We start from the raw sequence: 55,590 nt of genomic DNA, 5'->3' as shown, positions 1-55,590 counted from the left end.
CCAAACATCCCAACCCCCACCCCCTGCTGTCGCCGTGCATCCTATTGATCTTGCCCCTTTCTGGCCAGGCTACGAGGTCGTCGCCTGTCGCCAATCCACTCACGACACCCTGCTGATCAGTCTTGAGCCCCAAGCCGAGCGCTTCCCGATTTGCAGCCGCGTGCCAAACCCAACCTGTTGATCCACGAGCAGCAGCACATCCGCCAACCTGCTACAACTGCCGGTGCGTCGCGTCGACTGCCTGTACTGCGGACGCGTATCCGAGCGGATCGACTGTCTGGCGCCGGCTTCCCGCCTTCCCCGGAAAGCAGTCTGCAACACCTCCTTGGCGGACTTGTCGGGCGGAGTGACACATCGAAGGCGCACGAAACCTTGTAGGAGCCAGCTTGCTGGCGAATGGCGAATGTTCGCCAGCAAGCTGGCTCCTACAGAGAGAGTACCGGCTGTCCGGCTGTCAACTCGCATCTCCCCCAGATTCCGCGATGAACCTTTTTTGTTGTTACAGCGCGTTCCTCAAACCCCTTGCTCATTCTGCAGGTTGGCCTGGGTGATGTTGCTGCCCGGTGGCACGCTGCGGGTCAGCCAGACATTGCCGCCGATGGTGGAGCCCTTGCCGATGGTGATGCGACCCAGGATGGTGGCGCCAGCGTAGATCACCACGTCATCCTCGACGATCGGGTGACGCGGCTGGCCTTTCTGCAGGTTGCCGTCCTCATCCGCCGGGAAGCGCTTGGCGCCGAGGGTGACGGCCTGATAAATGCGTACGCGCTCGCCAATGATGGCTGTCTCACCGATGACCACGCCGGTGCCATGGTCGATGAAGAAACTCTTGCCGATCTGAGCACCGGGGTGGATGTCGATGCCGGTAGCGGAGTGGGCGATCTCGGCGATCATCCGCGCCAGCAGTGGCAGACCGGCCTTGTAGAAGTAATGCGCCAGGCGGTGGTGGATGACCGCGTGCACGCCGGGGTAGCAGATCAGTACTTCGTCCACGCTACGTGCGGCGGGGTCGCCCTGGAAGGCGGCCAGCACGTCGGTATCCAGCAGGACCCGCAGCTTGGGCAGGGTGGCAGCGAAGCCCTTGACGATCTCGATGGCCTGGCTGGCGATGTCTTCACCGCTAGCCCCGTTCTGCCGCGCTGCGTAGCTCAATTCGCGGCGTACTTCACCGGCAAGGGCGTTGAGCGCCATGTCCAGTGTGTGGCCGACGTAGAAATCTTCGCTTTCCTCACGCAGGTCAGCCGGGCCGAGTCGCATGGGGAAGAGGGCGCCACCCAGGGCTTCGATGATCTGCCCGACGGTGGTGCGCGAAGGCAGTTCGCGCCCACCGCGGTCCTGCAACCGGCCGTTCTTGCTACGCCACTGGGCACGAGCCTCACGCAGTTCGGTGACGATCTGGTCGAGCTGCCAGTTGACCGGATGGCAGCCGGTCGCGACATAGGGGAGTCTGTTCATGTGGGTTACCTGTTAAGCATTGGCCGGATCGCTATAGCCTGCTGAGAATCACCCCTTTTCTGCAAGCGGTGATTCGCAGGAAACGCCTGACGGACCTTCAGTCCGCCGGCACCAGGGGCTGGACTTGCTGGCGCGGGGTGGCCGTCGCGGTACAGCCGATCGAGGCGAGGATGATGCAGCAGATGGCCAACCACTGGCTGGCCGCCAGCGTTTCGCCAAGGAACAGCAACCCGGACAGGGCACCGAAGGCGGGTTCGATGCTCATCAGGGTACCGAAAGTCTGCGCTGGCAAACGAGTCAGGGCGATCATTTCCAGACTGTACGGAATGGCCGTTGAAAGGAGTGCGACGCCTAGGGCCACTGGCAGCAGTTCTGGAGCAAGCAGGGCACTGCCGGCATGCACGACGCCAATGGGCGCGATGAATAGGGCAGCGACCATGACGCCCAAAGCGGCGCCTTGCATCCCGTGGTCGGCGCCTGCGCGCTGCCCGAAGAGGATGTAGAGCGCCCAGCAGACCCCGGCCCCCAGCGCATAGGCAATGCCAGTGTGATCGAGGTGGTCGCTGGTCTGGCCGAGAGGCAGGAGAAGCCACAGGCCGAGCACCGCCAGGGCGATCCAGACGAAGTCGATCGGTCGACGGGAGGCGAATAGCGCCACCGCGAGCGGACCAGTGAATTCCAGGGCCACGGCAATGCCCAGCGGGATGGTGCGCAGCGACATGTAGAACATCAGGTTCATGCCACCCAGCGCCATGCCGTAGATGATGATCGTGCGCAGCGAGCCGGCATTGAGGCGGGCGCGCCAGGGCCGCAGCACTACCAGCAGGATCAGCGCGGCAAAGACCAGGCGCAGGGTAGTGGTGCCTTGGGCGCCGATTATCGGGAACAGGCTCTTGGCCAGGGACGCGCCACTCTGGACGGACGCCATGGCGACCATCAGGACGGAAACGGGAAGCAGACTTGATGCAAGGCGACGCGACAGCGAGGTCATTGGACGGATCCGGCGAGGCAGTGAAAGGGGTGGCGCATTTCTACTGATTATGTGCAACATAGTGCGCAAAAAACAGGGTGTGAGCAATATGTTGCCCAAATCTGATGATCGCCCCAATGTGCTCGAACACGTTTCCGAGAACGTGCGCCGCCTGCGTCGCACCGCTGGCCTGAGCCAGGAGGCGCTTGCCAGCGCCGCAGGCGTCAGCCGAAGGATGCTGGTGGGCATCGAAGGCGGTGACGTGAACGTCAGCCTGGCGACCCTGGATCGTATCGCTGCGGCCTTGGGTGTGTTTTTCCCTGACCTGGTCCAGCGGCCGGACCGGCCGGATCGCTCACGGATCAATGCGGTGGCCTGGGTCGGAAAGAAGCCGGGCAGCCGCGCTACGTTGCTGGCCAGCGCCACCGCGCGACACGAGGTGGAGCTCTGGAGCTGGTCCCTTGGGCCGGGCGAGGCGCATGTCGCCGAGCCCGATGCGCAAGGGTGGCAGGAAATGGTCTACGTCATCGAGGGCATCCTGAGCGTTCGTCGCGGCGACCTCGAGAACCAGATACCCGCTGGTGATTTCCTGGTGTTCGCCAGCGACCAGCCATACACCTACGCCAACCAGACCGATAGCCTGGTACGTTTTATCCGCAATGTCCTGACTTGAGTGGTGTAGTCGCCCTTCAGGTGTCTGGTTGGGCTGTGGGTACGAATGAGTCCTCCCACAGCGAACAGCCCGTTGTGGCGTTTACTCTGCTTCTCCATCGTCGTCGCTGCCGATGAACGCATCCAGGCAACGCAGGGTATGGCTGCCCTGGGTGTCGTCAAGGGTCCAGCAAACGTTGGCCGCGTCGAAACTTGCGGCCTGGACGGCTGCGAGGCTGAAGCGCCATTCGCGGCGGGTGCGACCATCCATGCATTCCACGCGCAGGAAAGGTGCTTCGCCATCACCCGGTTGGCCGGCTTCTAGTGCCGCCAGCTGGGTCGGTTCAAGCGTGAACTCCCAGGCGTGCAGCCCATCGATTTCCAGCATGTCGGCAGTTTGCAGGGCGGCGAACAAGGTGTCGTGGTGCATGTTTCCAATCATCCGTAAGCGGGGGCGCGGCATGATAAGGCAGTCGCGCGTTCAGCGCTCGGCTACCTCACCGGCCTCTGCCAGGTAAGGCAGATTCTGCTCTCGGATTCGACGTCCGGCTTCGTCGTAGAGGAACGGCAGGAACATATAGCGGCGACCGGCGGTGACCGGCGTCGCCTCGTGCAGCAGCGAGCAGGAGAACACCACGGCACCACCGCGAGGTGCACTGTAGGTGCCTTGCCCGAATTCCGGGAAACGCAGACTGCCGCCGTCGTAGTCACCGCTGTTGAGAAACAACGACACGGCAAAGCGCCGGTGCGCGGTGCCTTTGGTGGTGTTGTCCCGATGGGGGCGAAAGTGGCCCCCTTCCTCGGCGTCGTAGCAGGACACCAGGTACCGCTCCATGCGGGTTGCCTGGAACTGGAAGGCTTTTTCCACTTCGGGCAGCAGGCGCCGAGTGATGTGCGCGATGCAGCGCTTGCGCAAGGCTTCGTCCTCGACCGTGCGATCACGCCGGCGCTTGTGATCGTATTGCAGCAGTTCCACGGTCTTGCCGTCGCGTTCGACCATGAAGCCGGAATCCGTTCCGCCGTGTTCCTCGTAGTAGTCGATCAATGCCTGGCACAGGTCCGGCTCGAAGATTCGCGGCACCACCAGCACCGGAGCATGTCCGCTCACCGCCGTGGCAGGTGCTATGGGTGGCTGCGCCTGCAGCAGGGCCAGCAAGGCATCGACATGGCCTTTACCACTTTCCACGATCGGCAGTACGGCAATCACGCGTAGTCTCGGGTCCAGCAGGTAGGTCATCTGGCGGATCGCGCCACTCTCTTGAAGAGCGCCATAGAGGCTAAAGATCGAACGGTCGAAATCCCAGAAGAAGCGGATGCCCGGCAGCAAGTTGCGCACGCGGTTCTGCTCACGGTCCCGCGGGTCTGCGGTAACGCCGAAGAAGCAGGCGTTGGAATCGTCAAAAATTTCCCGGCGGGTAAGGAGATCCGCAAGCACGCGCGTTGCGGTTGGATCTGCGGCCGAACCAAGAAAGCACAGGGCGATATAGCGCCCGGCGATGGTGTCGAAGGTGAAATGCTCACGGCCGGGTGTGCTACTGGTGAACCAGGGCACGGCCTCACCCGGTGCTACGGGGTACTTGCGCATGGTCAGGTCCGCTTGCAGTGGCTTGGAATCAAACTAGTCCAATTGCTGCCGACGTGCCCCGGCATCCTGCCGTGGCGTCTCCGACATGCCCGCATGCTTTACTGTTTCTCCATCGCTCTGGGAGCCTTTTCGGATGATCCACTACTACGCGCAGACCGACGGCGCTCTGCACGCAACCTCTGGCCAGACGGGCACGGCGATTCCGCCCGGAACCTTGTGGATCGACCTGATGGACCCAGAGCCCGAGGAGGCGGCCTTCATCGGCCAGGCACTCGGTGTTGAGATTCCAGGCCGTGAAGCCATCGTCGAGATCGAGGAAACCTCGCGGCTCTATCAGCACGGAGGTGCGCTCTACCTGACCGCTACGCTGGTCAGTGGCATCCGCCAGCAGCGACCGATATCCAGTGATGTGATGTTCGTGGTAGCGGCCGATCATCTGGTGACGGTGCGTTATGCCAACCTGCCGTTCTTCGAGTACCTGGAAGACAAGTTCCTTCGCGAGCCGGAAAGCCATGGCTCCAGCGAGCAGATCTTCATTTCACTGTGCGGCAGCGTGGTCGATCACATTGCCGACATGCTCGAATTGATGCAGCGCGATCTGGATGAAATGTCCGAGGCGGTGTTCAGCGACGATCGCAGCGCAGCGTCCGCACGCAAGCCGGGCCGCACCGACTTGCAGACGGTGGTCAAGCGACTGGGTCGGCACAACTCGGCGCTTTCCAAGTTGCGCGAAAGCCTGATGAGCATGGGGCGGGTGCTGGACTACTCCAACCAGTGGGCGAGCCTTTGGGTCAGTGACCCAGGCCTCGATCGCTCACGTTCCATCGAGCGCGACATTCGCTCGCTGGTGGACTACGTGGCGAAGATGTTCGACGAAATCGCTTTCCTGCTCAGCGCGACCCTGGGACTGATCGATATCGAGCAGAACAGCATCATCAAGGTGTTTTCCATTGCCGCGGTCCTGTTCCTGCCGCCGACCTTGGTGGGCACGGTCTATGGCATGAACTTCCGGATCATGCCGGAGCTGGACTGGGCGTTCGGTTATCCGGTGGCTGTTGGCCTGATGGTGGTCTCGGCGATCCTGCCGTACGCCTGGTTCAAGTGGAAAGGCTGGCTCTGAGCCCAACTGCAGCCACTGCCGGAGTTTGGACAGAGCGACGCGAAGCCCAACGGTCCCTTGCAACAACCTTGAGCTTCGCTTTTTGCCGCAACGATGTAGCCCGGACTTCAGTCCGGGAATTTCCGTGCCATCCCGGGACTGAAGTTCGGGCTACTCAAGCTGCACTTAATAGTCGTTCTTGCAGCCCGTGCCCCAGACCAGGTACTCGATGGTGTTGCGCTGCATCTGGCTGTCTTCGTAGGTCATCCGTGCCGGCATGATGCCGCAGAAGGTGGACAGGTCGGTCATTTCCACGACGCGGGCGATGTCCAGGTGCATGCCGTAGGTGTACTGCGTGACGGGCGGCTGTGCTTCCTGATCCATTGAGCCTGCCAGGGCACCGGTGGCGGCGAGGCTCAGTGTCAGGGCGATTATCAAGCTTTTCATGAGGGTTTCTCCTTGAGGAGAGGTGGTGTTGCGGGCTAACCCGCGCCTACTGGCCATCGGGCATCGAGCGGATGCCACTGCCGGTGGTCATGCTGGAAAGCACACCATCCTTGCGGATGAGTGCATGGAACAGGGCCGCCGTCAGGTGCAGCAGGATGCCAACGAACAATAGGTACGCCAGTACAGTGTGGGCCAGGCGCAGCAAGGCATAGAGCTGGACGTCCTGCGAGGCGATAGGCGGCAGCAGCAGGGTATCGTGAAGCACGATGGGGTAGCCGCCGGCCGATTGCATGGCCCAGCCCACCAGCGGCAGCGTGGTCATCAGGATGTAGAGCAGCACGTGGGACAGCTGTGCGGCCCGTTTCTGCCAGGAGGGCATCTCAAGGGGCAAAGACGGTGTGGCCTGAACCAGGCGAACCGCCAAGCGAATCAATACCAACAGCAGCAGGAAGATGCCCAGAGGTTTGTGGATGGCCACCAACCAGCTGTGGCGCTCGGACAGGGTAACCACCATGCTGACGCCGATGAACAGCATGGCCAGCAGCAAGATAGCCATCAGCCAGTGCAACACACGCAGCGTACGGCTGAAGTGAGTGACGGGGCTTTTCATGGCTGCTCTCCCTGATGGTTGACGGGTGCACCTTCCCGGGTGCGGCGGTTGAAGGACACGGCGTAGGCGGCCGAACGGGCGCTGAGTATCGGATCGTCCGATGCCTCGATCCCGGCAGGCAGCACCAGCGGGTCGAAGTTGATATCGCGGCAAGCGCCGTCAGCCTGGGCTTCGGCCTGCTCGATCACCAAGGTGCCGGCGTCGATCTGTCGACGCGAGGTCGGCCACTGCTGGGTTGGGTCGGCAGTCGGGTCGCCTGGTTCGGCCAGGGTCAGCAGCAGTTTCCAGCGCAACGGTCCTTGTTGCAGACGCTGTTGCAGGTCGTGGGCGAGGAAGTCTGGATCCTTGCCAGCTTCACCCAGGGGCTCGAACGGCGCCTGCGGCTGCACCGACCAACGTACGAAGTGGCCCGTGCCATCGGGCTCCACCAGGCGGAACGCATTGACACCGTGGTAAGGGATGTTGGCAAAGCTGTTGCTCGGTTTGCTCGATTCGGCCCACTTCCTGAAGGCGGCGGATTCCGGGTGAGCGGCGAAGAATGCCTGCAGCTTGGCGGGGTCGGGCTTGCCGGTGGCCGGGTCCGGCCGAGAGGCCAGTACCTGTTCAAAAAAGGCCTCCGGCGTGGCTACGGGGAGCAGCGGCGGGGTGTTCATCGCAGTGCGCCACTGTTCACCTCCAGGCATCTGGAACAGCAATGCCATGCTGCGGGTCGTCACTGCGGCGTCCGGGGCATAGGGGTTGCTACCGCCGATGGAAAAACGCCCGGTAACTGGAACCTCTCCCTTGGCAAACACGCTGGCGCGGGAAAGGTGCGAGGCCTCGCCGTTGCTCTCGAAATGGCCAACGATGCAGATGCCCTTGGCGTGGTTCTTCCGATAGCCGGGGTAGCTGCCGGCGTTCGCTTCGAAGGCGTCGATGATGTTCTGCGGCGTGAGGCGCGCAGGTCCGAACCACCCAGCTGCATAGGCAAATCCGGCTGCCAGCCCGCCGACGGCGAGGCCAATCAGCGCGAGTGCTCCTGCCTGGTTGATCCGTGAAGGTTTTACGGTGTTCATGCCAAACTCCTGGGGTACGTTCCCCTGTCCATGAGCCGGTGAGACGAGGCTCTCGGAGATTTATTCCCGCGGTCGTGGAATAAAATCCCCAGCCGTGCGTCTCCCTGTTGCTTCCCAGGTAAGAGTGGCCGCCAAAGCGGTCGACACGATCGACGATGAACATGATTGATGACGCACAACTGCGAGAGTTGTTACAGCGCCTGAGGCGTTTTGCCCTCTGGCTGACGCGTAACTCCGCCACTGCGGACGACTTGGTCCAGGCAACGGTCGAGCGGGCGCTGTCGAAGTGGGGCAGCAAGCGCGAGGGTGACCTGCGCGCCTGGCTGTTCTCCATCCTTTATCGGCAGTTCATCGACGGTCAGCGTCGTGCCCTGCGCTATGCACGGCTGCTGGAGTTTTTTGGTGCCGCGCCGGTAGCGGAGGAGACAATCTCCACCGAAGATCTGGTGGTCACCCACGCCACGCTGGAGGCCTTCGCCCATCTTCCGACCGACCAACGCGCGCTCCTGCTGTTGGTCAGCGTGGAGGGCCTGAGCTACAAGGAGGCCGCCGAGGCGCTCGACATTCCGATCGGTACGGTGATGTCCCGGCTATCCCGCGCGCGCAAGGCGCTGCGTGTACTGGCCGAAGGCGAAACCACCACGCTTCAGCTACGGGTACTCAAATGAACGCATTCCATCCCAGCGAAGACGATCTGCACGCCTATCTCGACGGTCAACTCAGCGCTGAGCAGCACGCGTTGGTGGAGGCGTTCCTCACAACCAATCCCGAGGTCGCCGCGCAGGTCGAAGGGTGGCGCCGCGATGCCCAGCAACTGCGGGCAGCGCTGGCCAACCTGAATGGGTTGCCGCCTCCCGCGCGTCTGGATCCGACGGTGGTGCGCGCCTCGTTGCGCGCGCGTCAGCGGCGGCGTCTGGCGCTGGCTGCGTCGTTCCTATTGGCTCTAGGGCTGGGCGGGGTGGGGGGCTGGCAGGTCCGAGAACAGGTACTGCTGGCCGCCAACCCGCCGATGCAGGACGCCTTGCAGGCACACCGATTGTTCGCTCAGGGTGATTCGGTGGATGTGCAAGCGCGTCAGCCCGGGGAGTTGCAGGCGTGGCTGGATCAGCGTTTCAGCCATGCCGCGCGGATTCCTGACCTGCAACCCTACGGTTTCACACCGGTTGGCGGGCGTTGGCTGGTGACCGAGCAGGGCGCGGCCGCTTTGCTGCTGTTCGAGGACCAGCAAGGGCAACGGGTCAGTCTCTACCTGCGTGCGCCGGGCGCACTCTATGCGCGGATGGCAAGCGGCCAGCGCAGCGAGGGCGGTCTGGAGGCGCGTTACTGGTCACGGGACGGCTACAACTATGCGCTGGTCAGTCGAGACGGCGACCCGCGTGGGGAACTGCTGGAACGCGCTCTGGCATTCTGAAAGGAAAGGGGGCTGCGCTGCCCCCTTCTGCTCGACACTTCACGCTTGCATCGCCGCGCCATGAACATCCATGGCAGCCTGGCGCAGTGCCTCGGAGCGGGTGGGGTGGGGATGGCAGACCAGCGCGATGTCCTCGGCCGAGGCCGAGAACTCCATGGCCACGCAATATTCGCCGATCATTTCGCTGACGCTCGGACCGACCATGTGCACGCCCAGGATCTCGTCGGTGCGCTCGTCGGCCAGGACCTTCACGAACCCTTCAGTCTCATGGTTGATCTTGGCCCGGCTATTGGCCATGAAGGGGAATTTGCCCACGCGGTAGGCGCGACCTTCGGCCTTCAACTGCTCCTCGGTCTTGCCGACAGTGGCCACCTCCGGACGGGTGTAGATCACATTCGGGATGGTGTTGTAGTTCACTTCAGCAGCATGCCCGGCAATCCTCTCGATACAGACGACGCCTTCGTCCTCCGCCTTGTGCGCCAGCATGGGGCCGGAGGTGACGTCGCCGATTACCCAAACGCTGGGCGTGCTGGTCTGGTGGCGCTCGTTGGCCAGCATGCCGCGCGCATCGGGGCTCAACCCGACGTTTTCCAGGCCCAGGCCTTCAGTGAAGGGTCGCCGGCCGATGGCGACCAGCACATAGTCGGCCTTGAGGGTCTCGGCCAGTCCACCGGCAGCGGGCTCGATGCTGAGTTCAACGCCTACCGGGCTGGCGATCGCCTGGGTGACCTTGGAGCTGAGCTTGAAACTCATGCCTTGCTTGGTGAGGGAGCGCTGCAGGGTCTTGGCGACTTCGTCGTCGAGCCCGGGGCAGACACGGCCCAGATACTCCACGACCGTGACCTGGGCTCCCAGGCGCCGCCAGACCGAGCCCAACTCCAGGCCGATCACCCCGGCACCAATGACCACCAAATGCTTGGGTACCACTGGAAGCGACAGGGCGCCCGTGGAGTCGAGGATGCGCTGGTTGTCGATCTGAACGCCGGGTAGCGACGCAGGCTCCGAGCCGGTGGCGATGACAATGTCCTTGGCGCTCAGGGTCTGCTGCTGGCCGTCGCGATCAGTCACAACCACCCGGCCTGGGCCTTCGATGCGGCCCCAGCCCTTGATCCATTCAACCTTGTTCTTGCGGAAAAGAAACTCGATGCCCTTGGTCAGGGCGGCAACGCTTTCAGCCTTCTGCGCCATCATCTGCACCAGGTCGAGCTTGGGTTGGACCTGGATTCCGAGGGTCGCGAATTCCTTGCCCGCGGCCGCCTCGAATAGCTCGGAGGCATGCAGCAGCGCCTTGGACGGCATGCAGCCCACATTGAGGCAGGTGCCACCCAGGGTTTCCCGACCCTCAACGCAGGCCACCTTCATACCCAACTGGCCCGCCTTGATCGCCGCGTTGTAACCGCCAGGCCCGCCGCCTATCACCACTACGTCATATGTGCTCATGGTCTGGTACCTCGGTCAGAAGACTTGAGTGGAATGGGAAAGCCTAGTGGACTGTCGCGAGGCTTCCAGAAAGATCGTTGAAGACATTGATTGTGATCGTAATATTACGGGCGAAATCCAAACCGTCAAACGCATTACGATCCGACGAGGGTTGGCCTTACCAGTCCAGCTTCAGGCTACTTTCGAAAATACGGGGCTTTCCGCTGATCGGATCGTCGAAGGCGAGACTATGGGCAAGCAGCTTGAGGGGGCGGTCATAATCGTCCAGCTCGCCTTCATCGGTCAGCGTCGGGTAGAAGCCGTCATTGCAGATCGGGGCGCCGAGGGCCGCCAGGTGCACGCGCAATTGGTGCTTCTTGCCGGTGATGGGGTAGAGGGCATAGCGCCAGAGGTCACCATTCTGTTCAATGACCTCCATGCGTGTGCAGCTATTGGGCACGCCCGTCACTTCCTGCATGCGAAAGAAGGGCTCGCCGGCGTCCATGCGGGTTTCGCGCAGCAGCGGAAATTCGAGGTCGGGGAGGGCGGGGGCGATGGCCTCGTAGCGCTTGTGCATCTGCCGTTCGCGGAACAGTGCCTGGTATCGGCCCCGGCTCGATGGATCAGCCGAGAAAAGCACCAGCCCGGCGGTGTGCCGGTCGATGCGGTGCAACGGCACCAGGTTCGGATTGCCGAGGCTTTTGCAGAGCCGGGCCTGGAGGGTCTGCTCGACATATTCGCCGGCTGGCATCACTGGCAGGAAATGCGGCTTGTCCGCCACCACCAGGTGTTCATCGACATGCAGGATCTGCTCCTGGAAGGGAATCGGCCTCTCGTTCTTCACTTCGCGGAAGTAGTGCACCCGCAGCCCGACGCGGTAGGCATGGTGGGGTCCCAGGGCGTTGCCATCGGCGTCCGTTACGCGCCCACGGGCCATGCGCTCCAGCCAGGTCTCGCGCGGGATGGCGGAGAAGTGCGCGCACAGGCAGTCGAGCACGGTCGTCCAGTTGCCCTGGGGCAGGTGCAGGGTGCTGGCGCGGACGTTGGTTGGGTTCGACATGACGAATGTTGGTGGCTTGCAGGCCGTGCATTAGGCCGCAGTGACCTGACCGCAGTCAAAGGCAGAGGATAGAATGCACCCGACCATGCGCTGGCAGGGAGGAGCCCTGCGGCAGCGGGAGCCCCGTTGCAGGCACATGCAAGGACATTCGTTCATCAGAGGATCGCTGTATGTTTTCCAAGCAAATTTCCCTCAGTTTCGCCCTGATCGGCCTGCTCCTGGCCGGCTGCAGCTCGACTGAAAAGGCTGCCGAACCCAAGGCCGAGGCTCCCGCCACCGAGGCCTCCAACTCGACCGCGCATGTGCCCGGTGGCACCTGTGACTCGACGGTGCTTGCTGCCCTGGTAGGCAAGCAGGCCAGTGTCGCTATGGTCGAGCAGGCCAAGCGCCAGTCCGGCGCCGAGATGGCACGGGTGCTACGCCCGCATGACCCGATGACCATGGATTACAACTCCCGCCGCCTGAACATCGACGTAGACGATACCGGCACCATCAAGCAGTTCACCTGCGGCTGAGCCAGCCCCAACGCAATTGAGTCCGGGCCGCCGGTTCGCGTCTGTGCGCGAGGTGCAGGCGGCCCGGCGCTGGAGTAGGATGATACTCCCCCCAGTAGCCAGTCCGGATGCCAGAGGTACCGAATGACCAACGAAGTCGTAGCGGCGCACCAGGACGCCATGCTCAAGCGCCTGGCCCGCGTGGAAGGGCAGATTCGCGGCCTGCAGGCGATGATTCGCCGGGGCGATGACTGCGAGGCGGTCGCTCAGCAATTCAGCGCATCGCGCAAGGCGCTCGATCGTGCCTACCAACAGATGCTCGTCTGCCTGCTCGAAGAGGCCGTGCTGGACCCGGAGCAGGACGCCACCGAAACCCTCGAGCGGGTCCGGGCGATCTTCACCAAGTACACCTGAGCAACGCCACGAGTAACTTTTTCTATCAGCAACCCGGTGCAACGCCGGATTTCGCGCCATCTTCTTCCCCTGTGTCGTTCGTCGCAGGCTGCCAGCCGAAGCTGGCGGTCCTGCATCGCATCGTTGATGTCCAATCGTCGAAATTGATGATGAAAATATACTCCTGGGGGTATATGATGAGTCTGGATTACACGACTCAAGTCGCCGATAACGTGCGACGCATTGCACTGGCCTGCACTGGCCTGCACTGGCCTGCGCACAGCCTGCACCGGAGACATCCATGACCATCGACTGGAACGCTTTCACGCCTTGGAGCGCCTTGGGCGGCGGCGTGCTGATCGGGCTTTCGACCAGCCTGTTCATCCTTGCCAACGGCCGCATCGCCGGCATCAGCGGCTTGCTCGGCGGCTTGCTCGGCGGCTTGCTGCAGCGCGGCAGTGACGGCTATGCGGAAAGGGCCCTGTTTCTCCTTGGCCTGTTGGTGGCACCGCTGCTATGGCTGGCTTTTGGCCGATTGCCTGAGGTGCGCTTCGATACCGGCTGGTTCGGCCTGATCATTGCCGGCCTGCTGGTGGGCGTGGGCACCCGTTATGGCTCTGGGTGCACCAGCGGACATGGTGTCTGCGGCCTGGCACGCCTGTCACCCCGATCATTGGCGGCAACCCTGAGCTTCATGGCTGCCGGCTTTGCTACGGTTTTTGTTCTGCGTCATGTGTTCGGAGGTTGAGCATGGGCAAACTGACTGCATTCGTTGCCGGTTTGATCTTTGGCGTGGGCTTGCTGCTCGCGGGCATGGCCAATCCGGGAAAGGTATTGGCTTTCCTGGACCTCGCGGGTGCCTGGGACCCGTCCCTGGCCTTGGTGATGGGCGGAGCGATCGCTGTTGCGCTGCCGGGGTTCACCCTGGCGAAGCGCATGCCACGCTCCTGGCTGGATGAGCCGATGCAACTGCCGACCAAGCGCGAGGTAGATCGGCGCCTTGTCGGAGGCAGCCTTCTGTTCGGTGTGGGTTGGGGGATCGCTGGTGTCTGTCCAGGGCCAGCGCTGACCATCCTGTTTACCGGACATTGGCAAGCGCTGCTATTTGTTCTGGCGATGCTGGCCGGCATGTTGCTGTTCACCGCGCTGGAGCGTCAGCGCAGCAATTGACCTGGAGGTCATCATGACAGTGAACGTAGGTACCATAGACCGCAGCCTGCGCATCGGCGGCGGCCTTATCCTGATCGCTCTTGGCCTGAGCGGTGTGATCGGTCTCTGGGGCTGGATCGGTCTGGTTCCACTGGCTACCGGTATTTTCCGCTCGTGCCCTGCCTACTCGTTACTGGGCATTTCTACCTGCAAGCGGGCCTGAACCCCCAAGGCGCCGCTGGCTGCGACCGACGCTTGGCCAGACAGCCTGGTTCCGGTGGCACAGGCAAGGCGCGAGTTCAGGGCACTCCCGGTACCTTCGTTTCGTCCCAACTGCTGTCAGGGTCGAAGCGGGGGAGGGCCTTGGCCAGTTTTTCTCCGTCAGGCCCCAGGTCCTTCTCGAACACCTGACCGTCATGGCTGATCATGAAACTCATCACACCGCTATCACCATACTTGGCCGGCCATGCAATCATGGCAAAGCCGCGAGTCATGTTCTCCCCAATCTTGTAGTCATAGGCGCCGCCTGGTGCCGAGGGGCCCTGAGCGGTGAGGATGCGGTAGTGATAGCCCTGCCAGTCGTCACCTCGTTCGGTGTCACCGAAAAGCGGGCCGAGCGGACTCTCTTCGATGCCCGGCTTCTCGCTCCAATAGAGTCCATCATATTGGCCGTCGGTGCTGATGATCTTTTGTGCGTACTCGAGCACACCATCGCCATCGCGGTCGATATCGGCATAGTCCATCTGTGCATCGTGGTAGGCCAGTAGCGCCTGCATCGAGCCGATTTCGTTGCGACCGATGCGGCGCACTCGGATCTCTTCACTGCCCGCCTTGGCATCGAATCTCCAACCGTCCTTGCCCTGGATGATCGGTAGTGGAAAGGTCCAGGGCGTATTGCCGACCACCAGATGTGCACGGCCTGATCCATCGGTCTGGATCGTCCGTTTTTCGCGGTACAGGGCAAGGAAGGCATCGACATCCTGGCGGTCGACGCTTCCGACCGGGATGTAGGTATTCCAGTCGTCGCCAAGCAGGGTTGCCAAGCGTTTGGCATCACCCTCCTTGGTGCCGAGCGCGGTGATCAGGGCTGCAGCGGCAGCGCCCGGGGTGGGATACGCTTGCTGTGCGCTGGCGCTGTAAGCGAGAGCCGCCAGGATAGAAGCCAGGAAAAGGCGAATAACAGCACTCATGGCTAGTCTCCTTTCAGCGCCGACGGGCGCCACCGCGGGACGGTGCATTTGAGGGCCGCTGTACCGTCCGGCCTTGGCTGGCTTTTGGCCTGCTGGCGGCGGAGTAGCTGGTTTTTCCGCGGCTGGCTTGCGCACGCGACTGCGACGGCGAGCGCGTACCGGAGAAGGCGTTGTTACGCGGGCCTTGTGTACTTGCGTGCTGTTTGCGGGCCTGCTGGCGAGCCTGCGTATTGCTGGTGGCGCGTGGACGCGCCTGCTGGTCCTTACGCAGGTCGCGGTCTCCAGCCTGGGCGCGGGGTCGTGCCTGCTGCTCCTGACGCAGATCTCGGCTCGCGGTCTGGGCGCGCTCGCGGGCCTGGCGATTGCTGGCGGCTGGTGCCTCGAAGCCGCGCTGGGTCAGGCTCTGGCGCGCACGCTCGCGATCAGCGGTACGTGCCGGGTCACGCCCGCGGAGGGCATCGCGCTGTTGAGCACCATCCAGTTGGCGGCCATATTTCTGGCGGCTGGCATTATCGCGATACGGCACGCCGTCGCGGTTGACTGCGTTGTGTCGCCAGGTGTTCTGGTTGGCGTTGATCTTGCGGTTTGAGTTGATGTTGTTATAGCGGTTGACGTCGATATCGATGTCGCCGCCGCCCCAGTCACAGTCGCCCCACAGCGAATCGATGATCGCCACACCAGCACCGAAGGCCAGGCCGGCGGCAAGCGCGCTCCCCAGGTAGTAGCCAGGTGGTGGCGGGTAATAGGCAGGCGGGTAGGACGGGCTCGGCCAACTGCCGTAGACCACATTCGGGTTGTAGCTGGGCACGTAGACGACCTGCGGGTCGGCCGGTTCGATGATGATGGTCTGAGGTGGAGCAGCCTGCTGGACGACGGTGGTCGAGGAACTTGGCGCTGCCGGTTGAACGATGACCTTTTGCTGCTCGTTGGATTCCAGGTTCCCGGCTACTTGCGCTTGTCGACGCAGGCGTTGCACTGAGTCCATCACGTCGTTGGGCTGCGCGAGAAAGGCGTCGCCCACTCGCTGAACCCAGGCGGGGTCCTGGCCCATGGTTGCCAGCACGGCCGGGAAGGCTACCAGCGACTGCACGCTCGGGTCCCACGGCTGGTTCGCGACCTGGCGCACAGCGTCGTCGCCGCTGACATTCGGATGCGCCTTGGACCAGTCCACGGCATCCGCGACGTTGCCCGGGTAGGTCGATGCCATCAGCACCTGAGCCAGCAACGAGTCCGGGTACAAAGCCAAGGGTGCGAGCATCTGATCCAGTTCTTCTGTGCGAAACACCGCTTGAGCCGGTGCGGCCGTTGCGGGTACTGCTGCCACGCCAGCGGCCTGCTGATTAGTGGGCGCCTGGTCCTCCGAGTGAGCGGGGATGGCCAACAAGGCAAGCAAGATCATGCTGTAGCGATGGATCACGCACATTTCGCTTCTCCTCGGGAAAGAGAGCGCGGATCGAATAATAGGCGGGCGCACGGTGATGGCAGCCAGCAGAGACAGCTCCCAAAATGATAGGACGGGTTTCGAGGAGTTGTTTTGATTTAATCGTCGGTTGGCTTTCAGTTCGCTTTGCCAGCCCACGTAAAGTCCACGCTGCCTGAGCGTGGACTGTTACGGGGCAGACGTTTCAGGCGGCCCGGTGGCCCGTTGGTTCAGCGTGTTGTGTGTGAGCCATGTTCGGTTTGAGGACCAGCACGTCGCCGTCCAGATGGTCTAGAACGGCTTCGGCCGTATTGCCGAGCAGCGCCCCCGAAATCCCATGACGAGCGACAGTGCCCAACACGACCAGCGTGGCGTCCAGTTGTCTGGCGATTTGCGGAATCAGGGCTTTGGCCGGTCCTTCGCCGATATGCAGGCGGTGCTCCGGCACCTCGTACTCGTTCTGGAACCATTGGCACTGGTCGTGGCAGTGCCTGGCGACGGATTGGTCGGGAGCGACGCTTGGGTCGGCCGCAGGCAGGAGGGTGGGCGAGTAGGCGCTGACGACATGCAGGGATGCGCCGAAGAGTTCGCACAGGTCGCTGGCGTGGCCCATGACGTTGCCCTGCAGCGCCAGGTGCGCAGGATCATGATGTTCGACATCCATCGCGGCCAGGACCGAGCTGCCTTCCCAGGGACTTCTGCTCCTGACCAACAGCAAGGGAGCAGGCGACAGGCGGACCAACTGCCAGTCATCCGGCGGAACGAGCAGCTGTTTCAAGCCAGATGCCGGCTGATGCTGCTTGATGATCAGGTCGTACTCCTGCACCTGACAGGCAGAGAGGATAGCGCTGGAGGCGTGCTCGGTATCGACATTGGCTCGCTCTCCCAACGCGGGAATACCCAGAAGACGCAGGCGAGCAAGTTGCTGGTCGAGAAACTCACCCTGGTCGTCTCGCGCGTCGCAGACCAGCAGATTGAGGGTGGCGCCCAACTTTGCCGCCAGTTGTTCGCCGCGTAGCAGGGCGGGGCTTTCTGGAACTGGCGGCACGGCTAGAAGAATTTTCTTTATCGAACGCATGGCCATCTCCTTGTTGCATCGAGCATAGGGGCGGGCTGGCCTCTCTTACCTCGTTATTTTCAGCAGAACGGACTGCAGGTCATGCCCGCTGGGGCGGTTCAACTCGGGTACTCCTTTGATACAGGCGTGCGCAGGGCGCTTTGGCTACGGCCCTGCAAGGCAAGGCGCTGCAGGACTCTGCCTATTAGATGATGCAGTATGGCTGCGGTTGGAAGAGGGACAAGGCAGCCCATCGCCCGGTCCCTTCAATTTGGTTCCAAGCGATGCTCGAGTCGTTATATCGAATGCGGTCAGGTTTAGGTCTTCTGCACTTTGTTACCCAGTCGGGCCGCCCAGGGGTTGGCTGTCAATCCATGCAGCAGCACGCTCAAGAACACCGTGCAGATGGCAGTGGCCACCAGTGTATTAGTGGCCTCCATCGGCACGTCCATGATCATCACCGTGAAGACGATGGTGGCCAGGCCCCGTGGACCGAACCAGCCGATGAACATTCGGGTTTCGGTGTCGAAGCGTGTTCCCTGTAGACTGATCAGCACCGGAAGGATGCGGATGACCGTGAGGCTGAGCAATGCGTACAGCCAGATCTCGAGGGTGAAGCTGCTCCAGGCCCTGGGTATCGCCAACGCGCCGAATGCGACCCAGGTGACCACTGACAGCAGGTTGGCGAATTCTTCGCTCGACTGGAGCAGCTGATGTTTCTGCTCACCGTAGAGGTGGCCGGCGAGCAGGCCTCCCACGAAGGCTGCTATGAAACCGCTGCCACCGATGGTCTGCGCGGTGGCGAAGCACAGCACGGCAAGGCCGGGCAAGGTCAACTGCGACCACATGGGCATCTGCCATTGGTGTGCGCTTGAGACCCTGTGCAACTTCCAGGTGGCAAAGGTGAATGCGATGCCGACCAGGGCGCCAATGCCCAGCTCTTCGACAACCAGTTCGACTGCAAGCACCCAGGGCGCCTGGTCGTGGGCCTCGATCAGCAAGGCGAGGAACATCAGCAGTACCGGTACGCAGATGCCATCGTTCAGGCCGCTCTCCACGTTCAGGCTTTCACGCACGGGTTCTGCCACTGCCGGATTACTGACCACCGCCTTGCCAAGGGCCGCATCCGTAGGGGCCAGGATGACAGCGAGAACCGCCAGTTCCAGCAGGGGTATCTGCGGAAACAACCACAACCCCACGAGCCATCCACCGCCGATGGTCAGCGGCAGGCCGATCAGGAGCAAGCGCAGGGGAATCCCTTCGTGGGCCTTCAGTACCTTGAGGTTGGCATTGGTGGCGTCACTGAACAGCACGATTGCCAATGTCAGTTCGGCCAGGGCCTTCAGGCCTTCGCGATTAATGCTGGGTTGCAGTAGACCCGTGGCACTTAACACCAGGCCGGCGAGCATGAACATCAACGGCCCGTTGAGGAGCCGCGACTCGAAGCGCCCTGCGAAGATGCTGTAGGTCAAGAGAAAGGCGGCGAGTACAGCAAGGTTCTGGTACATGGAGGCCAGTTCTCGAGCGAGGCCATCTGATTGTGGGTGGCCTTTGGGCCTCCAGCAAGGCAAGTCGGTACCCTGGCATGGCAGGTCAGGCCAAGTGATGGGTTGACCATGTAGCGGATGACGCGCCAGGTGCCGGGGGGATGCCGACGAGTTCCCGTCTGTCGAAATGGCCGTTGGCACTCTGGTCAGATCTCGACTTGGGCGCCCAACTCGATCACGCGATTCACGGGCAACTGGAAGTAGCTCATGCTGCTGTTCGCGTTCTTCTGGAGGAAGGCGAACAGCCCTTCGCGCCAGATTGCCATGCCAAAGCGTTTGGTTGGAATGACGGTCTCTCTGCTCAGGAAATAGGTGGTACGCATGGGGGCGAAGTCGAGCCCACCACCCTGGCACAGCTTGAGCGCTGCCGGGACGTCAGGCTCATCCATGAAGCCGAAGTGCAGCAATACCCTATAGAACCCATTTCCATAGTCGGTCACTTCGGAGCGGTGTTTTGGATCGACTCGGGGGGTGTCTTCGGTCAGCCCGGTCAGCATGACAACCTGCTCATGCAACACCTGGTTGTGCAGCAAGTTGTGCAGCAGTGCATGGGGCACCGCATCGGGGCGCGCGCTCAGGAACACTGCGGTTCCAGAGACCCGATGAGGCGGCTGGATACGGATGCTTCCCAGGAAAATATCGAGGGGGAGAGCGGTTTCATCCAGGCGTTCAAACAGGGCCTGTTTACCGCGTTTCCAGGGGGTCATCAGGACGAAGAGCACGGAGCCGGCGATCACGGGGAAAGCACCGCCTTGGAAGATCTTCGGCAGGTTGGCGCTGACAAAGAGTCCATCGGCCACGAGGAAACCAATCAGCAAAGGAACCGCCAGCCAGCGGGGTGCCTTCCATAACAGCAACATCACCGCCGACACCAGCAGTGTGCCGATCAGCAAGGTCGTGGTGACTGCAACGCCATAAGCGGCCGCCAAGGCCCCTGACGAACCGAAGCCAATCACCAGCAAGACGACGCAGGTCATCAGTGCCCAGTTCACCACGCCGATGTAGATTTTTCCCTGCGATGCGTTAGAGGTGTGCTGGACCTGCATGCGCGGTATGTAGCCGAGTTGGATTGCCTGCTGACTGAGCGAAAACGCTCCCGAAATGACCGCCTGAGAGGCAATGATGGTCGCCAGCATGATCATCGGCAGCAAGGCCCGGGACGGCGCGAGCAGATAGAAAGGGTTGCGGGCCGCTTCAGGGGCGGCCAACAACAGGGCACCCTGGCCGAAATAGTTCAGCACCAGGCCGGGCAGCACCAGCGCGAACCAGGCGTGCGCAATGGGCTTGCGACCAAAGTGCCCCATGTCGGCGTAAAGTGCTTCGGCGCCTGTCAGGGCCAACACCACGGCCCCGAGAATGGTGATGCCGATCCCAGGTCGCTCGATGAAGAAATTGGCCGCCCACCAAGGGTTGATGGCCTGGAGTACCTCAGGGCGTTGCGCGATCCCGTGGACTCCGAGTGCGCCAAGCACCACGAACCAGAGCACCATGACGGGGCCGAACAAAATCCCGATCCGCGCGGTGCCGTGCTTCTGGATCAGGAACAGACCGATCAGCAGGACCACGGTCACTGGCACCACCCAATGACCCAGACCGGGCAGGGCGACGTCCAGGCCTTCCACGGTGGAAAGGACGGAGATGGCCGGGGTGATCATGCTGTCGCCATAGAACAACGCAGTGCCGAACAAGCCGAGAAATACCAGGGCAGTGCTAAGCCGCGGATAGGCAGCGGTGGCGCGGCGCGCCAGGGCGGTCAGTGCCATGACCCCACCCTCGCATCGTTGTCAGCCCGCAGCATGAACAGGACATATTTCAGCGAGACGACCCACAACAGCGACCACAGGATTAGCGACAGGATGCCCAGCACCCCGGCGGGTTGACCTGTACGCCATAGCTGCCGGAGAAAACTTCTTTGAGTGTGTAAAGCGGGCTGGTGCCGATGTCCCCGTAAACGACACCTGCCGCTGCCACCAGGAGCCCAAATGAAGAGGCCGGAGCGTGGGAGGTCTGCTCCAGTGCAGCTGGGTTATCACTCATCAATCAAGACCTCTTGGGCATCTGTCATCGGAAGTCGCCCGCCTGCTATCGCAGCCATGCTGCGAGTTTCGGCGCAAGACTTCGTGGCCGGTGCGTTCCATGAGGAGCTTTCGACGGATCGGAGAGTTTCTGGTGCGGATTGTCAGTGCAGCCGGTGGCGCGAACTTGCAGGTGCACAGGAGGGGTACGCCAAGTTCCGGCCACGGCAACTGTGCGCTGGAAAGTATCCATATCTTCGTGGGCGCAGGTCTAAAAAAAAGCCGTAAAAAATTCTGTTGGCACGGCCGTGCGCGCAGTCCGTCTGCGAACGCTGAACTTGGTCGGGGAATTCCTCGTCGGAATGTCCCGGAACGCCTATATGCGAGGAATACACTGATCTCAGTGGTGTCGCTGACAGACAGCCTGTCGGCTTCCACCGACGAGGCAACCGCCATGAGCGCCAATGTCGATCTGAATGACCGGCCCGACTATGACAAGGTGATCCAGGATATCGCCGACTATGTTCTGGACTATAGGATCAAGTCCGAAATTGCCCTGAGCACAGCTCGCTATTGCCTGATGGATACGCTTGGCTGCGGCTTGCTGGCACTGCGTTTTCCAGAGTGCACCAAGCTTCTCGGCCCGCAGGTCGACGGTACCGTAGTGCCGAATGGCTCGCGCGTACCGGGTACCCGCTTTTGCCTGGATCCGGTCAAGGCGGCCTGGGACATCGGTGCGATGATCCGCTGGCTGGATTTTAACGACACCTGGCTGGCGGCTGAGTGGGGCCACCCATCCGACAACCTTGGCGGCATCCTCGCCGTGACTGATCACCTCTCGCAGCAGCGACTGACCCGTGGCGATGCGCCTCTGACCATGGGCCAAGTGCTGGAAGCCATGATCATGGCCCATGAGATCCAGGGAATTTTCGCGCTGGAGAACTCATTCAACCGCGTTGGCCTGGACCACGTATTTCTGGTCAAGCTGGCTTCCACCGCGGTATGCGCCAAGTTGATGGGAGCCACCCGCGAGCAGGTGCGGTCGGCCATCTCCCACGCTTTCGTCGATGGCCAGGCGCTGCGCACCTACCGCCATGCGCCGAATGCCGGTTCGCGCAAGTCCTGGGCGGCTGGCGACGCCTCCAGCCGTGGCGTGCGCCTCGCCGATATCGCGATTCGCGGCGAGATGGGTATTCCTGCCGCGCTGACCGCCGCGCAATGGGGTTTCTATGATGTGCTGTTCAGTCACACCAATAAGGACCTGGCCACCAAGCCCGAGGATCAGCGCCGTTTCAGCTTTCCGCAGGGCTTCGGTACTTACGTGATGGAAAACATCCTGTTCAAGATCAGCTTCCCGGCCGAGTTCCACGGCCAGACGGCCTGCGAAGCCGCAGTCACCCTGCATCCGCAGGTCCGGGGCCGTCTGCAGGAAATCGACAAGATCATCATCACCACACAAGAGTCCGCGATCCGCATCATTTCCAAGGTCGGCCTGCTGGCCAACGCCGCCGACCGCGATCACTGCATCCAGTACATGACCGCTGTGGCGCTGGCCTTCGGTAACCTCGTCGCCGAGCACTACGAAGACGACTTCCACCAGGCTCACCCGATCATCGATGAGCTACGCGCGAAGATGGAAGTCGTCGAGGACGAGCGTTACACCCGCGAGTACCTGGAGCCCGACAAGCGCTCCATCGCCAACGCGGTGCAGGTGGTCTTCAAAGACGGCAGTTCGACCCCGCAGGTCGCGGTCGAATATCCGATTGGTCACCGCCGCCGCCGCATGGAAGGCCTTCCGTTGCTGGAAGAGAAGTTCAAGAGCAACCTCGCCACGCGTTTCCCTCCGCAGCGCTGCGCGCAGATATTCGCGCTATGCAAGGATCAGGCTGCGCTGGTGGATACTCCGGTCAACCATTTCATGGACCTGTTCGTGATCTGACCGGAGGGCCAGCCATCGCCTGTGCTGGCCGGCTCAATGGGCAGGATTGAGCCGTACCGGAATCCTGCGCTGGCCAAACGCACCGCTGTAATGGCCAAAGCGTCCGGCAATCGGCGTGTTGCAATGTGAACAGTGCCCGTCGTCCGTCACCTGGTAGTCCAGGATGCGGTGCCAGTCGCGTTTGATCAGGGCCTCGCCGCAGTTTGGGCAGAACGTTGTGCCGCCTTCGGCGTCATGCACATTGCCTGTGTATGCGTAGCGCAAACCGTGCGCGCGTGCGATCTGTCGGGCAAGCGTCAGAGTAGCCGGTGGGGTCGGTGGCGCGTCAAGCAGCTTGAAATCGGGGTGGAAGGCGGTGAAGTGGATGGGCACATCCGGTCCCAGTTCGTTTCGCACCCAATTGCACAGCGCCTCGATTTCGGCTTTCGAATCGTTGTAGCCCGGAATCAGAAGGGTAGTGATTTCCGTCCAGACATCAGTTTCATGATGCAGATAGACCAGCGTATCCAGCACTGGCTGCAGGTGCGCGCCGGTGAGTTTGAAGTAGAAATCGTCGGTAAAGGCCTTGAGGTCGACGTTCGCTGCATCCATGACCGCGTAGAACTCACGCCGGGGCTCGGCATGTATGTAGCCCGAGGTCACCGCTACTGTTCGAATGCCGTGCTCATGGCAGGCCTGCGCCGTATCGATGGCGTATTCGGCGAATATCACCGGATCGTTGTAGGTGAACGCCACGCTGGCGCAGCCGGAACGTTCCGCTGCCAGGGCGATCTGCTCCGGGCTGGCCTGATCCATCAGGCGATCCATGTCGCGGGATTTGCTGATATCCCAGTTCTGGCAGAACTTGCAGGCGAGGTTGCAGCCTGCGGTGCCGAAGGACAGCACCGATGAGCCGGGATAGAAATGGTTGAGAGGTTTTTTCTCGATCGGGTCGATGCAGAAGCCGGATGAACGCCCGTAGGTGGTCAGGATTATCTGCTCGCCTTCGCGCATGCGCACGAAGCAGGCCCCGCGTTGCCCGTCGCGGAGCTTGCAGTCACGGGGGCACAAATCGCATTGAATACGGCCATCGGGCAGACTGTGCCACCAGCGTCCGGGGTAATGCCCCGACAGGTCACTCATCGCCCACCTCCTGCCATTTGTTGACTGTGTAGCGCGCCAGGCGGATATCCGTGTGCCAGAAGTCAGCAGGCAATCCTGCCTTGCGCTTGAGCATTGCCAGGAATTCGTTCGGCTGCGGCAGGCTGTCCCAGACCTGCGGCAGGAAGGTACCGCGGGCCCGTCCGTACTCCAGGATGATGCCGTCGACGCCTGGGCGTAGCTGTTCAAGGGCCTGCCGTTCGCTGGTGAATGCCAGAACCTCGGTGGCGGACAGCAGCGATACCTCGATGCGGGTCCTGGCCAGTTCGTCGCGGGTCAGGGCGTCGAAGCGCGGGTCGCGGGTGGCAGCGGCGATGGCGTTTTCCTGCACATCCTCGATCAGGCGTCGATGCGCCTCGATAGTGCCGATGCAGCCGCGAAGTCTGCCTTGGTGGGTAAGGGTGACGAAGCTGGCCCCAGGTTCATGCAGCCATCGCTGATCAGGGGGCGTTCTTCCCGGGCCGCCCAGGTGCTGAGAGATGGCGTCGCGGGCGACATTGAGCAGTGTCTTGCCCGCGTCATCTGCATCCTGGACGGCTTTGCTGGTTTGATAGAAGGCAACGGACGCGTAGCCCACCACACGGAATTTGTCGCCAGCGGTATCGCCGGAGTTGCACTGGCCGAGTAGTTCGGCGCGGAGCCCCTGACGTGCCGCGAATGCCAGCAGACCATTGATCGGCGTCGCGCCGCAGGCCTGCTCATGGTTGAGTGCCGGTCGTTCAGCCAGGATCTCCCGTATCGTTTCGCTATCCGCCTTCTGGGCAACGGTATAGGGCAGAAAATGCGATAGGTCGGAGCTGATGACGATCAGTGTTTCATCGCCACCCCACACGCGTGCAAGCACTTGCGCAACCTCTGCGGGGGTGGCTGAGCCCACGGCCAGCGGCACCAAACGGAATTCGCCCAGCACCGACTGCAGGAACGGTAGTTGCACTTCGAGCGAATGCTCGAGTGCATGGGCTTCGGCGCTGATGACGACTTTCGGCAGGTCAGCCAGGACCGCCATGGCTTCGGCATCCAGCTGAACCTGGCCCAGCGGGGTCGAGAATGCGTTGGCCTGGGGGAGGGCCAGACCACGCACGGGAACCCGATGGACCGGCCCCAACAACACCACGCGCTCGATGCGAGAGGCCAGCGGTTTCAGACGGGCATAGGCCTGCGCGGCAACTGCACCGGAATAGATGTAGCCAGCATGCGGCACGATAAGGGCCTTTAGGCCCGGTGCGGCTGGAGCTGGGGCGACAGCGGACAACAGTTGACGGACGTCTCGTGCAAGTTGCTCGGGATCGGCCGGATAGAACGTACCTGCTACTGCTGCTGGACGGACGATGTTCATGAATCCCCACCTCCTGATAAGTCAGGTAGGGGCTGGGTAGAAAAATACAAGGACACTTTTTAATTATGGCGTGTTCTAGCCTGTATTGAACTCGCCGGATTGCCTCGCTCAATCGTCCAGGGCGCTTAACCAGGCAGTCGCCGCCCCTGGAGGATGAGTGTTATTCGGCTCCCCAGTCCTGGTAGCTCCAGGCTTCCGTGCCAGATTGTCCATGCCACACGCGTTCCGACAGCCTGGCAGCGGCATACCTACAACCGATTGTTATGGTGGTTGTACGGCCACGACGCCAATGCCTCGGCCTCCGGAGGGTCGAGTGAGGGGGCGGCGAGCTCTTCAAGGTGGGCGATGATGTCATCTGGTTTGAGCACCAGGACGTCGCTCTCAAGTGTGTCGAGGATCATCTCGGCAGTATTGCCAATCAATGCGCCCGCAAGGCCGGTTCGCGCAACGTTTCCTATTACCGTAAGCGCGGCGTTGAGCCGGTGCGCAATCTGCGGGATGAGTACGTCGGCTGCGCCTTCCTCGATGTGCAGATGTTCGTCGTTGATATTGAATTCGTGCTGCAAGGCTTTGCATTGCTCGTGATAGAAATCCTGGATGCTTTCCTTGAGCTGGAAGATCGGGTCATGGGCCGAGAGCATCGGATAGGGGTGGGCGCTCATCATGTGCAGGGTGCCGTCTGCCATTTCCGCGATGTCGTAACCGTGGCTGACGATGCCGGTATGCAAGACCCGGTGCTCGATATCGTCATTGCCCACATCCACAGCAGTGAGAATGCTGTTGCCTGTCCAGGGCCTGGAGGTTTTCACGATGAGTACCGGACTGGGGCAGTAACGCAGCAGCTTCCAGTCTTCCGGGGTGAGGAGGGATTTCGTCAGCGCATTGTCCGGCCGGTGTTGCTTCATCACCAGGCCACAGCCTTCTGACTGCTGGGCGTTGATGATGGCCTTGTACGGACTGTGGTTGCACTCCTGCTGGACGCTGACGCTAAAACCCTCCTTTGCCAGGGCGCCTTGCATATGGTTCAGATGGTCGGATAGGTCCAGTCGTTTATCGCAGGCCAGCAAGTGAAGGTGTGAGCGGGTGGCAGTAGCGATCATTCTGGCTTTATTGAGCAGCAACTCTTCAGGCTGCTGCGGATCTACCACCACCAAGGTGTTGCGGATGGTATGCATGGTTGTCCTACCGTGCGCGAATTCGGTTTTCAGACGGACATGGGCCACGTACTCCTGGCGTCTGTCTCTGCGGCTGGTTGGGCGCATCTGTTTTCAACCCGTGCCGCTCTGACCGTCAGTCACAGGAAGCGCTTGTGCTTGAACCATGCACGCAACAGCCGACATCGATATTCGTCCGCATTACCCGACGTTCGATACTCCAGTCGAGCAGGCGGTGATGATCACAGAACTGCCTCTGATCGCTCATGCAACCGCAAAAGTCGCTCCCACAGCGCAAGCGCTGTTTGTTCACCGCACTAATTCGAGAGGGCCGAGTCGCCACCTACCCCTGATGCCTGAATGCGAAGGAACTTCCACCTTGCATCGGCACCGTACTCCATGCGTTTTGAACGGCCAAGAGACACCGCCAAACGCTCCGAAAACCGGAGGGTTCTTAAGAACTGTTTGGGGAGCGTTTCTTCTGAGGGGAACGCAAGGGAGCAGGTCGTGCTCGCTCAACGCTGCAGTCTGGCCGATAGCCAGCACGGCTGCGAGGTCACCGGTCGGCTACGTTAGCCAATTTGCGTGTAACACGGCCCTTTGAAATAACCACATAGATAGGAAGCCCCTGGCGCTCCCGACCCTTTCCTGCTTACAGGAAAGGGCGTTGTCGGCGTGCAGACTGATCTTCGGTGCGGGAGGCCCTACCACGAACTGGCGTGATGCCTCGCGTTGGGGTCAGGACCCTTGAGAATCCAGGCGCTCGCGAATGCGCTGGTTGAGCACGGCGATGCGCTGCGCTACGTCCGCGGGAGCATTGAGCTTGTCTCGTGGGCTGATCTGGCGCGCGCAGAGGTTGAGCGCGGAGAGCACGACGAGTTCATTGGCGGTGACGTAGGGGAATTTCTTCTTGTTGGCGGCAATCTCAGCCTGCAGCACCGCCGCTGCGTCCTGCAGCACCTGCTCCTCGCCGGCTGGAGCCTTGATGTTGTACTCGCGCCCCAGTATGCGCAGTACGCGGACGCTGTCGTTGCTCATGCGCTGGCGCGGGTTTCACTGACGCGACGAACCAGGGCCTGCAGGCGGTCAGCAGCAGCGTTCTGTTTCTCTTCCTGTTCCAGCAAGGAGAGTTGCAAAGTGTCGTTCTCTTCACGCGCTTTGTTCAGTTCCACGCGGATTTGTGCGTTTTCATCGGTCAGCGACTGGTTTTGCTGCAGCAGTTCGCTAACAAGTTGTTCCAGTTGTTCAAGGGTTGTGTCGAGCATGTTCGTCTCCAGGGCCGGTGAAAGGTTGCGGAGGATAAAGAAAAGAACCGACTACGGCCAGGGAAAATATGGCTATTCGGACAGGCTGTATGCTGTCAATTCAATGGCTTAGAAAATATTTTTCGTGTTATTTCTGCATTTTGACCGCTGTCCGGGCCTTCCGTTCGTGTAGACGCTTGGCCGGCGGTTGTGCTTTGAGCTCGGCTTCGTTTTATTGGTTCACGCTTGCAGCGTGACCGCCACTGAAAAAAGCTGCCGCCCTTGGGGTAACGAACGTCCGTCGGAACGGTCCAACGCGAGGTTGGACAAAGGGCCGGCCGATGCCCACATTGTCGCCCGCTGATTACCATGGCCCCTGGGAGTACCAATGCCTGCCGTTTCGTTGCGCCGCTTCTTCAGCTTTTCCGCGCTGCTCCTGGCTTCATGGAGCTCGCTGTCCGTCGCTGCTACAGCCTGCCCGGCCGGGCAGTACAAGGTGTGTGTGGTCGCCTGCTTTTGCGCACCCGGCACCCAGGAGGAAATCGGGCCACTTGCCGAGAGCATGGGCCAGATGGCGGCATCCGGGCTGGAAGGCTGGCTTGTGCGATCCCGCAACACCGCGGCCCTGGGCAATATTCAGCGGATTCCGCTGAATATCCGCGCCCAGCTCGAGCCCTACTACGACATCCAGGTGCTGGACTCCGCCTTCTACAAGGTGGGTGATGATGTGGAGATGAACGCTGCCAATACCATGCTGCAGAACCCCGATGTGAATGCGGTGACGCTCGTGGACATCATCGTTTTCCGAAATGAGGATGATGCGCTGAACAACGTCGCCCTCTGGGCTCACGAGCTGAAGCACGTGCAGCAATACCTCCAATGGGGGGTTCGCGACTTTGCCGTTCGCTATACCCGTGACTACAACGAGGTCGAGGCGCCGGCCTACGAGATCCAGCGGCGCGTGGCCAGCACAATGCGAAGTGCTGCGTCGCAGTCCGCATCCGCTCGCTAGCGCCGGCCCGTTCAGCGGACTGCAACACGGCGAAAGCTGCTGATCCCCCATCCTTGTTGCATGCCCGCTGCGGCCAGCAGGATCGCGCCTACACCCAGCCATTGCAGCGAGCTGAGCTGGTGATTGAAGGCCAGCCAGTCAACGAAGATCGCGGCTATCGGATAGATGAACGAAAGGGCGCCGGTCAGTGCGGTTGGCAGTCTCTGGATAGCGCCGTACAGCAGCACGTACATCACGCCCGTGTGGACGACGCCCAGGGTGACGAGGCTGGCCCAGGCCTCCGCCTGCTGCGGCAAGCTGGACAGGTTTGCCATCGGTGCCAGGAACAGGACGCCAGTGCAGACCTGGATCAATGCGATCAGATGCGGTGGTGTGCCGTTCAAGCGCTTGACGATGAGGGCCGCAAAGGCATAGAGCAGGGCTGCGCCGAGCGCGAGGGCGATGCCGGCGAGATAGTTGTCGCCGCCTTGGCCCTGCTCGCCGTGGGCGCTGACGATTGCCAGCATCCCGCCGAACGACACGCTGAGCCAGAACAGCTTCTGTGCGGTGATCTTCTCACCGAGGAAGAAGGCGGCCAGGCCAACCAGCATGAAGGGCTGGACGTTGTAGACGGCGGTGCCGATGGAGATCGAGGCCCGCGAGTATGAAGCGAACAGCAACACCCAGTTACCGACGATTGCGACGCCGCTGAGCACCGCGAGTATGAAGGTTTCGCGGGTCAGGACCCCGGGTCGCAGAAAACCCAGCAACGCGCAGACGACCAGCAAAGTGGCTGCGCCGAATACGCAGCGCCAGAACACCACATCCAGCACCGACTGGCCAGACACCAGTACCAGCCAGCCGATGGTCCCGCTGATCAGCATGGCTGCGACCATTTCCAGCGACCCGCGATGAATCGAATTGTTCATGGTTTGGCTCCTCTGCTTGGGCCAGAGTATGACAAGCCAAACAGCACCATCTCCATTGCCTGACGAAGGCGAAAACCTCGTTTTACCTTTATGATCAAGACAGTTTTCCCATATTGCCTAACGAGGCTTGTATGACTGACGAGATCGATCAGTTGCTGATTTCTGCACTGATGGAAGACTCCAGGCGGTCGCTCAAGGCGCTCGCTCAAATCAGCGGCCTTTCGTCGCCCAGCGTCGCGGAGCGGCTGCGCAAGCTCGAGGAGCGGGGTGTGCTGAGGGGGTACACGGTCGAGGTCGACCCGAAGGCCTTCGGCTATCAGTTCCAGGCCATCGTCCGCATCCGTCCCTTGCCTGGCCAACTGCAGGAAGTCGAGCGGCAGATCCAGGCGATTCCCGAATTTACCGAGTGCGACAAGGTGACGGGGGACGACTGCTTCATCGCCCGCTTGTGTGTTCGGGACATGGAGCAACTGGATAACCTGCTGGACCGGATCAACGGCTTCGCGGAAACCAACACCGCCATCGTCAAGAAGACCCCAGTAAAGCGTCGGCTTCCTCCGATGGGCTGAATCGACTCAAGGTGCGAGCAACGGCGGCATCTGATTGCCATTGCCAATCATTGTTGATGAAAGACCGCGAGTTCTTATCCGCACTTACGATCCCACTGTAAGCGTGTATGTCGATACCGGAATTCGAGACTCGGAAACTGGCGGAAGTCCTCCGTCCGACGAAGCGCCAATGAATGATTGAGTGAGTGGTTGCAGTTCTCTGAGTTTATTTGATGGCCGGTTCAGAAACTTGCTTATAGTCATTCGGATATCGGATTAGTGCCGAAGGGCCGGGGTGTCATGCGCACCCGTGTTGAGCCCACGCCAAGGTTGGAAGCCAGGCATAGCAAGTGCCAGGTGCGCACAGCGCACACTACGGCTGTGGATTGGTTCTGCTTATTTGTATTGCGGGGCGTAGAAGTTAAATGAAGCGCCGTCTGACTTTTCTTGATTTTCCAAACACAGAAACCTTAAGGAATTATTAGGTCGCTGGTTTTGTTCATTCAGTTTCTTTTAAGCCTGGTCGCGTAGCTTGAAGTCATATCGATTCCGACGAGGACTTCCTGATGAAAAAAATAGTGGCATCCCTGTGCCTGGCCGGCACCATCGCGCTCCCCGCATTTGCCCAAGCGCGTGAAGTCACCTTGACGACCAAGTTGAAGGAATACGGTGGAAACGAGGCTTATCTGGCGATCTACCTGACCGATGCACAGGGCCAATACCAGCGCACCCTCTGGGTCGCCGGGAAGAAGGCCAAGTACTACAAGCATCTGCGTGACTGGGCGCGTGGTAGCGGGATGAAGCCTGCAGAGTTCGACGGCATCAGTGGTGCCAGCGTCGGCAGCGGAGAAACACTCAAAGTATCGGTTGAACTCGCTGACGCCCTGATCGATGCCGGTTACCAGATCCGCATCGACAGCGCGGTCGAAGACAAACGTGACAACCGCGCCGACGTCACTGTGCCACTTACCACCAGCGGCACGGGCAAGCCCACCGCGGGCCACGGTTACGTCGAATCCTTCACTTACGACATGTAATCGTCCTATCTGCAGGAGAAGGATCATGCTTCGCCAGATCCATTCGCTTCCCGGCTTGGTTGCAGCGCTACTGGTCATGGTCCTGGCCCTGACCGGGGTTGTTCTGTCAGTCGAACCCGTCGTGGGCAGACTCCAGGCCAGCCCACAGACCGAGCAATCCTTGAGCATTGCCGAACTGGCGGCACGTGTTGACCAGTTCTACCCAGGCGTCGAGCAGCTCGAACGGACCCCGTCAGGCGTCGTGATCGTGTCTTACCGCCAGGATGGCCAGACACGAGTGGTACGTATCGATCCGCAGAGCGGAAAGGTAACAGGCGACGCGGAGCCGTCGACGCTCATGCAAGGGGCGAAGGATCTGCACCGCTCCCTGTTGGCGGGCACGCCCGGCCGGGTGATCGTCGGGCTGATGGCAGGGGTGATGCTGGTGCTGTCGATCTCTGGAATGTTCCTGCTGGCGAAGCGCGTAGGCGGCTGGCGTTACCTGGCGCGGCCAATGCATGGCCCCTGGACCCAGCGCTGGCATGCGGAGGCCGGCCGCCTGGCCATACCCGGCCTGCTGTTGTCGTCGCTGACCGGACTCTACCTGTCCGCTGTGACTTTCGGACTACTGCCCGATGGCATGCAGAACGAGCCGGAGTTTCCGACGCAAGTCACGGGCGGACCCGCTGCCCCGGTTGCTTCGCTACCCGCTTTGCAGGCCGTTCAACTGAGCGATCTGCGTGAACTGGTCTATCCAGACCCGGAGGACCCGACAGACGTCTATTCGCTACACACTGCCAACGGCGATGGCTATATCGACCAGGCCACCGGGCAGTTGCTGTCTTTCCGCGAGCACGACCGGGTTCGTCGCCTTTATGACGTCGTTTACCAACTGCATACCGGTGCAGGGCTCTGGTGGCTGGGCCTGTTGCTTGGCGCCAGTGCGCTGGGCGTCCCGGTGATGAGCATCACCGGCGGCCTGATCTGGTGGAAACGCCGCCGTGCCATGCCGCGCATCGCCAGCAACAGTGCTAGCCAGACCGCCGATACGCTGATCCTGGTCGGCAGCGAAAGCAACACCACCTGGGGCTTTGCCAAGACACTGCATGAGGCGCTGGTGCAAGCCGGCTGGTGCGTCCACATTGCGCCGATGAACAGCCTGGCTAACGAATATCGTCGCGCTGAGCGCCTGCTCATCCTGACTTCGACCTACGGCGACGGCGCTGCGCCCGCTTGCGCCAAGCATTTCCTTGAGAAGCTGGCGTCCAGTCGCCTCAACCCGCACCAAGCGTTCGCGGTGCTGGGGTTTGGCGACCGGAGCTTCCCGCGCTTCTGTCAATTTGCCAAGGATGTCGACGAGGCGTTGCTTGCACGCGGCTTGCGGCCTTTGCTGGCAATGGACACGGTCGATCGGCAGTCGATCCAGGAATTCGCGCGTTGGGGTAAGGCTTTGGGCGACAAGCTGGGCCATGAGCTGACGCTGGTGCACGCACCAGATCGCCATCCGACCGACAGCCTGCAGCTGATGCAGCGCGAGGCGTATGGCGAGCAGGTCCAGGCGCCGACCTGCATCCTGCGCTTCAAGCCTGCTGCAGCCAGCAAGTTGCCCGAGTTCGATGCAGGCGATCTGGTGGGGATCCTGCCGCCAGGAAGTTCGGTGCCTCGCTTCTATTCACTGGCGAGCAGTACGGCGGACGGCGTGCTGGAAATCTGTGTCCGAAAGCAGCAGGCAGGCCTGTGCTCGAACTACCTCCATGACTTGCCCTTGGGCGGCACCATAGAGGCATTCATTCAGCCCAACCCGGACTTCCGTCCGGCACCGGGCAGGCCAGCGACCATCCTCATCGGCGCGGGAACCGGCATCGGGCCGCTGGCCGGATTCATCCGCAACAACACGGCCAGGCGACCCATGCACCTCTACTGGGGCGGGCGCAATCCGGACTCGGACTTCCTCTACGAATCGGAGCTGGGTCGTTACCTGGCCGACCAGCGACTGACCCGGCTGCAGGCGGCTTTCTCCCGTGTGAGCGAGCGCCGCTACGTACAGGACAGAATCATCGAAGACGCTAACGATATGCGCAGGCTGATAGATCGGGGTGCGCAGGTGCTGGTCTGCGGCAGTCGGGATATGGCGAAGAACGTCATGCAGGCCCTGGACGAGGTGTTGGCACCGCTCAACCTGAACGTACTCAAGCTCAAGGCCGAGGGGCGCTACCGTGAAGATGTCTACTGAGATGCCGATGCTCCCTCCTGCACTACAGCGCTACAGCCTCAATGGCGCCACAATGGGGACGCTATACAGCGCGGTCTTCTTCGCCCCGCCAGGGCTGGATGAACAGGCGGTCAATGCAGGGCTGTTCAACGCAGTGGACCGGGTGGACCAACAAATGTCCACGTGGAAGGCCGATTCTGATCTGTGTCGGCTGAATACTGCGCCGGTGGGGCAATGGCAAGCGGTTCCCAGGGAACTCCTTCAGGTTCTGCACACGGCATTGCTGGTCAGCCGGGAGTCAGGCGGCGCATTCGACATAGGGGTTGGGGACCTGGTCAGCGCCTGGGGCTTCGGCCCTGCCAAGCAACTCGATGAACAACGTGCCAACGCATTGCGGATGCAGCAACGTAAGCCCGCAAGCGAGGTGCTGGAAATCGACTCGTCGACCGCGCGGGTGCGCAAGGTCGAACCCGTTGCCCTCGACCTTTCAGGTATTGCCAAAGGCTTCGGCGTGGATGAGCTGGCCCGTTGTCTGGAACGCTTCGGCGTCACCCGCTATCTGGTCGGCATCGATGGGGAAATGCGTGCCCGAGGCCTGAAGCCCGATGGCCAGGCCTGGGCAGTTGCCATCGAGAAGCCCCTCCGCGGAGTTCGCGAAGTGATGGGCGTGATGGAGCTGACGAATGCCGCCATCGCCACCTCGGGGGATTACCGCCACTGGGTGGAGGTGGGCAATACACACTACGCGCACACCATGGACCCAGCCCGGCAGATGCCACTGTCTGGCGAACTGGCAGCGGTATCGGTCGTCGAGTCCCGTTGCATGCTCGCAGACGCCTGGGCGACGGCATTGATGGTGTTGGGAGTGGAGGCCGGCTCGAAGCTGGCGCAGCGGCGGGGGATGGATGCGTTGTTCGTCCTGCGTGACGGAGAGGGGTTCAAGGAGCTGTCGATCGTGGGAGGACAGGTGCAAACTCAGTGCTAGCCCTGCCATCGCTACCGTACTTGCTGCCGCTGGCAGCCGGCCGGGCAATGGCGATGGGCTCGTCGTTGCCATAGGTGAGTACCGTGGCGCGGGACTTCATGCCGTTGTAGATAACGGCGGCAAAAGACCCAAGGGACGTGCAGCTTTCAAGAGTGCTGGGGTGACCGAAATCCCGGTAGCATCCGTCAAGTGTGATGCGCAGAGGGTAAATGGGTTCGTTTAGGAACTATCATCGCCATCGTTCCTCCACATTTAGGGCGGTCGGAAACGTCTTCCCAACGGCGCTTCAAGGCTTTATGGATATCTCAATCAACAGGACTGAAAGATATGCCTAAGACTCGTTCAGTGATTGCAGTACTGACCAGCGTTGCCCTGCTTGCAGGTTCGCCAGCACTGCTGGCAGACCCCAGCAATGGCAAGGGCAACCCACACGCAAACCAGGCACAGCACGGCAATAGCGGCGGTAAGGGAAAAGCGGACGCTGGCTCCTCTGGCCAAAGTTACTCCGGCGGGAACCGCTACCATGACCCGCAGATCGATATCGGCGGCATCCGCTCCATTCTTGGCGACAATCGCAACTATTGGAGTCCTGCCAGCCCGTTGCCACCGGGCATCCAGAAGAACCTCGCTCGCGGCAAGCCGCTGCCTCCTGGAATTGCCAAGAAACTCGATGGTCGGCTTCTGGGGCGGCTACCGCACTACGAAGGCTATGATTGGATGCAGGCAGGTACCGACCTGATCCTGGTCACGGTGGCGACCGGGATCATCTATGAAGTGCTGCATGACGTTCTCGACTGATCGAGCGTGGTGAAAGAAACCGGAGCCATTGGCTCCGGTTTTTTTGATGCGTCCAGGTCGGCCTGAGCTAAGCGAAGCGTCGCTGACTCCAACGATCTACCTCTGAAGCGAGCAAGCTCGCTCCCCCAGGGGCATTGCCCGGATTACTTGCCAGAGGTGAGGGTGGTGTAACTGGTGATCAGGTTGCGGTAGTCCGGGATGTGGTTGGAGAACAGCGTGCCGAGGCCTTCGATGTCGTTGCGCCAGTCACGGTGCAGCTCGCAGGCGACACCGAACCAGGTCATCAACTGGGCGCCGGCAGCCGACATGCGGTCCCAGGCCGAGTGACGCGTAACTTCGTTGAAGGTGCCGGATGCGTCGGTGACGACGAACACGTCGAAGCCTTCCTCGATGGCCGAGAGGGCCGGGAAGGCCACGCAGACCTCAGTCACGACGCCGGCGATGATCAGCTGCTTCTTGCCGGTGGCTTTCACCGCCTTGACGAAGTCTTCGTTATCCCAGGCGTTGATCTGGCCTGGGCGGGCGATGTAGGGCGCCTCGGGAAACTGCTCCTTCAGTTCGGGTACCAGCGGGCCGTTGGGACCGCTCTCGAAGCTGGTGGTGAGGATGGTCGGCAGGTTGAAGTACTTGGCCAGGTCGCCCAGGGCCAGCACGTTGTTCTTGAACCTGTCTGGTTCGATGTCGCGTACCAGGGACAGCAGGCCCGCCTGGTGGTCGACCAGCAGAACAGCGGCCTGGTTCTTGTCGAGGCGTTTGTAAGGGGTAGCCATGGTGTTGCTCCTTGCTTCGATAAATGCCATGTCGAGCTTAGTGCACGGTTGGGAATCAGCGTTATGAATTGAGCACTTCGTTTTCACGCAGAGCTGAATCATTTCCAAAGTGCCGCCCTTGCGCGTGAAGGCTTCGGAGTGGAATTCTTCATAATCAATGCACTGTCTGGCTGGGTGCCAAGGACCGGGATCGTGCATGCCGTGTTCTCGTCTCGGCGCGGCTTGTTGCCCTCGGTGCGAACCTTGATCGACCACCTTGCGGAAGAGTTTGCACTCGGCGCTATGGTGTGAAGCATGTGATCGGGAGACAGCGCCAGGTGCATCGTGCGCCCAGCGGTTACCCGGAGGCGGCAGAAAGCACTTATCATTCAAAGACCTATGGATTGGCCTAAGCGGGAATCGCGGGATGCTGTCGACCGTCAAACGCTACAAGTTGCTCCTATCGGGGGCGTTGGCGCGTTACTTTCCCCGGACCACGGCCTATTTGCGCGCCGAGCGCGAAGCGGCCCAGCCGGTGAAGAAGCCTTCCGGGCGAGCAAAGAAGGGATCAGTCAGAACTGGCAAGGCCAAGGCAAGTGGTTCCGCGAAAGCGACCAAGCCGCGGGCCAAGCCAGGCCCGGCGGCCGATTCGGGATTCTACGGTCCCGCCCTGCTGGCGGTTGACCCACAGCAGGTCAGCGCGATGCGCGAGCGGGTTGCGCAGGCGGTAGACGCAGGCGTGATCAGCGCGCCGTCGGATGAGCAGTGGGCGATGATCCTGGGGCGCCATCCGGTCACCCGGATCTTCGCCGGGGCCGGATCGGGCAAGTCCACGACGCTGGTGCTTCGTGTGGTGTTCATGCTGTGCCATATGGGCATCGACCCAGGCCGTCTGACGATCATCTCGTTTACCAATGCATCCTGCGCGCAGCTGCGTGCGCAGCTGCTCAAGGTGCTTGGGTTCTGGCAGTACCCGTTCGATGCCAACCAGGCGAAACAATGCGTGCGTACCTTCCATTCGGCCATGGGTGTCCTGGCCAAGCAGGTACTGGGCAACCCGTCATGGTTCGAACAGCTGGACGAGCCGGCCACCAGCAAAAGTGAGCTGGACAACCCGCTGGCGTCAGGGCGCCTGCGTCCGGCCCAGCAGCGCCTACTGAAGCAGGCCTATCAGAATTGCTATGCCCAGGACGCGGACTTCCGCGAGCATGTACACGCTTTGCTGGGGCTGCCGCCCTTCCCGGCAGTTGATACCGAGGGCAAGCGCGCCAAGGTTCCCAAGGCACCGCTGGACGGCTTCAAGCTGGCTGGGGAGTTGACGCCGATGCCGCTGTTCGAGGCGTTCCACGTCCAGGCGGGTTTCATGGAGAGCATTGGCCTGCGGCTTGACCAGCTAAAAGCCGGCGCGCTGTCTTGTTCGGCCGTGGAGCGACATTTCATCGAAGCGCTGCTGCTGTTCTGGAAGCACTTTGAATCCGGGTTGCACGCGCAGGGACTGATGACCTTCAATGCGGCGTTCCAGAGACTCACCCAGTCACTGAGTGATGGCGGCAAGGCTGTGCCGACCGAGGCACTGGCGCCGTTCAGCCACCTGCTGATCGACGAGTTCCAGGACATCTCCCCGCAGATTGTGCAGTTCCTCCAAGCCGTGCATCGCGCTCTGGGCCAACAAGGGCAGGCAATCAGCCTGATGGCGATCGGCGATGACTGGCAGTCGATCTATGGCTGGCGCGGCAGTTCGCCGGAATTGTTCATGGAGTTCGACACGTATTTCCCAGGCAAGGGCCGGCTGAAGAAAAGCGCGGTATTGATGCTGCAAACCAACTACCGCTCCATCGAGCCAGTGATCCGCGACGGCGAAGCGGTGCTGGACGGTGTCGAGTTCAAGCAGCCGAAAGCCAGCAAGGCATCGAAGCCGATGCAGCCGGGCGACCATGGTGTGGTCTTGAAGCAGAACTTCGACGTGAAAGCCCGGTTGCCGGAGCTGGTGGCGGAGATCAAGGCACAGTGTGAGCACGTTGCCACTCGTAGCCTGGCCGACAGCAACGCCGTGCTGGTGTTGAGCCGACGCAACGAGCCCCTGCAAGCTATCCAGTCCCAGTTGGACAAGCAGCTACCGGTGAAGGCCTACACCATTCACCGCGCCAAAGGCCTGCAAGCGGAGGTGGCGATCATCGTCGACGATTGCGCCCCGCCGGAAAAACACCCGCTGCGCAACGCGCTCTATGCCCACTCGGGCTTCTTTCGCAACAGTTACGACCAAGCCATGCAGGACGAGAGCCTGCGCCTGGCTTACGTGGCGATCACGCGGGGTGTGAGCCGCGTGCTCTGGTTTACTCGCAAGGCCCAGGGAGCGACGCAGGTGCTGGCCAGACGCGCAGGTGGGCGTTGATTCGAGAGGGCTCATGTCCGATTGGCGCCTACGAGCCTGGCCGCAAGGAGTGTGATAACGGCTCCCAGCATGGCTAGCCCGGAGTCTTTCTGGGCATCCCATTGGTCGCCCTGGGTGCCCAGGAAAGCTGTACCCAGATCCGGCGCAACGACCATGGCTGCCAGCATTTCCATCTGCTCGTAGAGGCTACTCAACGCCATGACGAACGTGAGGCTCAACAACCCCAGCCATTTGCCCGCTGGTCTTGCGAGTCGCTCGATGAGTTCGCGGAGCGGGTAGACCAGCAAGAGACCGAATGAGAAGTGGACGATACGGTCGTAGTGATTTCGGCTTGTTCCAAGAATCTCTTGCAACCAGAAGCCAAAGGGCGTTTCCGCGTAGGTGTAGTGGGAGCCATAGAGGTGCATCGCCAGAAACACCGCAAGCAACCAGTAAGAAGCCATGGAGAAGATGAACCATCGAAAGGTTGCCAGCAGCAACGCAGCGATAGCAAATACCAGCAGGTTTTCGAGGAGCCAATCTTCCCGGCTCAGCGGTGCGATGGCGGCCCAGATCCACACGACCAGAAGGACGATGCAGATCAGTGTGAGCTGACTTCGACTGGCGTTGGTCTCTGGCATCGGCAGCAGGATTCCTAGAACGCGCGAAAATTATTGAATTGCCAGGGGGCGCCGGGCTCCAGCGCTTCGTTGAAGAGAGGCACGCGCCCCTTGAGCGGCGTCCAGTCACTGTAGGTGCCGCCCAGCTCACCGAGATAGGGGCGGCAAAGCTGGAGGATTGGCGCAAACGGGATTTCGTCGGGTTCGAGGATCCCGCAGTCTGGGTTCTGCAGGGTCCAGATCACGGCTGCCATCACGGATGCCGCAACCTGCAAGCTGGTTGCGTTATTGTGAATGCACAGCGCGCGGGCCTGCTCCAGGGACAATTGCGACCCGTACCAGTAGGCACCGCGTACAGGCCCCAGAAGCAATACGCCCAAGGCATCTGTACCGCTGAAAAGCTCGTCGACCAGCAAGCGTTGCACCTCCTGCGGTTGCCAATGGCGCCCGGCGAGTTCGTGCATCGACAACACGGCGAGGTCGCAGGGATGGTACGCATACAGGACGGTCGGACGGTACTTCGGTCGGAGAGGATCGCCCAGAGTCAAGTAGTCGGCGATGGATATCGACTCACCATGGGAAATCAGGAAAGCCTGTTGAGGTCCGCACAGTGGCGTCCAGCTGTGCACGCGGGTCGCACCGCCTGGCCGCTCCAGGTAGATAGCCGCCTGGCAGCCGAATCCATGGCGGCGAGCATCTTCAGGCAAGTGGGTCTCATGGCTGCCCCAGCCGAGTTCCGCCGGTTGGCAGGCCTCGCTGATCAGACCGGGGACGGACCAGGTATTGACGAACTCGCCCAAGACCTTCGGTGTGGCAGTAATCTGCGTGTCCCGTTCAGCAATGTGGATACAGCGCACGTTCAGCTGCTGCGCCAGGTGGGCCCAGCCTTCACGGGATTCTGGGGTTGCTGCCCCAAGCTCCGAATCTTTCGCCAGGTTCACCAGCGCCTGCTTGAGCAGATGGGAAACCAGACCGGGATTGGCGCCGTGGGTGACAGTCGCCGTCGGACCGGGGCCGAGTTCCTGGCGCAGCGCCAGGATGGATTCTCGCAAGGCATAGTTGGAGCGCTGGGCGACACTCAATCGGGTGTCGACATAGCCACCGCCCCAGGGTTCGATACAGGTATCCAGGTAAAGCACCCCTCGCGCGTGGCACAGCCTGATGAGCACTAGGCTCGAGACGTTGACAGACAGATTCAGCAGAAAGTCGCCTGGATGCAGTTCAGGCTCCAGCACTGCACGATAGTTGTCGGGGGTCAGGGCTGTCTCCAGCAGCACAAGGCCCTGTGCCTTCGCCGCGGCTTGGTTCGAAGCATCCGGAGTGATGACCAGGATCTGGTCGGGACGTAGGTCGATATGGCGCAACAGCAATGGCAAGACGCCTTGACCCATGCCGCCGAAACCGAGCATGAGCAAACGACCGTTGAAGCGATGCTTGTCAGGGGATATCCCCATGGCGTTGCTCCGGCGCAGATCGCACCCAGGGTGGCTTGTCTATCTAGATAGTAGAGGACGCCTGTCGGCTGGGTCCGAAATGGCGTTTGCCGTGCCTTCGGGGGCGTGCCCTAAGCGTTGGACCAGAGTTCATGCGCCTGGAGAATATCGTCTGTTTCCAGTTCGAGCAGGTCAGCCCGCGTGTCGATCAGGTGGGCGAGGAGGGCGGCAATGGCCTGGCGTTGCGGCGCAGAGCATGCGTTCAGGAAGGTGTTGTAGGCGCCGCCCTGGTAGAGATGGAACAGCAATTGCCAGCCATACCAGTCCAGTTGGTCGTTGGGCTGCGCCAGCGCGAAACGCACCAGTGCCGGCATGAAGTAGGCGATGCCTTCCGGGGAGCAGAAGCAGATCGGGTCCCAGCCGGCGTTACCAACATCGGTGTGCTGCAGAGTGGAGCGGTCGCGGCTACGCAGCAATTCATCATGCTCGGCGCATTCGCAGCAGTGCCGGTAGTCGGTGAAATGCACCGGGCGTGGCGCGTCGGCGAACGCTGCGTCGATCAAGGCAAGGGCTTCGGCATCTGTCGGCATTGGCAACCGCCGCTTGAGGGGTCGATAGCAGGACGCTAGTGGGTTGGAGCGAAAATGTCGATGCCGCGTCGCGAGCTGACTTCCGATGTGGTTGGCGTCGGCCAGCCTCAGCGGACGATCAGACGGACGCGACCTGATGTGGTTGCCTATGCCGCCCGGGACCTCGCATGAGGGAAATGGTCAAAAAAAACCCGCCAGAAGGCGGGCCAGAGAGGTTTCACAGTCACCAAAGGATCAGAGCAGCGAGAGCGGATAGGAGATGATCAGGCGGTTTTCGTCGAAGCTGTTGGTGTTACCCCAGTCGCGGCGCATGCTGGAGTTGCGCCATTTGATCCCAAGGCTCTTGAAGGCGCCGGACTGCACCACGTAGGCCAACTCGCTTTCTCGCCCCCATTCCCTGCCATCGTCCACGGTACCGACGTGCACGTTGTCGCCATGGATATAGCGGTTCATCAAAGTCAGGCCGGGGATACCGGCGCCAGCGAAGTTGAAGTCATGACGCAGTTGCCATGAGCGCTCGCCAGCGTTGTCGTAGCTGGAGTTATAGCTGTCGTTTGCCAGGGTGCCACCGCTGGTGCCGTTTACGCGCATCCACGCATCGTCACCGTCGACCTTCTGCAGGCCGACATAGAAGGTGTTGGCGCCATACTTGGCGGAGAACAGGCCGGACCAGGTCTGGTTGTCCAAGTCTCCCGCCTTGGCGCTACCGTCTTCCTTGCCGGTGAAGTATCCGAGCGTAGCGCCCAGGGTCCAGTCGCCGACTGGCTGGCTGTGAATCAGTTGGGCGAACTGTTGCTCGTAAATGTCTTTCAGTTGGGCATTCCACAGACCGACAAGGGTGCGATTGTCGTTGAAGGCGTATTCGCCGCCGACGAAGTTGAAACGGTCGGAGGTGAAGGCCGCCCGGCCATTCATCGACATGTCTTCCATGCTGGCATCGTTGCGCGGGCTGTTGCCGCGGAACTGGCCGCCGTAGAGGGTCAGACCGTCGATTTCCCTGGAGGTGACCTGCGCACCCTCGAAGGTTTGCGGCAGCGAGCGGCCGTCGTCCGAGCGCAGGATCGGCAGCACCGGCATCCACTCGCCAGCTTTCAACTCGGTCTGCGAGATGCGCATCTTGCCGGCCACTCCAAGGCGGCCGAAGTCGTCTGCGGGGCGGCCATCGTCATGCACCGGTAGCAGTTGGGTGCCCTTTGTGCCTTTGCCACCATCGAGCTTCACCGCGAGCATTCCCAGTACATCGACGCCGAAACCGACCGTGCCCTGAGTGAAGCCGGAACGGGCGTCGAGGATGAAACTTTGCGTCCATTCTTCGGCCTTGCCCTGGTTGGCGTCGTTGACGAAGTTGCGGTTCATGTAGAAGTTGCGCAGGTTCAGAGTTGCCGTGGCGTCCTCGATGAATCCCGCTTCTTCGGCCTGGACGTGCAGGGCACTGGCGGCGATGGCCAGGGCAAGACTGGCGCGAACGAGAGTCGGAGGACGGCAGTCGGGGCGTGGGAATGACATGTACGGTTTGCCTCTTTGCTTGTTGTTCTCAGGGACGTGGCGGGCCCTTCGCGCAGGTGGCGAATCGACGAATCAGGGCGAAGGGGCCGGCGATCAGCGGTGCCGGCTGGGTGCTATTGCAACGCGATGAGGGACTGAAGACTGGCGCTGGTGCGTATGCGAGGCGGAGTGACGATTGGCTGGGACATGGGATTGGACCTTTTTTGTATTTATGGGTAGTTCCCGTAGCCCTGGAAATGAAGTCGCAGGCTGGTTGCGGCAGGGCTACGGGGTGACCAGATAGTGAAAGCTGGAGGGTGAAGGTTCAATTCGATAATCGCGGTTTTGTTCGCTGATCGAACGAAAACGAACTGGTTAGTACATTGTTGGTCGTGAAGAAATTCGATCCTCGGCCTACGTACCGTTGGGAGTGCTTCACGCACGAGGCATTGGTGCCGGCTGGCGCAAATCATCACCAAAGGCATCGGTATTGGTGAGTGCAGTGCATCCTGTAAGCGTGTCGCGCTCATCGATCCTGGCGGTTCCAGGTTTCGCCCTTGAGTGCTTGTCTTTTAGAATCGGCAAAACCTTTCAGAGACCCAACCATGGCCGGAAGTCAGATCGAGCGGGCGCTGAGCCTGCTGGAAAGCCTCACCAGCGATCCCAGGGGTCTGCCGATGCAGAGCCTCTCGGATGAATTGAGCATTCCCAAAAGCGCGACCCATCGCATGCTTGCCGAGCTGATTCGCCTGGGTTATGTGCGCCAGAACCCGGAGAACAGCCGCTATCAGCTGTCCACCAAACTGGTGGCCATGGCCTTCCAGTACCTGGCCAGCAGCGGGGCGGACATCGTCCAGCCGATCCTCGATCGCCTGGCCCAGGAAACCGGTGAACTGGTGCGCCTGGGAGTCATTGATGGCGACCGTCAGACCTGGATCGCCAAGTCCCAGGGTGCGCGCTCCGGCCTGCGCTACGACCCGGATATGGGCCGCGATGCTCCGTTGTTCTGCACCGCCTCCGGGCATGCCTGGCTGGCCAGCATGAGCGACACGGAGGCGCTGGCACTGGTCGAGCGTCAGGGCATTACCGACCTGACGCAATTCGGCCCCAATGCGCCGCGCTCGAATATCGAGTTGCTGGAGCGTCTGCGCCTGGCGCGCGCACACGGTTATGCCTGGGTGATGGAAAGCTCGGCCGTGGGGACTTCCGCGCTGGCCGCGGTGGTGCGCCATCCGCTGGACGGCCATGTGATCGGCGTGCTGAGCGTGGCCGGCCCCAGCGCCCGCTTGCCCGAGGCGCGTATCCACGACCTGGCACCGCAACTGCTCGACGCTGCCAACGAACTCTCGGGTGCCTCCCAAGCCTCGGAGATCTTCGCCTGACGGCGCAATCAGCGCCGTTCACAAAAGCGCTGCAGACGCGACTCCACTCGCGCCTGCAGAAGCACGCTCCTTCCATTGGGCTTTCCAGCGCCCGGCTGATCGATACCCCTTTCACTGACTGCACTGCGGATTGACCGCTGGGCGTGCAGGATGCGTTTTCCTCTTGCGCTAAAATGGAACCTAGTTCTAAATAGTGCGAAAATAAAAACCGGAACAGAGTTCCACTCTGATTCGGATGGTTGGACAAGCGCAAGAGGAAAACCTCCGTGAACTCACCGCTTCAGATCGCGCTCATTGGCGCTGGCGTCATGGGCCGCCAGCATTTCCAGCACTTGAGCAAACTGCCGGATGCACAGCTTTGCGCCGTCGCCGATCCGGGCCCGCAGGCTGCAGTGTTTGCTGCTGGCTGCGGAGTGCCGTACTTCGACAATCACCGGCGAATGCTCGATCAGGTGCGCCCGCAGGCGGTGATCGTCGCCAATCCCAACAACCTGCATGTGAGCACGGCGCTCGACTGCATCGCGGCCGGTGTGCCGGTGTTGTTGGAGAAACCGGTGGGTGTTCATCTGGACGAGGTTCGCGAGCTGGTCGCCGCATCCGCCGGGTACGGCGTACCGGTGTTGGTGGGCCATCATCGCCGCCATAATCCGCTGATCGCCAGTGCCCACGAGCTACTGGCGAGCGGCGTGCTTGGGCAGCTGACCTCGGTCACGGGGATGTGGCAGCTGCAGAAGCCGGACAGCTATTTCGACGTTCTTTGGCGCCGTGATCCGGGCGCGGGAATGCTGTTCACCAACCTCATCCATGACCTCGACCTGATGCGTCACCTGTGCGGCGAGGTGGTGCAGGTCCAGGCGATTACTCGGAACCGGGTTCGTGGGTTTGCCAATGAAGACAGCGCCGCGGTGGTGCTGGAGTTCGAGAACGGCGCCCTTGGCAGCCTGACTGGCTCTGATGCGGTGGCCGCGCCCTGGAGCTGGGAGCTGACGTCTGGCGAAAACCCGGTCTACCCGCATCAGCCGGACCAGCCTTGCTACCTGCTGGCGGGCACTCGCGGTGCCTTGAGCATCCCGCAGCTCAGACACTGGCGCTACGCCGTGGCAGTTGCCGGTTGGCACCAACCTCTGATCAGTGAGCAACTCGCATACGAACCGGCTGAGGCGCTCGATCGGCAGCTGCAACACTTCATCCGCGTCGTTCGTGGTGAGGCTTGCCCGCTGGTCGATGCCGCCGACGCAGGGCGCACCCTGGCGCTGGTCGAAGCCATTCGCCAGGCGGCGGAAACCGGTCGTGCCTGCACGCCAGAAACACTCTGACCCTGCACCCAGAGACAGTGAAGAACATGAACGAACGTATTTTTTCCCTGGCGGCCCTGACCGTACTTGAACTGTCGCCCCCAGAGATGGTGGAGGTGGCCGCCCGTGCCGGCTACAGCCATGTCGGTCTGCGCCTGGTACCCGCGACGCCGGAGGAGCATCACTTCCCGCTGGTCGCGGATGCCACGCTGTGCCGTCAGACCCTGGAGCGCCTGCGAGATACCGGTTTGAAGGTGCTCGATGTCGAAATTCTTCGCCTTAAAGCAGAGACCCGTGTCGACGACTTCGAAGCGATCCTGGCCGTAGGCGCGGAGTTCGGCGCCAGCGAACTGCTGGTGGCTGGCAACGATGCCAACGAGGCCCGTATGACCGACAACTTCGCCGCGCTCTGTGATCTGGCGGGCCAGTACGGCCTGCATCCGCACCTGGAATTCATGCCCTGGACCGATGCGCGCGACCTGACCCAGGCCCGGCGCATCGTCGAGAATGCTGGGCGCGACAATGGTTGCGTGCTGGTGGATGCCTTCCATTTCAATCGTTCTGCCTCGCGCCTGGAGGACCTGGCCAAGGTACCGCCGGCACGCATGCGCTACGCCCAGCTCTGCGACGTGGCGGGTCCCCGGCCGGACAGCATGGAGGAAATCCTCCGTCAGGCGCGTAACGAGCGGCGCTTCCCGGGTGATGGCGATTGCGACCTGCAGGGCTTGCTGAGTGTCTTGCCGGCGACTATCCCGCTGAGCCTGGAAATACCGACCCGCCTGTTGCTGGAGCAGGGCGTCAGTGCACAGCAGCGCGCTGACATGGCGCTCGCCAAGGCCCGCGCGTTGCTAGCGCTGGGTTGATCTCTCCGTCTCAGGCGCGGCAGGCGGCTGCGGCGCCCTTTCCATGAGAAATCAATGAGCACTGCCAGCACGCCCCTGTCCGGAGTCAATCAGCCATTGCGGGGAATCCTGCTGGTTGTCCTGGCTACCTTCCTTTTCGCTGGGCATGACGCCCTGTCCAAATACCTATGCGGCTTATACCCGGTGGTCCTGGTGGTCTGGGCCCGCTACCTGGTGCATACCCTGCTGATGGCGGGGATTTTCCTGCCGCAATCGGGGCTGCGCGTGCTGCGCACCCGTCGGCCGGTGCTCCAGGTTCTCCGCGCATTGAGCCTGCTGAGTACGAGCCTGCTGTTCACCGCCGGACTGATGTTCATCCCTCTGGCCGAGGCAACAGCGGTGAATTTCCTCGCGCCGGTGCTGGTCACCGGGCTGTCCTCGCCCCTGCTCAAGGAGCGCGTCACGCCGGGGCAGTGGGTGGCGGTGGTGTTGGGATTTGCCGGGGTGATGGTCATCGTTCGACCGGGCGGGGAGCTTTTCACTCCAGCGGTGCTCCTGCCCTTGGGCTCGGCCACCGGATTCTGCTTCTATCAGCTGCTCACCCGGATGGTCGCAGAGCACGATAGCCCGACCACCAGCAACTTCTTCGCCGGGTTGTGCAACACGCTGGTGATGACCGCCATGGTGCCGTTTTTCTGGCAGGTGCCGAGCTTCAGCCATGGTTTGCTGCTGGTGGGGCTGGGCGGCCTGGGGATGTCGGCGCACCTGTTCCTCACCCAGGCATTTCGCCAGGCGGCACCAGCCTTGCTGGCACCATTCGGTTATTGCCAGATCGTCTTTGCGGGCTTGTTGGGGTTCGTGATCTTTTCCCACACGCCGGAGCAGACGACGGTGGTGGGGATCGCGATCATTTGTCTCAGTGGGTTGGCCGCCGCCTGGTTGCAACGTCGCGATCAATCACCCAGCCTTGCGGACGAGGTGGATCGATGAGGCTTGATCTTCCAACATCAGCCCGTCGGACAGAGCAGGCCTGTCGGCTTGCTCTGTCCGACGGTGAGGTTCTCTGCAAATTGGCTGTCGAACAGGCCAGGCCGCGCCGCAAGGCGATGATCTGCGAGTCGTTGCTTCGTCATCGCTGGTCCCGACGGCTTCCGCCGCCAGCGTCTGGCCGGCAAGGTAGCCAAAGGTCTTGCCCGGGCCGATGGTGATGCCGGGACCGGGATAGGTGCCACCCATGATCGAGTTCAGGTCATTGCCGGCGGCATAGAGGCCGGCGATGGGCACACCCTGCCGGTCGAGGACATTGGCATTGGCGTCGGTCACCAGGCCGCGGGTTGAACCGAGGTCGCCGGTGTGCAAGCGGATGGCGTACCAGGGCGCCTTGGTCAGGGGCGCGGGGCTGGTCGCTATCGAAGATCCAGGCGGCGCCACTGCCGAGGACGATCAGGTCGTAGGCTTTTGCCACGACTACACCACGGGGGAATTGGGCGGTTGTATTCATGGTAGCTCTCCTCAGACGGCCAGTGGCATCACGCCCATGAAGTGGCCGAGATTGCCATCTACGCGCGGGCCATCTCCGGACCGGTCTGGATTCTGCAGCCGAGTTCGCGGGCGATTTCGAGGATGGGGGTGATGACCGGGTTGGTTACCACGTGGGCTACTAGTGCGGACGGGTTCAGGGTTTCCAGCAACTGGCCGGCAAGGGGCAGTTCACCGTTGCCGCCCATGCCCACCGGGGTGGCGTCCACCACCAGGTCGAAAACCGACAGGTTGGGATACTGGTTGCCGATATTCAGTTGCGGGAAGGCGGCGCGTAGCAGCTTGGCGAGGGCTTCGGCGGGGGGCTTGTCGAGATCGGCGATCACCAACTGCCGCACGCCGGATCCGCAGAGGGTATAGGCGATGGCCGCCCCAACGCCGCCGGAACCGACCACCAGGGCGCGCTTTTCGGCCGGCTGGAAACCATGGGCGCGAGCGGCCTTGAGGAAACCTAAACCATCGACGTTGTCGCCCAGAAGGCGACCATCGGCCTCGCGGCGGATCACGTTCACCGAACGCAGTGCTGCGGCGCGCGGGCTGAGGCCGTCGAGGCGTTCGGCCAGCACCTGCTTATAGGGCACAGTCACCACGCAGCCGCGCAGCTGGACGCCTACTTCTCACGGGTGGAGTTGCGCCCTCTGACGCCCCTCACCTCACCCGCGTCGCGGAGCTGAAGGAGGAACTGCGCAAGGTAACCGCTCAGGGCTACGCCGTCGTCGATCAGGAATACGAAGTGGGCATGTGCGTACTTGGCGTGCCGCTGAAGAACCGCCAGGGTGAACTCAAGGCGACCCTCGCCATCACTACCCATGCTTCACGGATGAGCGGTGAAGAAATGCACCAGCGCTACCTGACTCCACTGTACGAGGCTCAAGCGCTGTTGAAGCCGGCGCTGGATTGAGGGGGAAAGGGACAGGCCTGCATCGCGAATGAATTCGCTATGTCTGCGTTAAGTGGCTGCACGCTTTGTAGGAGCGAGCTTGCTCGCGAACCGGACCCTTTCGCGAGCAAGAATTCGGCGTCCCCCTCGCCCCTACAAGGCTCTCAACCCGGCCGTTGATTGCTGACAATAGCTAACGCAGGCATAGCCAATGAATTCGCTTACACAGGAAAAGCGAAGCGGGTAGGGCTTGAGTCCGTAGATACAAGGTTGGGCTTCGCGGAGCTCAGCGGAACGCCGCCCGGCCCAACCTACTCGGGTGGGACGACTTCAGCCATTCATGCTGGCGAAATGCGCCATCATGCGCGGCGCATCTGCGCTGGCGCCGCTGAACAGCTCGAAGGCCTTCACCGCCTGGAATACGGCCATGGTGCTGCCATCCAGGGTGCGGCAGCCGATCGCGCGGGCGTCGTGCAGGAGTTGGGTTTCCAGCGGGAAGTAGACGATCTCCGCCACCCACAACTCAGGCCGCAGCAGCTCTGCCGGTACTGGGGTGCCCGGAAGCTTGGCCATGCCGATTGGCGTGGTGTTGACCAGGCCGTCGGCCTCAGCCATTGCACTTTCCAGGTGGCTGCCGAGCATGGCGCGGCCGGCACCGAAGTGCTCGTTCAGGTTATCGACCAGCGCTTGGCCGCGGCTGGCGTCCACTTCGAACAGGGTCAGGCGTTCGACACCCTCGGCCAGCAGCGCGTGAGCCACGGCGGAACCCGCGCCACCGGCACCCATCTGCACGACCTGGCGACGGGCGACATCCGGCAGGCCGCGACGCAAACCCTCGGCAAAGCCCAGGCAGTCGGTGTTGTGGCCGATACGCTTGCCGTCCTTCAGCAGCACGGTGTTCACGGCGCCGATGCCTCGCGCTTCCGGCGAAAGTTCATCAAGCAGCGGGATGATCGCCTGCTTGCAGGGAAAGGTGATGTTGAGCCCGGTGAAGCCCATGCGTTCGGCGCCCGTCAGCAGGTCGGGGAGGGCGCTGGCGTCGAGCTTCAGCGCATCCAGGTCGATCAGTCGATAGAGATAGCGCATGCCTTGGGCGTCGCCTTCATGCTCATGCAGGGCAGGGGTGCGCGATGCCTGGATACCGGCACCGATGAGGCCGGCGAGAACGCTTGGGAAGCGGGATTGGCTCATGGCTTCACTCCTGGCTGAACAGTTGGTTGAAATGCTGCAGCGCCAGGCGATAACCATGGCTGCCAAGGCCGCAGATCACGCCGACCGCGATGGCGGACACGAACGAGTGGTGGCGGAACTCTTCGCGCTTGTGCACGTTGGAGAGGTGGACTTCGATCACTGGCAGCTCACTGGCTACCAGGGCGTCGCGGATAGCAACGGAGGTGTGGGTCCAGGCAGCAGGGTTGATCAGAATGCCATTGCTGCGACCGCGCGCCTGGTGAATCCAGTCGATCAGTTCGCCTTCATGGTTGGTCTGGCGGAAGTCCGTCTCAAAGCCCAGTTCGGCGCCGGTGCGGCTGCACAAGGCGGCGATATCGGCGAGGGTTTCATGGCCGTAGGTGGCCGGTTCGCGGGTACCGAGCAAATTCAGGTTCGGGCCGTTGAGCACCAGGACAGTGCGGGTCATCCAGAGGTTCTCCGTTTCTTATTAGGGCCCGCAGAACGGGCACGATCAGTAACGTTAAAAATGTACGAACTGGTTAATCCAGTCAATCGGAAAACGCTGCTGAACCCTGGCAAATGTGCGGTTATCGGCCGGTTAGCTGCCTTCTGGCCTGCGGCAATCGACCACGCCTGGCCATCTCCTGTCCGCGAAGGCCCGCTGCAAGGCGCCGCCGCGCTATCACTGGCCTTCCGCCAATCCTCGCGCTTCTCCCCTGGCTTGATCCCGCTCGTCCCGCACCTATCGCGGGCTGACCCGAGCAGCATGACGTCCATGCCGATGGCCTCCAACGTCGATCGCCGCACCGTGGGCGGGCGCATCTCCGCCACGCTGAAATGGACGGACTCAGCTCGGGATTTTCGCCAGACCCTGGGCAAGATGCGGATGCCCAATCCGACCGCCGACGACACCCGCGCAGAGACGCTGCCCAGCCGTTTCATGCGTTACGAACATGACCTGGTGGATAGACCGACCACTCTCTATGCCGGCCTGGGACACACGCAGCGCTTCCCCGACTACTGGGAGCTTTTCTCGCCAAGCCAGAGGCCGGCAGGCCCGCTGAATGCCTTCGATGGAGTCGAACCGGAGAAGACCACCCAGCTCGACTTCGGCATCCAGTATGCAGGTGCCGGGCTGGAGGCCTGGGCCTCCGGCTATGTCGGACAGGTACGGGATTACATCCTTTTCACCTACACGCCGAGCATGATGGGCGCAGCCTGGCGGGCGGAGAGCATCGATGGCCGCATCATGGGCGGTGAGTTGGGGTTGGCCTACTCGATCGACCGCAACTGGAAAGCCGATGCCGCCTTGGCCTACGCCTGGGGCAAGATCGATTTTTCCTTCTAGCCCGACCGCGGCGGCACCTTCCTGCTGAAGGTGCTGCCAGCCGGCTGCAAATGGCGACTGAGTGCCACGTGAAGCGACAGGAGGTGGGGCTACGCTCATTTCAGGTGCATGTCATTCTCGTACCTGAGCTGGTCAACGGCATGAACGACAACTCCGGGTGAGATGGACATGAGAACCGCTCGACCCCGCGACCCATGCGGAGCGTCTCCCCATCACCTTCACAACGGAACGAAAACGGCTCGACGTCGTCTTCGGTGGCCTCTGCTGGGCGCCTGCATCTGGTTGTTCCTGATGATGTTGCTGGGGGCGGAACGGGTTGCTACCTGGCCCTGGACATGAGGGTATTGCTACCAACGGACTAGAAAAATCAACACTGCGTTCAATTGTTGCAATAGGGAGGGGAACCAAGAATTTGCGGCAGACCGGGAAATTTTCCCGGGTCACAACAACAAGCCCGCAGAGGTAGCCGCAATGAAGCACGCCACACCTAACCAGCCTTTCGCCAGGACCCTGCTGTGCGTCGCCATGGCGCTGGCCAGCATGACCGCTCTGGCCGGTGTCACCGACGAAGACATCCTTGGCGATGCCAAGTCCACTGACCAGGTGGTGACCAATGGCCTGGGTCTGCAGGGCCAGCGCTACAGCACCCTGGACACGCTGAACAGCGACAACGTCAAGGAACTGCGCCCGGTCTGGACCTTGTCGTTCGGCGGTGAGAAACAGCGTGGCCAGCAGGCCCAGCCGCTGGTCAAGGACGGTGTGATGTACGTGACCGGATCCTATTCGCGGGTGTTCGCGGTAGACGCACGTACGGGGCGCAAGCTCTGGCAGTACGACGCGCGCCTGCCTGACGGCATCATGCCCTGTTGCGACGTGATCAACCGCGGTGTGGCCCTCTATGGTGACCTGGTGATCTTCGGCACCCTGGACGCCAAGCTGGTTGCCTTGAACAAGGACACCGGCAAGGTCGTCTGGCGCAAGACCGTGGCTGACTACAAGGCCGGATACTCCATTTCTGCGGCCCCCTTGGTGGTCAAGGGCAAGCTGATCACCGGTGTGGCGGGTGGCGAGTTTGGCGTGGTGGGCAAGATCGAGGCCTACAACCCCACCAATGGCGAGCTGCTTTGGACCCGCCCAACCGTGGAAGGGCACATGGGTTACGTCTACAAGGACGGCAAGAAGGTCGAGAGCGGCATCTCCGGCGGCGAAGCTGGCAAGACCTGGCCGGGCGACCTGTGGAAGACCGGCGGCGCGGCGCCTTGGCTGGGCGGCTTCTATGACCCGGATACCGATTCGCTGCTGTTCGGGACTGGCAACCCCTCGCCGTGGAACTCGCACCTGCGCCCGGGCGACAACCTCTATTCCTCTTCGCGCTTGGCCCTGAATCCGGACGACGGCTCGATCAAGTGGCATTTCCAGACCACCCCGCATGACGGTTGGGACTTCGACGGCGTGAACGAGCTGGTGTCCTTCGACTACAAGGATGGCGGCAAGACGGTGAAAGCGGCGGCCACCGCCGACCGTAACGGCTTCTTCTATGTACTGGACCGCACCAACGGCAAGTTCATCCGTGGCTTCCCCTTTGTCGATGAAGTCACCTGGGCCAAGGGCCTGGATAAGGACGGCCGGCCGATCTACAACACCGACAAGCGCCCCGGCGCGCCTGGTGCTGATGGCAAGCACGGCAGCGCGGTGTTTGTCGCGCCGTCCTTCCTCGGTGGCAAGAACTGGATGCCCATGGCTTACAGCCAGGACACTGGCCTTTTCTACGTGCCCTCCAACGAGTGGGGCATGGACATGTGGAACGAGAACATCTCCTACAAGAAAGGCGCGGCGTACCTTGGTGCGGGCTTCACCATCAAACCGCTGAACGAGGACTACATCGGCGTGCTGCGTGCCATCGACCCGAAGAGCGGCAAGGAGGTCTGGCGGTACAAGAACTACGCGCCGCTGTGGGGCGGGGTGCTGGCTACCAAGGGCAACCTGGTATTCACCGGCAACCCGGAGGGTTACCTGATGGCCTTCGACGCCAAGTCCGGCAAGAAACTCTATGAGTTCAACACCGGCTCCGGTGTGATCGGCTCGCCCATTACCTGGGAAATGGATGGCGAACAGTACGTCTCCGTCCTTTCCGGCTGGGGTGGCGCGGTGCCGCTCTGGGGTGGCGAAGTGGCAAAACGCATCAAGGACCTGAACCAGGGCGGCATGCTCTGGACCTTCAAATTGCCGAAGGATGAAGTCGTCGCCAAGCGTTGATCCGCTGACCCAGCCCGCCGCGGCCTCGCGTTGCGGCGGGCTTTTACGTAGGGAGGATCACGCCTCATCGATCCACCGCAGGTGCCAGGCCTGGCCGCTATGGTGGATAGCTAAAGCGATATTCGATCCTACGCCCGTGGCGATTTCTACGACCAAGGAACCATAGCCTGTAATGGCCGTAGGCCGCCTAATACCCGAAAACAATGACAAAAACGGGGTATGCAATGCGTGACTGCCTGTTCCAAAGCCTGCTGATCCTCCTGCTTGCAAGCGCGGTAGCGCTGGCCGGACTGCCGCCCTGGCTGGGCATAGCCCTGTGCCTGCCGCTGCCCTGGCTGCTCCTGTTCACGGGCAAGGGGATGGGGAGGGCGGTCGAGCCCCAGGAGGCCGTCCTGGATATCGCCCGCTTGACCCGCGACCTGTCGCGCAGTACCAGCCACAACGCGCTGTCTGCCGCTGGCGTAGCCTATTCGGTGGAACGTCTTGCCGAACGCCTGCAATCGCAGCTGTCCGCTGCCGAGCGCATCGTTGAAAGCGCCGATGTGATGATCACTACCGAGGCCGCCACCTCCAACCTCAGCCAGCAGGCCAGCGCAGCGGCCCACGATGCCCGTATCAGCAGTGAAGAGGGCCGTGAGGTCTTGCAGGCGGCCATGGCCTTGATGCACCAGTTGAGCGCCCGGGCCCGCGCCAGCCGCGAATTGATCGCTGCCCTCAGCCAGCGCAGCGAAGAAATCCAGCGGGTCGCGCAGGTCATCCAGTCCATCGCCAGCCAGACCAACTTGCTGGCTCTGAATGCGGCTATCGAAGCGGCCCGCGCGGGTGAGCACGGACGCGGCTTTGCCGTGGTGGCCGATGAAGTGCGCGGCCTGGCAGGGCGCACGGCCGGCGCCACCGAGGAAGTCGGGCAGATGGTTGCGGACATTCAGCGTCAGACTTCCGAGGTGGTGGAGCAGATCCAGCAACTCTCCTGCGACCTCGATGCCGGTGTCGGCCAGGTGGAGCGCACCGGCCTCCAACTTGAACAGATCGCCGGACTCGCAGCGGTGGCGGAAGGGCAGATCACCGAGATTGCCAGCGCGGCTCTGACCAACCGGGACCAGCTGTCCAGCCTCTTCGTAGCCGTCGGCCAGATGCGCAGCGACCTCAGCGTCAGTGACGAGCAGACCCGCCGCCTGGCCAATGCCGCCAGCGAACTGGAAGGTCAGGCCGAGACCATCAGCGAGCGGCTGGCTGAAGTCGGGCTGGACGACTATCACCAACGGATCTACGACCTCGCCAGGGAGGGTGCGGCACGCATCTCGGCTCGCTTCGAGGAAGACATCCGACTCGGACGGGTCAGCCTCGACGATCTGTTCGACCGGCAGTTCAAGCCAGTCCCGAACACCTATCCGCAGAAATACGGGACGCGTTTCGACCGCTACACCGACCAGGTACTGCCAGATATCCAGGAGCCTTTGCTCAAGGGCCACGAAGGCATGGTGTTCGCCATTACCTGCACGCAGGAAGGCTACGTGCCCACCCATAACCTGGCCTTCAGCCAGGCGCCAACCGGCGATCCTCAGCGGGACATGGCACGAAGCCGTAGCAAGCGTCTGTTCAATGACCGCACCGGCCTGCGCTGCGGCAGCCATCGGCAACCGCTGCTGCTGCAGACCTACACGCGCGACACCGGCGAGCTGATGCATGATCTTTCGGTGCCGATCTTCGTCAATGGACGGCATTGGGGCGGGCTGCGCTTGGGCTATCGACCAGAGGGCAGTTCCGTGCCCAGTGCGAAGAAGACGCCGGTCCGCACACACCAGGATGTGCAGGTTCTAGCCTGAGCGCAGCGGGCCAGAGCGCGCCGTGCTTCTACTACCAAATGACGAGGGCATCTGTGCCATGGGCGCATACCGGCGCCAGGCGGCGGCTGACTAAGATCGGTTCACCACCTGCCCACCCGGGCAGGACCCGACCAGAGAGAGCAACGCCATGATCTATGCACAACCAGGCACTCCGGGCGCCGTCGTTTCCTTCAAGCCGCGTTACGGCAACTTCATCGGTGGCGAGTTCGTGCCGCCGCTGGGGGGGCAGTACTTCACCAATACCTCGCCAGTGACCGGCGAAGTGATCGCTGAGTTCCCACGATCCGGCGCCGAGGATGTCGAAAAAGCCCTGGACGCTGCCCATGCCGTCGCTGATGCCTGGGGCCGCACCTCGGTCCAGGATCGCTCGAACATCCTGCTGAAGATCGCCGATCGCATCGAGCAGAATCTCGAAGTGCTGGCTGTCACTGAAACCTGGGATAACGGCAAGGCCGTGCGCG

51 protein-coding genes and 6 pseudogenes are annotated in these 55,590 nt (G+C 61.9%); 27 read left to right on the top strand and 30 right to left on the bottom strand.

Features of this window, described 5'->3' with window-relative positions; translation table 11 throughout:
* Positions 1 to 513: 513 nt before the first annotated feature.
* The gene (gene epsC, locus J7302_RS23655) at positions 514 to 1,455 is read right to left on the bottom strand and encodes a serine O-acetyltransferase EpsC (RefSeq protein WP_215380504.1); all 942 of its coding nucleotides are present in this window, start codon (positions 1,453 to 1,455) and stop codon (positions 514 to 516) included.
* Between the two features lie 97 nt (positions 1,456 to 1,552).
* Complete coding sequence (rhtA, locus tag J7302_RS23650) at positions 1,553 to 2,446, bottom strand: threonine/homoserine exporter RhtA (protein WP_215380502.1); 894 nt, start codon at positions 2,444 to 2,446, stop codon at positions 1,553 to 1,555.
* Positions 2,447 to 2,495: 49 nt separating this feature from the next.
* Between rhtA and J7302_RS23645 the strand changes: the two genes are divergently transcribed.
* Positions 2,496 to 3,098, top strand: coding sequence for a helix-turn-helix domain-containing protein (locus tag J7302_RS23645; RefSeq protein ID WP_215380500.1), 603 nt, complete (start codon positions 2,496 to 2,498; stop codon positions 3,096 to 3,098).
* Between the two features lie 81 nt (positions 3,099 to 3,179).
* Here J7302_RS23645 and J7302_RS23640 read toward each other — a convergent pair whose 3' ends face one another.
* Both J7302_RS23640 and J7302_RS23635 read right to left on the bottom strand, forming a co-directional pair.
* Positions 3,180 to 3,506, bottom strand: a complete 327-nt coding sequence (locus J7302_RS23640; protein WP_215380498.1) for a DUF5629 family protein — start codon at positions 3,504 to 3,506, stop codon at positions 3,180 to 3,182.
* A gap of 51 nt (positions 3,507 to 3,557) precedes the next feature.
* The gene (locus J7302_RS23635; protein WP_215380496.1) at positions 3,558 to 4,661 is read right to left on the bottom strand and encodes a 2OG-Fe(II) oxygenase; all 1,104 of its coding nucleotides are present in this window, start codon (positions 4,659 to 4,661) and stop codon (positions 3,558 to 3,560) included.
* Positions 4,662 to 4,794: 133 nt separating this feature from the next.
* Here J7302_RS23635 and J7302_RS23630 point away from each other — a divergent pair, with 133 nt between their 5' ends.
* Positions 4,795 to 5,781 carry a magnesium transporter CorA family protein gene (locus tag J7302_RS23630; RefSeq protein WP_215380493.1) on the top strand — a complete coding sequence of 329 codons (987 nt, stop codon included), beginning with the start codon at positions 4,795 to 4,797 and terminating at the stop codon, positions 5,779 to 5,781.
* A 165-nt stretch (positions 5,782 to 5,946) separates the two neighbouring features.
* Here J7302_RS23630 and J7302_RS23625 read toward each other — a convergent pair whose 3' ends face one another.
* The 3 genes from J7302_RS23625 to J7302_RS23615 are packed head-to-tail and all read right to left on the bottom strand — an operon-like array spanning position 5,947 to position 7,872.
* Positions 5,947 to 6,207 carry a DUF2790 domain-containing protein gene (locus J7302_RS23625; RefSeq protein WP_215380491.1) on the bottom strand — a complete coding sequence of 87 codons (261 nt, stop codon included), beginning with the start codon at positions 6,205 to 6,207 and terminating at the stop codon, positions 5,947 to 5,949.
* Between the two features lie 46 nt (positions 6,208 to 6,253).
* Positions 6,254 to 6,817: a cytochrome b gene (locus J7302_RS23620; RefSeq protein ID WP_215380488.1), complete on the bottom strand. Its 564-nt coding sequence runs from the start codon at positions 6,815 to 6,817 to the stop codon at positions 6,254 to 6,256.
* Positions 6,814 to 7,872 (bottom strand): catalase family peroxidase, encoded by a 1,059-nt coding sequence (locus J7302_RS23615; protein ID WP_215380485.1) that lies wholly within the window; start codon positions 7,870 to 7,872, stop codon positions 6,814 to 6,816. Before J7302_RS23615 ends, J7302_RS23620 begins: the two co-directional genes overlap by 4 nt.
* Before the next feature lie 155 nt (positions 7,873 to 8,027).
* Between J7302_RS23615 and J7302_RS23610 the strand changes: the two genes are divergently transcribed.
* Complete coding sequence (locus J7302_RS23610; RefSeq protein WP_215380482.1) at positions 8,028 to 8,540, top strand: sigma-70 family RNA polymerase sigma factor; 513 nt, start codon at positions 8,028 to 8,030, stop codon at positions 8,538 to 8,540.
* Positions 8,537 to 9,283, top strand: coding sequence for an anti-sigma factor family protein (locus tag J7302_RS23605; protein WP_215380479.1), 747 nt, complete (start codon positions 8,537 to 8,539; stop codon positions 9,281 to 9,283). The genes J7302_RS23610 and J7302_RS23605 overlap by 4 nt, the downstream gene beginning before the upstream one ends.
* A 39-nt stretch (positions 9,284 to 9,322) precedes the next feature.
* On the opposite strand, the gene lpdA is transcribed toward J7302_RS23605, so the two are convergent.
* Both lpdA and J7302_RS23595 read right to left on the bottom strand, forming a co-directional pair.
* Positions 9,323 to 10,723, bottom strand: coding sequence for a dihydrolipoyl dehydrogenase (gene lpdA, locus J7302_RS23600; protein ID WP_215380477.1), 1,401 nt, complete (start codon positions 10,721 to 10,723; stop codon positions 9,323 to 9,325).
* A gap of 157 nt (positions 10,724 to 10,880) precedes the next feature.
* Positions 10,881 to 11,762: an RluA family pseudouridine synthase gene (locus tag J7302_RS23595; RefSeq protein ID WP_215380475.1), complete on the bottom strand. Its 882-nt coding sequence runs from the start codon at positions 11,760 to 11,762 to the stop codon at positions 10,881 to 10,883.
* Between the two features lie 170 nt (positions 11,763 to 11,932).
* Here J7302_RS23595 and J7302_RS23590 point away from each other — a divergent pair, with 170 nt between their 5' ends.
* From J7302_RS23590 to J7302_RS23570, 5 genes are all read left to right on the top strand, one after another.
* The gene (locus J7302_RS23590; protein WP_215380473.1) at positions 11,933 to 12,277 is read left to right on the top strand and encodes an I78 family peptidase inhibitor; all 345 of its coding nucleotides are present in this window, start codon (positions 11,933 to 11,935) and stop codon (positions 12,275 to 12,277) included.
* A gap of 123 nt (positions 12,278 to 12,400) precedes the next feature.
* Positions 12,401 to 12,670, top strand: a complete 270-nt coding sequence (locus J7302_RS23585; RefSeq protein ID WP_215380471.1) for a metal-sensing transcriptional repressor — start codon at positions 12,401 to 12,403, stop codon at positions 12,668 to 12,670.
* Between the two features lie 247 nt (positions 12,671 to 12,917).
* Positions 12,918 to 13,397, top strand: a complete 480-nt coding sequence (locus tag J7302_RS23580; RefSeq protein WP_349814471.1) for a YeeE/YedE family protein — start codon at positions 12,918 to 12,920, stop codon at positions 13,395 to 13,397.
* 2 nt (positions 13,398 to 13,399) lie between these two features.
* Positions 13,400 to 13,819: a DUF6691 family protein gene (locus tag J7302_RS23575; RefSeq protein WP_215380467.1), complete on the top strand. Its 420-nt coding sequence runs from the start codon at positions 13,400 to 13,402 to the stop codon at positions 13,817 to 13,819.
* 13 nt (positions 13,820 to 13,832) lie between these two features.
* Positions 13,833 to 14,021 (top strand): YgaP family membrane protein, encoded by a 189-nt coding sequence (locus J7302_RS23570; RefSeq protein WP_215380463.1) that lies wholly within the window; start codon positions 13,833 to 13,835, stop codon positions 14,019 to 14,021.
* A gap of 76 nt (positions 14,022 to 14,097) precedes the next feature.
* On the opposite strand, the gene J7302_RS23565 is transcribed toward J7302_RS23570, so the two are convergent.
* From J7302_RS23565 to J7302_RS23545, 6 genes and pseudogenes are all read right to left on the bottom strand, one after another.
* Positions 14,098 to 14,988, bottom strand: coding sequence for a DUF2950 domain-containing protein (locus J7302_RS23565; protein ID WP_215380460.1), 891 nt, complete (start codon positions 14,986 to 14,988; stop codon positions 14,098 to 14,100).
* Between the two features lie 13 nt (positions 14,989 to 15,001).
* On the bottom strand, positions 15,002 to 16,411 hold the full coding sequence (locus tag J7302_RS23560) for a DUF3300 domain-containing protein (protein ID WP_215380456.1): 1,410 nt from the start codon (positions 16,409 to 16,411) through the stop codon (positions 15,002 to 15,004).
* Positions 16,412 to 16,613: 202 nt separating this feature from the next.
* Positions 16,614 to 17,486, bottom strand: coding sequence for a universal stress protein (locus J7302_RS23555; RefSeq protein WP_215380452.1), 873 nt, complete (start codon positions 17,484 to 17,486; stop codon positions 16,614 to 16,616).
* A gap of 296 nt (positions 17,487 to 17,782) precedes the next feature.
* Entirely contained in the window at positions 17,783 to 18,973 is a 1,191-nt protein-coding gene (locus tag J7302_RS23550; RefSeq protein WP_215380450.1) for a cation:proton antiporter, read from the bottom strand.
* A gap of 185 nt (positions 18,974 to 19,158) precedes the next feature.
* Positions 19,159 to 19,719 carry a KUP/HAK/KT family potassium transporter gene (locus J7302_RS27060; protein WP_394359110.1) on the bottom strand — a complete coding sequence of 187 codons (561 nt, stop codon included), beginning with the start codon at positions 19,717 to 19,719 and terminating at the stop codon, positions 19,159 to 19,161.
* Positions 19,702 to 21,049: pseudogene (locus J7302_RS23545) on the bottom strand (KUP/HAK/KT family potassium transporter); the annotation flags it as partial. The pseudogene J7302_RS23545 and the gene J7302_RS27060, both read right to left, overlap by 18 nt.
* Positions 21,050 to 21,481: 432 nt before the next feature.
* On the opposite strand from J7302_RS23545, the gene prpD reads away from it, so the two are divergent.
* On the top strand, positions 21,482 to 22,966 hold the full coding sequence (prpD, locus tag J7302_RS23540; protein ID WP_215380533.1) for a 2-methylcitrate dehydratase: 1,485 nt from the start codon (positions 21,482 to 21,484) through the stop codon (positions 22,964 to 22,966).
* Between the two features lie 33 nt (positions 22,967 to 22,999).
* Here the strand turns inward: prpD and amrS are convergent, their stop codons facing one another.
* The 5 genes from amrS to J7302_RS23515 all read right to left on the bottom strand — a co-directional run bounded on the left by amrS (position 23,000) and on the right by J7302_RS23515 (position 27,861).
* Complete coding sequence (gene amrS, locus J7302_RS23535) at positions 23,000 to 24,088, bottom strand: AmmeMemoRadiSam system radical SAM enzyme (protein WP_215380447.1); 1,089 nt, start codon at positions 24,086 to 24,088, stop codon at positions 23,000 to 23,002.
* Positions 24,081 to 25,442 (bottom strand): AmmeMemoRadiSam system protein B, encoded by a 1,362-nt coding sequence (amrB, locus tag J7302_RS23530; RefSeq protein WP_215380443.1) that lies wholly within the window; start codon positions 25,440 to 25,442, stop codon positions 24,081 to 24,083. Before amrB ends, amrS begins: the two co-directional genes overlap by 8 nt.
* A 248-nt stretch (positions 25,443 to 25,690) precedes the next feature.
* A complete protein-coding gene (locus tag J7302_RS23525; RefSeq protein WP_215380441.1) occupies positions 25,691 to 26,617 on the bottom strand; it encodes a universal stress protein in 927 nt (308 codons plus the stop codon).
* Between the two features lie 717 nt (positions 26,618 to 27,334).
* On the bottom strand, positions 27,335 to 27,634 hold the full coding sequence (locus J7302_RS23520) for a cell division protein ZapA (RefSeq protein ID WP_215380439.1): 300 nt from the start codon (positions 27,632 to 27,634) through the stop codon (positions 27,335 to 27,337).
* A complete protein-coding gene (locus J7302_RS23515) occupies positions 27,631 to 27,861 on the bottom strand; it encodes a hypothetical protein (protein WP_215380437.1) in 231 nt (76 codons plus the stop codon). The genes J7302_RS23520 and J7302_RS23515 overlap by 4 nt, the downstream gene beginning before the upstream one ends.
* Positions 27,862 to 28,228: 367 nt before the next feature.
* On the opposite strand from J7302_RS23515, the gene J7302_RS23510 reads away from it, so the two are divergent.
* The gene (locus tag J7302_RS23510; RefSeq protein ID WP_251702228.1) at positions 28,229 to 28,852 is read left to right on the top strand and encodes an eCIS core domain-containing protein; all 624 of its coding nucleotides are present in this window, start codon (positions 28,229 to 28,231) and stop codon (positions 28,850 to 28,852) included.
* Positions 28,853 to 28,863: 11 nt separating this feature from the next.
* On the opposite strand, the gene J7302_RS23505 is transcribed toward J7302_RS23510, so the two are convergent.
* Positions 28,864 to 29,760, bottom strand: coding sequence for a DMT family transporter (locus tag J7302_RS23505; protein WP_215380435.1), 897 nt, complete (start codon positions 29,758 to 29,760; stop codon positions 28,864 to 28,866).
* Between the two features lie 131 nt (positions 29,761 to 29,891).
* Between J7302_RS23505 and J7302_RS23500 the strand changes: the two genes are divergently transcribed.
* The 5 genes from J7302_RS23500 (at position 29,892) to J7302_RS23480 (ending at position 35,319) form a co-directional block, all read left to right on the top strand.
* Positions 29,892 to 30,329, top strand: a complete 438-nt coding sequence (locus tag J7302_RS23500) for an Lrp/AsnC family transcriptional regulator (protein ID WP_215380433.1) — start codon at positions 29,892 to 29,894, stop codon at positions 30,327 to 30,329.
* 545 nt (positions 30,330 to 30,874) lie between these two features.
* Complete coding sequence (locus J7302_RS23495) at positions 30,875 to 31,345, top strand: DUF2271 domain-containing protein (protein WP_215380430.1); 471 nt, start codon at positions 30,875 to 30,877, stop codon at positions 31,343 to 31,345.
* A 25-nt stretch (positions 31,346 to 31,370) separates the two neighbouring features.
* The gene (locus J7302_RS23490) at positions 31,371 to 33,557 is read left to right on the top strand and encodes a PepSY domain-containing protein (protein WP_215380428.1); all 2,187 of its coding nucleotides are present in this window, start codon (positions 31,371 to 31,373) and stop codon (positions 33,555 to 33,557) included.
* Entirely contained in the window at positions 33,547 to 34,521 is a 975-nt protein-coding gene (locus J7302_RS23485) for an FAD:protein FMN transferase (RefSeq protein ID WP_251702230.1), read from the top strand. The genes J7302_RS23490 and J7302_RS23485 overlap by 11 nt, the downstream gene beginning before the upstream one ends.
* Before the next feature lie 327 nt (positions 34,522 to 34,848).
* Positions 34,849 to 35,319, top strand: a complete 471-nt coding sequence (locus J7302_RS23480; RefSeq protein ID WP_215380425.1) for an anti-virulence regulator CigR family protein — start codon at positions 34,849 to 34,851, stop codon at positions 35,317 to 35,319.
* Positions 35,320 to 35,462: 143 nt separating this feature from the next.
* Here J7302_RS23480 and ycaC read toward each other — a convergent pair whose 3' ends face one another.
* Positions 35,463 to 36,089 carry an isochorismate family cysteine hydrolase YcaC gene (gene ycaC, locus J7302_RS23475; protein WP_215380423.1) on the bottom strand — a complete coding sequence of 209 codons (627 nt, stop codon included), beginning with the start codon at positions 36,087 to 36,089 and terminating at the stop codon, positions 35,463 to 35,465.
* A gap of 168 nt (positions 36,090 to 36,257) precedes the next feature.
* Between ycaC and J7302_RS23470 the strand changes: the two are divergent.
* Together J7302_RS23470 and J7302_RS23465 are read left to right on the top strand one after the other, a co-directional pair.
* A pseudogene (locus J7302_RS23470) lies at positions 36,258 to 36,380 on the top strand (LysR family transcriptional regulator); the annotation flags it as partial.
* 115 nt (positions 36,381 to 36,495) lie between these two features.
* Entirely contained in the window at positions 36,496 to 38,460 is a 1,965-nt protein-coding gene (locus J7302_RS23465; protein ID WP_215380420.1) for a DEAD/DEAH box helicase, read from the top strand.
* A gap of 11 nt (positions 38,461 to 38,471) precedes the next feature.
* Here J7302_RS23465 and J7302_RS23460 read toward each other — a convergent pair whose 3' ends face one another.
* The 4 genes from J7302_RS23460 to J7302_RS23445 form a co-directional block, all read right to left on the bottom strand.
* On the bottom strand, positions 38,472 to 39,080 hold the full coding sequence (locus tag J7302_RS23460) for a DUF2238 domain-containing protein (protein WP_215380418.1): 609 nt from the start codon (positions 39,078 to 39,080) through the stop codon (positions 38,472 to 38,474).
* A 14-nt stretch (positions 39,081 to 39,094) separates the two neighbouring features.
* Positions 39,095 to 40,513 (bottom strand): homospermidine synthase, encoded by a 1,419-nt coding sequence (locus J7302_RS23455; RefSeq protein ID WP_215380416.1) that lies wholly within the window; start codon positions 40,511 to 40,513, stop codon positions 39,095 to 39,097.
* 110 nt (positions 40,514 to 40,623) lie between these two features.
* Positions 40,624 to 41,082: a hypothetical protein gene (locus J7302_RS23450; protein ID WP_215380413.1), complete on the bottom strand. Its 459-nt coding sequence runs from the start codon at positions 41,080 to 41,082 to the stop codon at positions 40,624 to 40,626.
* Positions 41,083 to 41,316: 234 nt separating this feature from the next.
* Entirely contained in the window at positions 41,317 to 42,588 is a 1,272-nt protein-coding gene (locus J7302_RS23445; protein ID WP_215380410.1) for an OprD family porin, read from the bottom strand.
* Between the two features lie 584 nt (positions 42,589 to 43,172).
* On the opposite strand from J7302_RS23445, the gene J7302_RS23440 reads away from it, so the two are divergent.
* From J7302_RS23440 to J7302_RS23425, 4 genes are all read left to right on the top strand, one after another.
* Positions 43,173 to 43,949, top strand: a complete 777-nt coding sequence (locus J7302_RS23440) for an IclR family transcriptional regulator (protein ID WP_215380407.1) — start codon at positions 43,173 to 43,175, stop codon at positions 43,947 to 43,949.
* 266 nt (positions 43,950 to 44,215) lie between these two features.
* Positions 44,216 to 45,265, top strand: a complete 1,050-nt coding sequence (locus tag J7302_RS23435; protein WP_215380404.1) for a Gfo/Idh/MocA family protein — start codon at positions 44,216 to 44,218, stop codon at positions 45,263 to 45,265.
* A 26-nt stretch (positions 45,266 to 45,291) separates the two neighbouring features.
* A complete protein-coding gene (locus tag J7302_RS23430) occupies positions 45,292 to 46,107 on the top strand; it encodes a sugar phosphate isomerase/epimerase family protein (RefSeq protein WP_215380401.1) in 816 nt (271 codons plus the stop codon).
* 54 nt (positions 46,108 to 46,161) lie between these two features.
* The gene (locus J7302_RS23425; protein WP_215380399.1) at positions 46,162 to 47,076 is read left to right on the top strand and encodes a DMT family transporter; all 915 of its coding nucleotides are present in this window, start codon (positions 46,162 to 46,164) and stop codon (positions 47,074 to 47,076) included.
* Positions 47,077 to 47,202: 126 nt separating this feature from the next.
* Here J7302_RS23425 and J7302_RS26715 read toward each other — a convergent pair.
* A pseudogene (locus tag J7302_RS26715) lies at positions 47,203 to 47,484 on the bottom strand (FAD-binding protein); the annotation flags it as partial.
* A 114-nt stretch (positions 47,485 to 47,598) separates the two neighbouring features.
* Positions 47,599 to 48,227, bottom strand: a pseudogene (locus J7302_RS23415) (shikimate dehydrogenase family protein); the annotation flags it as partial.
* 3 nt (positions 48,228 to 48,230) lie between these two features.
* Here J7302_RS23415 and J7302_RS23410 point away from each other — a divergent pair.
* Positions 48,231 to 48,526, top strand: a pseudogene (locus J7302_RS23410) (IclR family transcriptional regulator domain-containing protein); the annotation flags it as partial.
* Between the two features lie 309 nt (positions 48,527 to 48,835).
* Here J7302_RS23410 and J7302_RS23405 read toward each other — a convergent pair.
* Together J7302_RS23405 and aroQ are read right to left on the bottom strand one after the other, a co-directional pair.
* On the bottom strand, positions 48,836 to 49,696 hold the full coding sequence (locus J7302_RS23405) for a shikimate dehydrogenase (RefSeq protein WP_215380397.1): 861 nt from the start codon (positions 49,694 to 49,696) through the stop codon (positions 48,836 to 48,838).
* A gap of 4 nt (positions 49,697 to 49,700) precedes the next feature.
* Positions 49,701 to 50,144, bottom strand: a complete 444-nt coding sequence (gene aroQ / locus J7302_RS23400) for a type II 3-dehydroquinate dehydratase (RefSeq protein ID WP_215380395.1) — start codon at positions 50,142 to 50,144, stop codon at positions 49,701 to 49,703.
* Positions 50,145 to 50,456: 312 nt separating this feature from the next.
* Here aroQ and J7302_RS26710 point away from each other — a divergent pair.
* The 4 genes and pseudogenes from J7302_RS26710 to J7302_RS23380 all read left to right on the top strand — a co-directional run.
* Positions 50,457 to 51,008 (top strand): annotated as a pseudogene (locus J7302_RS26710) (TonB-dependent receptor domain-containing protein); the annotation flags it as partial.
* A 489-nt stretch (positions 51,009 to 51,497) separates the two neighbouring features.
* A complete protein-coding gene (locus J7302_RS23390; RefSeq protein ID WP_215380391.1) occupies positions 51,498 to 53,282 on the top strand; it encodes a methanol/ethanol family PQQ-dependent dehydrogenase in 1,785 nt (594 codons plus the stop codon).
* Positions 53,283 to 53,506: 224 nt separating this feature from the next.
* Positions 53,507 to 55,108, top strand: a complete 1,602-nt coding sequence (locus J7302_RS23385) for a methyl-accepting chemotaxis protein (RefSeq protein ID WP_215380389.1) — start codon at positions 53,507 to 53,509, stop codon at positions 55,106 to 55,108.
* A gap of 148 nt (positions 55,109 to 55,256) precedes the next feature.
* On the top strand, positions 55,257 to 55,590 hold a 334-nt coding region (locus J7302_RS23380; protein ID WP_215380386.1), incomplete at its 3' end, for an aldehyde dehydrogenase family protein.

Origin of the sequence: Metapseudomonas boanensis (assembly GCF_018704125.1) — a bacterium.
In the GTDB taxonomy this organism is placed as follows: domain Bacteria; phylum Pseudomonadota; class Gammaproteobacteria; order Pseudomonadales; family Pseudomonadaceae; genus Metapseudomonas; species Metapseudomonas boanensis.
The sequence above is the reverse complement of the archived record's forward strand: the minus strand, read 5'-3'. Positions and strand labels throughout refer to the sequence as shown.

Bases quoted from the DNA above. Each gene is read 5' to 3' on its own strand.
- J7302_RS23630 (WP_215380493.1), top strand. From the start codon at position 4,795: ATGATCCACTACTACGCGCAGACCGACGGCGCTCTGCACGCAACCTCT.
- J7302_RS23390 (WP_215380391.1), top strand. From the start codon at position 51,498: ATGAAGCACGCCACACCTAACCAGCCTTTCGCCAGGACCCTGCTGTGC.
- J7302_RS23605 (WP_215380479.1), top strand. From the start codon at position 8,537: ATGAACGCATTCCATCCCAGCGAAGACGATCTGCACGCCTATCTCGAC.
- prpD (WP_215380533.1), top strand. From the start codon at position 21,482: ATGAGCGCCAATGTCGATCTGAATGACCGGCCCGACTATGACAAGGTG.
- J7302_RS23550 (WP_215380450.1), bottom strand. From the start codon at position 18,973: ATGTACCAGAACCTTGCTGTACTCGCCGCCTTTCTCTTGACCTACAGC.
- amrS (WP_215380447.1), bottom strand. From the start codon at position 24,088: ATGAGTGACCTGTCGGGGCATTACCCCGGACGCTGGTGGCACAGTCTG.
- amrB (WP_215380443.1), bottom strand. From the start codon at position 25,442: ATGAACATCGTCCGTCCAGCAGCAGTAGCAGGTACGTTCTATCCGGCC.
- J7302_RS23635 (WP_215380496.1), bottom strand. From the start codon at position 4,661: ATGCGCAAGTACCCCGTAGCACCGGGTGAGGCCGTGCCCTGGTTCACC.
- J7302_RS23440 (WP_215380407.1), top strand. From the start codon at position 43,173: ATGGCCGGAAGTCAGATCGAGCGGGCGCTGAGCCTGCTGGAAAGCCTC.
- J7302_RS23570 (WP_215380463.1), top strand. From the start codon at position 13,833: ATGACAGTGAACGTAGGTACCATAGACCGCAGCCTGCGCATCGGCGGC.
- J7302_RS23565 (WP_215380460.1), bottom strand. From the start codon at position 14,988: ATGAGTGCTGTTATTCGCCTTTTCCTGGCTTCTATCCTGGCGGCTCTC.
- J7302_RS23555 (WP_215380452.1), bottom strand. From the start codon at position 17,486: ATGCGTTCGATAAAGAAAATTCTTCTAGCCGTGCCGCCAGTTCCAGAA.
- ycaC (WP_215380423.1), bottom strand. From the start codon at position 36,089: ATGGCTACCCCTTACAAACGCCTCGACAAGAACCAGGCCGCTGTTCTG.
- J7302_RS23505 (WP_215380435.1), bottom strand. From the start codon at position 29,760: ATGAACAATTCGATTCATCGCGGGTCGCTGGAAATGGTCGCAGCCATG.
- J7302_RS23615 (WP_215380485.1), bottom strand. From the start codon at position 7,872: ATGAACACCGTAAAACCTTCACGGATCAACCAGGCAGGAGCACTCGCG.
- J7302_RS23495 (WP_215380430.1), top strand. From the start codon at position 30,875: ATGAAAAAAATAGTGGCATCCCTGTGCCTGGCCGGCACCATCGCGCTC.
- J7302_RS23515 (WP_215380437.1), bottom strand. From the start codon at position 27,861: ATGCTCGACACAACCCTTGAACAACTGGAACAACTTGTTAGCGAACTG.
- J7302_RS23490 (WP_215380428.1), top strand. From the start codon at position 31,371: ATGCTTCGCCAGATCCATTCGCTTCCCGGCTTGGTTGCAGCGCTACTG.
- J7302_RS23385 (WP_215380389.1), top strand. From the start codon at position 53,507: ATGCGTGACTGCCTGTTCCAAAGCCTGCTGATCCTCCTGCTTGCAAGC.
- epsC (WP_215380504.1), bottom strand. From the start codon at position 1,455: ATGAACAGACTCCCCTATGTCGCGACCGGCTGCCATCCGGTCAACTGG.
- J7302_RS23645 (WP_215380500.1), top strand. From the start codon at position 2,496: ATGTGCAACATAGTGCGCAAAAAACAGGGTGTGAGCAATATGTTGCCC.
- J7302_RS27060 (WP_394359110.1), bottom strand. From the start codon at position 19,719: ATGACCCCCTGGAAACGCGGTAAACAGGCCCTGTTTGAACGCCTGGAT.
- J7302_RS23455 (WP_215380416.1), bottom strand. From the start codon at position 40,513: ATGGGGATATCCCCTGACAAGCATCGCTTCAACGGTCGTTTGCTCATG.
- J7302_RS23500 (WP_215380433.1), top strand. From the start codon at position 29,892: ATGACTGACGAGATCGATCAGTTGCTGATTTCTGCACTGATGGAAGAC.
- J7302_RS23590 (WP_215380473.1), top strand. From the start codon at position 11,933: ATGTTTTCCAAGCAAATTTCCCTCAGTTTCGCCCTGATCGGCCTGCTC.
- J7302_RS23450 (WP_215380413.1), bottom strand. From the start codon at position 41,082: ATGCCGACAGATGCCGAAGCCCTTGCCTTGATCGACGCAGCGTTCGCC.
- J7302_RS23510 (WP_251702228.1), top strand. From the start codon at position 28,229: ATGCCTGCCGTTTCGTTGCGCCGCTTCTTCAGCTTTTCCGCGCTGCTC.
- J7302_RS23585 (WP_215380471.1), top strand. From the start codon at position 12,401: ATGACCAACGAAGTCGTAGCGGCGCACCAGGACGCCATGCTCAAGCGC.
- J7302_RS23465 (WP_215380420.1), top strand. From the start codon at position 36,496: ATGCTGTCGACCGTCAAACGCTACAAGTTGCTCCTATCGGGGGCGTTG.
- J7302_RS23445 (WP_215380410.1), bottom strand. From the start codon at position 42,588: ATGTCATTCCCACGCCCCGACTGCCGTCCTCCGACTCTCGTTCGCGCC.
- J7302_RS23485 (WP_251702230.1), top strand. From the start codon at position 33,547: ATGTCTACTGAGATGCCGATGCTCCCTCCTGCACTACAGCGCTACAGC.
- J7302_RS23525 (WP_215380441.1), bottom strand. From the start codon at position 26,617: ATGCATACCATCCGCAACACCTTGGTGGTGGTAGATCCGCAGCAGCCT.
- J7302_RS23560 (WP_215380456.1), bottom strand. From the start codon at position 16,411: ATGTGCGTGATCCATCGCTACAGCATGATCTTGCTTGCCTTGTTGGCC.
- J7302_RS23405 (WP_215380397.1), bottom strand. From the start codon at position 49,696: ATGAGCCAATCCCGCTTCCCAAGCGTTCTCGCCGGCCTCATCGGTGCC.
- J7302_RS23640 (WP_215380498.1), bottom strand. From the start codon at position 3,506: ATGCACCACGACACCTTGTTCGCCGCCCTGCAAACTGCCGACATGCTG.
- J7302_RS23425 (WP_215380399.1), top strand. From the start codon at position 46,162: ATGAGCACTGCCAGCACGCCCCTGTCCGGAGTCAATCAGCCATTGCGG.
- lpdA (WP_215380477.1), bottom strand. From the start codon at position 10,723: ATGAGCACATATGACGTAGTGGTGATAGGCGGCGGGCCTGGCGGTTAC.
- J7302_RS23480 (WP_215380425.1), top strand. From the start codon at position 34,849: ATGCCTAAGACTCGTTCAGTGATTGCAGTACTGACCAGCGTTGCCCTG.
- J7302_RS23430 (WP_215380401.1), top strand. From the start codon at position 45,292: ATGAACGAACGTATTTTTTCCCTGGCGGCCCTGACCGTACTTGAACTG.
- J7302_RS23460 (WP_215380418.1), bottom strand. From the start codon at position 39,080: ATGCCAGAGACCAACGCCAGTCGAAGTCAGCTCACACTGATCTGCATC.
- J7302_RS23620 (WP_215380488.1), bottom strand. From the start codon at position 6,817: ATGAAAAGCCCCGTCACTCACTTCAGCCGTACGCTGCGTGTGTTGCAC.
- rhtA (WP_215380502.1), bottom strand. From the start codon at position 2,446: ATGACCTCGCTGTCGCGTCGCCTTGCATCAAGTCTGCTTCCCGTTTCC.
- J7302_RS23625 (WP_215380491.1), bottom strand. From the start codon at position 6,207: ATGAAAAGCTTGATAATCGCCCTGACACTGAGCCTCGCCGCCACCGGT.
- aroQ (WP_215380395.1), bottom strand. From the start codon at position 50,144: ATGACCCGCACTGTCCTGGTGCTCAACGGCCCGAACCTGAATTTGCTC.
- J7302_RS23520 (WP_215380439.1), bottom strand. From the start codon at position 27,634: ATGAGCAACGACAGCGTCCGCGTACTGCGCATACTGGGGCGCGAGTAC.
- J7302_RS23610 (WP_215380482.1), top strand. From the start codon at position 8,028: ATGAACATGATTGATGACGCACAACTGCGAGAGTTGTTACAGCGCCTG.
- J7302_RS23575 (WP_215380467.1), top strand. From the start codon at position 13,400: ATGGGCAAACTGACTGCATTCGTTGCCGGTTTGATCTTTGGCGTGGGC.
- J7302_RS23595 (WP_215380475.1), bottom strand. From the start codon at position 11,762: ATGTCGAACCCAACCAACGTCCGCGCCAGCACCCTGCACCTGCCCCAG.